A 40,808-nucleotide genomic window follows, 5' to 3' on the forward strand; every position below is an offset into this window, starting at 1 on the left:
TCCCGTTCCTAAAATCGACCGCGTCGCAGTGCAGGTAGACCCGCAGTTCAGCGTCCAGCCGGAACATGGTAGCGCCCCAGCGTTTCGATCATCGCCGACACCAACGTCGTGTCCTGCCCGCTACACTCGAGCTTGAGCGTAATGCCATTGGGCATTTCCACCGTCAGCCGTGACGGTGCCGGTGGGCGCAGCGAGCTGCGCACGGATTCGCCGTGCGCCGGCAGGAGTTCCGATTGCGGTCCGGATCGCCTCGGCTGCGCGTCGGTGCGGCCGATCTCGACGACCGGCACGAACGCCGACGGCGTACCTTCGATTACGTCCATCGCAGGGGTGCCGTTGCGTTTCTCCTGGTGCTTGCTGACCCACCGGCGCAGCAGGTTCGCGTTCACACCAGCCTTGAGCGCCATGCCAGCCAAAGACACGCCCGGCTGCAGGCAGGCCTCGACCAGCTTCTGTTTGGCCTCTTCGTCATAGTAGCGTCGTCGGCCATCACTGCTCACCCCGACGGGCTCAAGCTTCAAGGGATCTGAGGGATTCTGCGTCATATGTCCACCTGTCAATGAGGTGGACATATGCTGCGCGATCAAGCCTCAGGAAACCATGTGCGCTTATTTCACCGCTTACTCTCTAAGGGAAAGTTTGGCTAACCGGTGTCGGAAGCGGGGGATGAACCCAATACCGCTGCCACACGGCTCACTGCCTCAACGCCGCTAACCGACGTTAAGGCAAGCTGCCTGCGACCATTGCGCCTTGCTCATGCGCGAGGCTGAAGGCGTCTGCCACTGCCGATCACGATTGCGGAGAGAATCAGAAGCGCGGCGCCGCCAATAAATGTCGCTCCGATGGAATAGTGGTCGAGAAGCGTGCCGCCCAGCTCTGCACCCACCATGATGGATAGCTGTATCGATGCAACCATCAAGCCGCCCCCGCTCTCCGGCTTGTCCTTTACTCCTTTCGAAGGCCAGGTTGACCATGCGACAGGGATCGCAGCATTCACCGCTCCCCATGCAATCACCAGGGTCGCTACAGCCCAGAAATTGTGGCCGGCTGGAAGTAAGGCGATCGTCACTGCAGCCAGTGCAACAGGCAGACCCATCAGAAGATGGTACAGACGTTTGCTCATGATTGCGCTCGCGCCATATGTACCCGCGAAACCGGCTAGACCCATGCCAAGCAAAAGCATCGACAGTTCGGCGACATCGACGTGCGTGTACGACTCGAAGAACGGCCGGAAATAGGTGAATACGGCGAAGGCACCGCCGAACGTAAGCATCACGCCAAGCATGGCAAACGCCACGTGGGGGCGCCAGAGTAGAGAGAGCACGTTGCCGTTTTGGTGCGACCGTTCGCTCTTCATGGATGGGATCGTGACCAGCAGGAGAACGAGGTTGATAGCAACGATTGGGACCAACGCCCAGAAAACGCCTCGCCATCCGATGACGCTGCCCAGATAGCTGCCAACCGGGGCAGCAAAGGACGTAGCGACGGCGTTACCTGTGTACAAAACTCCCAACGCCTTGGGCAACGATTCCTCGGGCACCAGCCGCATGATAGTCGCTGTGGCGAGCGACCAGAATCCGCCGACCGTAATTCCCAACAGTGCGCGGGCAGCCATCAAGGTCGCGAAGCTGCCGGCTTCAGCGATCAGGATAAGCGACACCAACATTAGTCCCGCCAGGCCGGCCAATACATTGCGTCGGTCGAGACGACTCGTGAGCGACGGAATAGCGAGGCTTGTCACGACGGCGAACAGCCCCGAAATGGAGATTGCCTGGCCCGCCATGCCGACTGAAGCGCGTAGGTCCGATGCGATGGGCGTCAGAAGACTGACCGGCATGAACTCGGACGCAATCAACATTGCGGCGCACATCGCCATGGAACCGACTGCGGCCCATATTTGCCGATTTGGGATGGATGGGCGGTTAATCAGCGTCGACATTCAACTCCCTCATTTTCAATCGCCCTACGCGTTCTCGCGAACCAATGGTCATCGTCCAGCCGATAAACAGTCAGTTGACGACGCTGTGGCACTGATCGGTTAACGCGTAGCCAGACGTTGCATACACGCGGACGTGATTTCAATCGGCGAGAATCGCCTGTCGATTGTTCTCTTTGAGCAGCGACAGGGAGGAGGGCATTTATATATTCATTCAGCGATCTGACGCTGAACAGTTAAAACGTAGTTTAGCCCCGCAGCCACGCTGGATAAACCCGTTCGGGGTGATTGGACTCATGAGCGCTCGTTATCAATAGGTATAAGTCCCGATCACTGCGCCTTGCGTCGTGCAAATGCGGCTCCGATGCGCGGTGTCGGCCAGCCTGGATTGGAGGCCCTCTCGCGGCGATCCCATTGCTATAACGGATAAGGTGTGGCGGGGACAGTGGACAGCCCCGGATTGTTCTTTCTTGATTGATGAATGACGGTAATAGGCCCAATGAGTTTTTGGTGTCTAGTTGCCGCTTAATGTCGTGGTTAGATTACCGTATGAGCGCGTGTCGGCTTGACACATCATCGGTGCCGCCAATGACTGTGGCCCACGAACGAGCCGCTTCTACGAGTTTTCTGCAGCAAGAGGGCTCCGGTGCGTCTCACGCGGTCAGCCCCGTCATCGCTCTCTGTTCGCCGGCAGCCGGCCGGTTGCACCGGGCATGCATAGCGCGTGTCAAGCACTAACGTGCGAATCGGCAGAAGAACACTTGTTGCCGAAAGTCGCTCGAAGGTCCGCTTCAACAAACTTGTGGAGGTCTCTGCATGGCAGAAAAGAAGAACTGGATGTCGCAAGACGGCGAGGTTCAGGGTCAAGACTTTTCGGACGCGCGCAAGCCCGTTACTCGCAGACGGTTTCTGCAATCAATGGGTGCGTCAGGCGTCGCTGCTACGAACGCAGGGCTATTTTCTGCGGCGAAGGCTGACGAAGCTAACAAAGAGCCGCCAGTCGGCCAACAAGATTCGGCGCAATCCGTCGGTCACACCGTCCGCCTGAAGGTAAACGGCGAGATGCGACAGATAAACGTCGCGTCAAACGCCGTTCTTCTCGACGTCTTGAGAGACCAACTGCAACTCACAGGCACAAAAAAAGGCTGTGACCACGGTCAATGTGGTGCCTGCACGGTCCACGTCAACAAAACAGCGGTGAACTCCTGCCTGTCACTGGCGGTGATGCATGACGGGGACGAGATCACGACGGTCGAAGGACTGCAACAGAATGGGCGGCTTCACCCTGTACAGCAGGCATTCTGGGAGCACGATGCGTATCAGTGCGGCTATTGCACGTCAGGTCAGATGATGAGCGCGGTCGCAATCCTGAAAGATAAGCGCATTGCAGCGGATGACCAATCGCTGCGTGAGGCGATGAGTGGGAATATCTGCCGCTGCGGTGCCTACAAGAACATCGTCGCCGCCATTCAGGACGCGCGTGCGAAAGCGGGGAGGTCAGTCTGATGAAGAATTTCGACTACATTCGCGCCGTTTCGTTAGATAGCGCCGTGCAGAGCGTTGCACAGCCAGGCGCGGTGCTGCTGGCTGGCGGCACCACGCTACTGGACTTGATGAAATTGAATGTGATGCAGCCGGCGGCCGTTGTCGATATTCACAAGTTGGCGCTTGACCAGATCGAGCAGTTGCCCGACGGCAAGGTAAAGATCGGCGCCATGGTCTCCAATACTGAACTGGCCTTCAACGAACACATTCGCGTTCAATACCCGGTGCTTTCCCAGGCTCTGCGTTCAGGCGCCAGCACGCAACTGCGCAACAAGGCGACTACTGCGGGCAATATCATGCAGCGTGTTCGCTGTGGGTACTTCCGGGATGGTGTCTCAGCTTGCAACAAGCGCAATTCCGGATCGGGCTGTGCCGCCATCGGGGGGCAGAACCGTAACGTGCACGCTGTGCTCGGCGGTAGTGAGCACTGCATTGCCGCGCACCCGTCGGATATGTGTGTTGCGATGGCGGTCATTGGTGCGACCATTCACGTGCGAGGACAAGCTGGATCCCGTGAAATCGACTTCGGCGATTTTCATCTCTTGCCTGGAGACACGCCATGGAATGAGCACGCTCTCCAGGCAGGTGAAATCATCACGCACGTGACTCTCGATGCGCCGATGCAAGGCAGTCGTTCCGCGTATCTGAAACTCCGGGACCGCGCTTCCTATCAATTCGCCCTGGCCTCGTGCGCGGCAATCATTGCGCTTGACGGGGAGAGGATCCGGGAGGCCCGCGTTGCTCTCGGAGGCGTCGCGACCAAGCCGTGGCGGGCACGCGAAGCGGAGAATGCACTGATAGGCCAATCCGCGAGCGTGAGTTCATTCGAGAAAGCAGCGGAACTTGCGCTCAGGGGCGCGCGCTCCTATGGACAGAATGGCTTCAAGATTGGCCTCGGTCAGCAAGCGGTCTTGAGAAACCTGACTGCGTTGGTCGCTTGACCTGTGTCATGGAGAGAAATTAATGAGCGATCAAGTGATAGGACAGGCGGTAAAACGGGTCGACGGCCGTCTTAAGGTGACGGGCGCAGCGAAATACACCGCTGACCAGAACCCGCCCGGCCTTGTGCACGCATATGGCGTTTTCAGCACAGTTGCGAGTGGGCGCGTGCTGCGAATCGATACTACGGCGGCGAAACGCGTGCCTGGTGTCATCACGATACTCGATCACGAGAACTTTCCTCGGCTTTACCGTACGCCTATAAACCTCACTCTGCCCACTATCCTGACGGCGTCACGGACTGACGAGAACCGTCTACCGTTCGAGGATGCGACCGTCAATTACGCGGGCCAATTCGTCGCGCTCGTCGTGGCAGACACATTTGAGCATGCGCGAGAAGCCGCCAGTCTGGTGAAGGTGACATACGGCAAGAGCCAGCCTATCACGAGTCTGGATGAAGGCGTCAAGATTTCCGGATTGAAAGACGGCACTAACGGTCACACCCGCGGCGACGCGGCAAGCGCATTCAATAGTGCACTTCATAAGATTGATTTCGCGTATCGCACGCCGGTGGAAACGCACAATCCCATGGAAATGCATGCGACGGTCGCGAGCTGGCAGGCCGGCCGCCTCCACGTCTACGAAGCAACGCAAGGCGTGGTGGTACACAGGAACTCGCTTGCGCGCATTTTCGGGCTCACACCCGATCAGGTTACGGTCGAGGCACCATTCATCGGTTCGGGATTCGGCAGCAAGTTGTTTATCTGGCCGCATTCCGTCGCTGCAAGCGCTGCGGCACGTGTAGTCGGACGACCCGTCAAGCTCGTCGTTCCGCGCGCGCAGATGTTTACGACAACGGGTCATCGGCCCGAAACGCTTCAACACATGCGGCTGTCGTGTGATGAACAAGGCAAGCTGACGTCGCTTCGTCACGAGGCGATCAACACAACCTCGTTCACGGACGACTACACGGAAACGTGCGCCGTGGTGTCACAGAGCCTATATTCGTGCGCAAATGTGCATGTCAGCCACAAGACGACCAAGGTCAATCGCGGCTCGCCCACTTCCATGCGCGCACCGGGTGCGGCACCGGGGCTGTTTGCGCTAGAGTCGGCGATGGACGAACTTGCGCTAGACGTTGGTATGGACCCGGTGGCTTTCCGTTTGAAGAACATTTCGACGATCGATGAAAGCAAGAACCTTCCCTGGTCGAGCAATCATCTTCGGGAAGCCATTCTGCAAGGTGCGGAGAAGTTCGAATGGAAGAACCGTTCGCCGCATCCCGGTTCGATGCGCGAGGGCAACGAGATTGTCGGCTATGGCGTGGCAGCCTGTAACTGGGATGCATTTCGAACACCGGCCGAGGCTCGGGTACAGTTGCGCAGCGACGGGATGGCGGCTGTAACGTGTGCGGTCCAGGACATTGGAACCGGAACGTACACTATTGCTGCCCAGGTAGTGGCCAGCGTGACGGGGCTTCCGCTGGAAAAGATTCAGGTCACGCTCGGCGACACAGCATATCCCTCGGCTCCGCTGTCCGGCGGTTCGTGGGTCACCGCGAGCCTGTTACCTGCGATCGCCGAGGCAACGCGCCAGGCAGTCAATCAGTTAAAGGATTATGCAACTTCGCCCTCGGGGCCTTTCGTCGGTGTGAAGAAAGAGACTCTCACCTTCCAGGAAGGGAGTCTCACCGACGGGAGTCGCAAGGTGGACTTTACGTCGGTGTTGAAAGGTCAGCGTCTTGCAGACGCCGAGGGTTATGCGCACACCGGTGGCACGCCGACCGACAAGTTCTCCTTCCGTTCATTTGGAGCACATTTCGTCGAAGTTCGTTGGGATCCCGGCATTTCGCATTTACGAGTCGCCCGTGTAGTGAGTGCAATTGACGTGGGTCGCGTGATCAACCCGCTGACGGCGCGCAATCAGGTCGAGGGTGCCGTTGTGATGGGTATCGGCATGGCCCTGTTCGAGGCAACCGAATACGACGCACGCTCCGGCCTGCCTGCGAACAATAACTACGCGGAGTATGTCGTTCCGGTGCATGCTGATCAGCCCGAGATCGATGTTCTGCTGCTCGACTATCCGGATCTGCATCTGAATGAATTCGGCGCCAGAGGCATTGGCGAGATCGGCACGACCGGGTTGGCAGCAGCCGTGGCCAATGCCGTTCATCACGCAACTGGTGTCAGGGTGCGAGACCTTCCAATAACGCTTGAGAAAGTCTCGAGTCAATTACGGGGCGTTGCGTGAACGCAGGTCGCGCAGTGTTTTGAATGGTGCTCTGTCGTGGGCTCACCGGGTGTCAACAATGAGTGCGACTTCGTTCACTATGTGGTCAGGAGCCAGAATGTCCGATCGGAAAATGTCTAGAGGCGTTCTTGTTCTAATCATGCTATCCCTCTTTCTCGCAGGACCGAGCGCAACGGCAGGGGAGCTGAATGGTGCTTCCAACACCGCAGCTGCGACGAACCAAAGCGCTATCACTCCCGCCCACAACGTTCCCTCAATTAAGATCACAATCAAAGTGGCAGGAAAAGAGCTTCAGGCGACACTGGGCGACAATCCAACCGCGCGTGAGTTCGCCGCTCTTCTCCCAATTCGCGTCGCGACGCGTGACTTGTTCGGACGGGAGAAAGCAGGGCCGCTGCCTAAGGGCATTTCAACAGGTGGGCCGAGCAGTGAAGTCTATAAGGTAGGCGACATCGGTTACTGGTCACCGGGCCACGATATTGCGATCTATTACCACCAGGACGGCGAAAGGATACCGTCTCCAGGCATCATCAACATAGGTCACATCGATTCAGGAATCGAGGCTTTCAATGTGCCCGGCGCAGTCGAGATCTCCATCGAGCGCTCGCCCTGAACAGACGCGCGACCCGCTAGGCTATTAAGAGTTTAGCTGAAGTATCCCCGGCAGGGACTGGCGAAGCGGCCTAGGTTCGGTGCTTCAATGCGTCGATCACCAGGGAAAACGCACGTGAAGTCTGGCGCCGGCTCGGATAATAAACGTGGTAGCCCGGCCATGTCGGACACCAGTCCTTGAGTACGCTGACTAATTCACCCTTGCGAAGATGGTCGCGCACAGCGTCCTCCGGGACAAAAGCCAGGCCGAAGCCTTCGAGGGCCCCTCTGATCATTTGCGGCTGCGTGTTGACGGTGAGTTGTCCGCTGACGCGCGCCTGTGTTTCGCGTTTTCCTTTCTTCAATTCCCAGGCGTATAGTGCCTTCGTCGTCGTCATACGCAAGCTTATGCATTGGTGATCAAGAAGGTCCTCGGGAGTGTCTGGAACCGTCCTGTTCGCGAGATACGATGGTGCTCCTACAATTGTCATCGGAATGTCGGGACTGATGCGGACTGCGATCATGTCTTTCGCGACCTGGTCCCCGAAACGCACGCCGACATCATAACGATCTTCGACAATGTTCGAGAGGCCATAGTCGACCGTGACCTCCACTTTAATGTCAGGATACGCGTGCAGAAGCTTGCGCAGCTTCGGCCAGATGACGGTGTCGATGGGGTGGTCAGTGGCAGTGATGCGAATCACGCCCGCGGGCTTGTCCCTGAAGTCGGACAAGGCCGCAAGGCTGGCATCAATCTCTTCAATCTTAGGCGCTACCGCCTGGAATAGTTCCTCGCCCGCTTCTGTTGTCGAAACGCTGCGGGTTGTCCTTGTGAGAAGGCGCAAACCGAGCCTGGCTTCGAGGTCGCGGATGATATGACTCAACGCTGATTGCGAGACACCGAGTTTCGCGGCAGCGCGGGTAAAGCTCTTCTCGCGCGCGACGGCGAGAAACACAAGGATATCGTTCAGGTTTTCTCTAGGCATCTCACCTTACCCTTCGTAGAAAGCGGTTCACAGGCCCGCGGCACCGATAGCGTTTATCGAGGGTACAAGCTCCGCTGGTACGGTAATTGATGAATGATACTAATAAGTCCAAGTGGGCGCAGCTACTTAATTCAATAGGCGTAAACCTTTAGCATATGCATTGAGAAGGTTGCTCACAAACCGTGCGCGGCGGCCTTCGACACAAATGCACGGTGTAGAGGCAGTATCTGGTGCGAGACATCGATCCGGGTGCCATTTTTCCCTTTCAACGAAGCGGGCGGGCATGCCATTACCAATCTTTCTGGAGTAGCGATCATGAATCGACGCCTCAATCTTCTCGTTATAGCATTCGGCCTTTCCGCTCCTCTGTTTGCATCGGCGCAGACCTCTTCGACGCAAGGGTTGACGCGAGAGCAGGTCCGTCAAGACATGGCTGAGTACGAAGCAGCTGGGTACAACCCCGCACGTCAAAATCCGCGTACCTGGGTTGACGACGCCCGTGCAGCTTCAGCCAGGGTGATGACGGCTAGAGCGGGAGGAACTCTGCCTCAACTCGCAGTCAACAAGGCCAATGGCGCCAGTCACTGCGATTGATTGTCCAGTTCACAACTGCACAGACGCAAACCTCTCAGCACATGAGCACGTCCTTGTGGCATTTGCAGCAAGCGGAGCTATGGGACGGGCGTTCCATAGCTCCATTGCCTTAGCTGCCGATCCGCTTGGCGAGATCGCGCGTCGACCTACGTAAATCCCACCCACTCATTTCATTCGCGGAGCGGTCGATTGCCCTGGCAGGCGCAACAGAGCTTTTCTACGATTCTTCGTGAATGTGACGATCTAGACCTATCGCACTTTCTCCCCCCATTGGGCGCCGCATTGGTGCTGAACACGGGATCAATGAGAATTCGCTTGCCAGCCAGTTGCACGAAATATGAGTTGTGCCCGAGCCATACGGCGAGCTTCTCTGCCGGACAAGTGCCGTGAGGTCCGTCTTCTCGGACGGAATAACGCCTTGCGGCCGCGGCGCTCCCTTTTTTCCGAAGATCAGCTCCATCCACATGGAGAGCTCCGAGCTGCCGGCTGTATGTAGTGGCGTATCGATCTGGTTGTGGAACCTTCCGTTTGCGTAGTTAGGGGATTGTTCGATGCGCGACAGGCGGCCATTATCCAGCAGGTTTCCAAACAACGGCTGCTGAAGATACGCATAGGCGGCGAATCCCAAAGTTGCGGAAATGGCTGCAAGAAAAATCAATAGTCCCGAGGCGAAGCGTTTCATCAAAGAGCCTCCATCGACCTTGAGCCGATAGTTGCGCAGATTTCGACGAGGCTTTTTGGCAGCAAGCCAGCAACCTACCAGGCGCCTCCGGGAACGATTGGGATAAAGCCCTGGCCCTGTATGGCTTACACAACTATGGCGTACGGAAGAACGCCCTGCTAGAAGGGCTTTAGCCGGACCTGCTGCTTACGCCGGCAATGAGAGGGAAGCCATGTCAATCACGAAGCGGTAGCGCACGTCGGCCCGCTCCATCCGTTCCCACGCTTCGTTGATCTGATCCATACGAATCATTTCGCAGTCCGGCAGGATGTTCTTGCGCCCGCAGAAGTCGAGCATTTCCTGAGTTTCCAGGATGCCGCCAATCGGCGAACCAGCGATGCGTCGACGACCGACAATGAGCGGAACCGTGCTTGGTTCAGCAAGCGGGCCTACCTGACCGACGAGAACGATAGTGCCGTCGACGTCGAGCAGCGGCAGGTAAGGATTCAGGTCATGACGGACCGGAATGGTGTCTATGATGAGGTCGAAACTGGATGCGGCCTTCTCCATCGCTGCGTTGTCGGTGGAGAGCAGAAGTGCGTCGGCACCGAGTTCTCTCGCATCAGCCGCCTTGTCAGGCGTGCGGCTCACCACGGTCACGGTCGCACCTAGAGCCGACGCGAGCTTCACTGCCATATGCCCAAGGCCGCCCAGACCGATGACGCCGACCCGGCTGCCGGGACCGACCGCCCATGTGCGCAAGGGAGAGTAGGTCGTGATGCCCGCGCAGAGCAGCGGGGCCACACGGGAGAGGACAAGACTGTCGGGCACGCGAAGCACGAAGTCCTCGCGGACCACGATATGTTTCGAATAGCCTCCCTTCGTCGGCTCATTCGTGACCCGATCGAACCCACAGTAAGTTTGCGTGTTTCCTTCGCGGCACAGCTGCTCCAGGCCCTTGCGGCATTGGTCACATGTCATGCAGCTGTCCACCATACAGCCGACGGCGACGTGGTCACCGACCTTATAGCGCTTCGCGTGTGGTGCCACATCAATGACGCGGCCCACAATCTCATGACCCGGCACCAGCGGATAGTTGGACCAACCCCAGTCGTTACGAGCCTGATGCAGGTCGGAGTGACAGACTCCACAGTACAGGATCTCAATTGCAACATCGTTGAGTCGCAACTCGCGCCGCTCGAAGTCATACGGTTGGAGGGGTGAGGTCGGGGTTTGAACGGCAAAGCCTCGGGTCTTCATCGCGGAACTCCTTGGGATAAATGAGAGAAGTAGAATCCGGCAGCAGTTGGCATGCTTGCGGATATGAGTGTCTAGCGCTTTGAGAACCTGACACCGATCGTGGACGCCTGCTGGACTGTTCGGACGTCGGAATAGTCGATTGTATGAAAAGATCGACGAGGAATTAAGCAGCACAGACGCATGGTGCTATGAGCTGTGCTCATGAGTCGCGGCGGCGGACTCAGCCCGCCTGGTTGCCTGGTCACGTCGGTGGCCGCGCATGCCGAGCGAGGCATGGTGCACGCCTAGACGGCCGTCCATGTATCGTTGTGCGGGCGGGTGCGCGGCCGTGTGATATTTACAGGCCTGCTGTCTGTCCACCGTCAATGACTAAAGCGTGGCCAATTGCAAATCCGGCTACGTCGGAGCACAGCCAGAGAACCGTGTTGGCAATCTCCTCGGGCCGACCGAGGCGACCAATCGGCTCTTGCGCAATCATCCGCTGCCGATTCTCTTCGGTACCCTGAGTGAAGCGACCAATCATCGGTGTGTCGATAATGCCCGGACACACAGCGTTGATCCGGACACCGTCCTTCCCGTACTCCAGAGCGGCGGACTTTGTCAGGCCGATGACCCCGTGCTTGGTGGCACAGTAGGCGCCCTGACCACGGATTCCAACAACGCCTGCGCCCGAAGACGTGTTCACGATCGAACCACCACCGTTCTTGAGCATGATTGGAATCTGATACTTCATGCAATAGAAGACGCCGCCGAGATTGACGCGCACAATGCGCTCGAAACCCTCGTCGCTTATATCTGCGGTGTAGGCGAGCGGTTGCTCGATGCCTGCGTTGTTGAAAGCGAAGTCGAGTCGACCGAATTTATCGATGGTCGCGGCAAGAGCTGCCTGAACGTCTGCCGGTTTCGAAACGTCGCATTTCACAGCAAGCGCGCGCACGCCTTCCTGTTCGATCATCTGTGCAGTCGCCTTGGCACCTTCTTCCGAGAGGTCCACAACGACGACGTCAGCGCCCTCCTGCGCGAAAGCTAGCGCTGTTGCCTGCCCGATTCCGTTTGCCGCGCCGGTAACGAATGCCACCTTGCCTTCATAGTTCCACTTGCGATGAGTCGTCATTGCTTCCTATCTCCGTTAAGTTACTCGCTCCGAAGGCGAGCGATATTTCGCCAGACATATGGGCGGAACCGACTGTAGTTATTCCGACGGTTCGAAAAAGGTGAGACCGGTGCTCAACGCGGGTCCGAAGTTTTGCATCAGTCCAGACATTGAACGAACAGCTCTGCGCACTATGCTTGCGCCTTGTACGCCGTACTTCAGGCGGCTAGTTCGGCCTTGTAAATAGCACTGTGTGGCTGCCGCGCTTGCAGTTGTTCATCTGTTCCCAGATAAACACAGCAATACAGCGTGGTTCCGTTTCGTCCACCCATCGCGCATGAGACGGCGTTGCCTTCGAATTTGACGCAGTCTGTAATTTCGCCGCCCTCGATTACACGGATGAATTCACCCGTGTTATAGCAACCGGCCCAGATGGCTCCGTGCTTATCGACGCAGATCCCATCAGGCTGCCTGCCGCCCAGATCTGCGAAAAGGCGGCGATGAGATAAATCCCCATTTACGGCCCGGTCATAGGCGGTGAGCTTCCCGCTCCATGTTTCGGCCACGACCAGCGTACGTCCGTCATCCTTGATGACCGCTCCGTTGGGGAATTCAAGTCCGCTGGCGGCCACCCGAATAGAGCCGTCGGGCTCAACGACGTGCATCTCAGTCGCTTCTACCGGCGCTCCGCCGAAGAGGTCATACCCGAAGTTGCCTACGTAAGCTCGACCCATGTCGTCTACAACCAGATCGTTGAGGTCGCCAGCCGCGACATCCGTCAGGTCCGCGTACACAGACAAAACGCCCTCCAACACCTTCATGAGTTTTTTATCGGCGCAGGACACCACGATGGGAGTTTTATCCGGCAAAAACCCGATTCCGGCTGGCCGGCCCGGTACGTTGCACACCACGCTGCGAGTGCCGTCTTCAGATACGGTATAAAGCTTGAAATCGAAGACATCCGAGACCCAAAGGCGGTTGTCGTACCATCTGGGCGCCTCCAAGAAGACGAAGCCGTCAGCGACGAGCGTCGCCTGATGCTCTTTCATGAATATTCTCTTGTAGTGGGAGTGACGCTGTGATGTGTCTCCGTCCCAACTAGCTTATTGCTCGCGCCGTCGTTAGGTCTAGTTCGTTTTTATTGCTTCGACGGTAAGTTGGGCTGACAGCGGTTTGCGCGGAGGGATGCCCCGACAATCTAACGACACGGTTTGGGCACACTGGACTGCAATCAGGAAACCGGAACGGGGAAGCCCGCAGCCGCGTTCATAGGCACCGCACTACCGGCGCGACTGCGCAGGTGTCTTCCCGGTTCCGCTAGCCTGCGCGATGCTCCTTTCCTTTTCTTAAGACATGAATCTTGTTGCTCTCGACCCAACCGTCTGTTGTTTCAAGGTAAGCGCTGACATGAGGGGCGTTGCAGTGCGCGTTAAAAGCCTCTTCGTTTTCCCACCGCTCGATGAAGACGAAGCAGCGGGGCTCCCGCATATCGCGATACATCTCGTATTCAAGCATTCCCTTCTCCCTGTGAGTGGGTGCAAGCAACGCGTCGAGTGCATCGGCCAGTTTCTCCTCAAACCCGGGTTTTGCGACGGAGATAGCAATTGCGGATACCTCGGACATGTTGTACTCCTATGAAATTGGAAATGAGAGGCGAGGATATACGCAAGCATTTCATAAAGAAAGCGCTGTTCAGGCGACCTATCCCGGAAGGCGCCGACTGCCGGGCAAAGAGCCGCCTGCAAGAGTCGGGTTTAACCCTTAAGTAGGTCTATCGGCGATCGCCCGCGCAGCCTCTGTCGGCGGGCAGAGGATGCTCAACGGGGCCTCTACAGGCGGTCAACGGGAAATCCGATCTTAGGTTTAGCGATGCTTACCCTCACGGCCAGAAAAAGCGACTAGCCTAACCGACACCTCCGAAATAACCTTCAACAAACGGAGACACCGACTTCCTCGATCAGCAGCCAATCAGCATGGACATATACGATTACATCATCATCGGCGCCGGATCGGCCGGCTGCGCGCTCGCCCGGGGGCTCAGTGACAACCCTGGTAACAAGGTGTTGCTGCTGGAAGCAGGGCCGCCTGCTGACAGGTTCTGGGTGACTACGCCTGCCGGTATGGCGAAGCTGTATTTTCACAAAGAACTGAACTGGAATTACTTTACCGACCCGATGCCAGCACTCCGCAATCGGAAGATGTACTGGCCTCGGGGTAAGACGCTGGGCGGCTCCAGTTCCATCAACGGGATGATTTTCATCCGTGGCCACCGCAATGATTTCGATAGCTGGAGAGACGGGGGAAACCCTGGCTGGGGCTACGACGATGTGCTGCCGTACTTCAAGAAGATGGAGCATAACGAGCGCGGGGCGGATGACTATCGTGGCGCCGGTGGTCCGTTGTGGATCAGCGATCCCGTCGTGAAAGTACCAAGCTCGCATGATTTCATCGCAGCTACGGAGCGTCTGGGCATTCCTCGGACGGAAGATATCAACGGCGCGGTACATGACGGTGTCGGCTTCATGCAGCACACCACTCGTGGTGGCCGCCGTTACTCCGCCTACACCGCGTTCGTCAAGCCCGTTCGCAATCGGCCGAACCTGACTGTGCTGACTGGCGCCGCAGTGCAGAGCATTGTGCTGAAGGGTAACGTAGCAACGGGAGTACAAGTTCTCCTGAACGGAGAACGTCAGACTTTTAATGCGGCGCGAGAAGTTATTTTGTCGGCCGGATCGCTCAATTCTCCGCAAGTGCTCATGCTGTCAGGCATTGGACCTCGCGAAGAATTGCAACGGCATGGCATCGAAACTCTTGTTGAGAGCCCGGGGGTCGGACTCAATCTGCAAGATCATTTCTACGTGCATGGAAGCTATCGCTCGACCCCAGATAGTTCCTACAACCTGGAGTTGAGCGGCATCAGGAAGTACCTGGAAGGGGTGCGTTACCTGTTGACCCGCAAGGGTTACCTGGCGCTCGGCTCGTCGCAAGTGGGGGCCTTTGTGAAAAGCCGTCCGGAAGAACCCTACGCAGACCTGCAGATCAGCTTCAGGCCGATGACCTTCACGTACTTCCCGGGCGGAGAGTGTGAAGTTGAACGCGAGCCTGGCATGGGCGTCTCCGTTTACCTCTTGCGGCCGCGTGCTACCGGCACCGTGACGTTACGCTCGGCAAATCCGGCCGACCCGGCCGTATTCAAGCCGAACTTCCTGAGTAACGGCGATGACAATCGGGCCATGCTCGCGGGCGTAAAGCTGATCCGGCAAATCATGTCCACCGAGCCCATTGCATCGCGCGTTATCGAAGAACAGATTCCTGGCCCTGTGGTGAAGACGGACCAGCAGATTCTCGACTGGATGGAGATGACTGGAAATTCAGCGCACCACCAGGCTGGCACCTGCAAGATGGGACGCGACAGGCTCGCGGTAGTGGATGAGCGTTTGCGCGTGCGAGGTGTCGAACGGTTGCGGGTGGCTGACGCGTCCATCATGCCGCATCTCACATCCGGCAACACGAATGCGCCGACGATCATGATCGGCGTGAAGGCGGCAGACATGATTCTGAAGGACGCGGTCCCTCGCCGCATCACCGGTGAGGCGGCAGCGCCCGCCGCAAGTGCGGCGAAAGAGGGCGCTGCCGTGGCGGTTAAATGAGTGCGTCGGCTGACGATAGATAGTCAACACAGCGACCGCGAGCATGCTCGGGGTGCGCTTGGTCAACGTAAGCGAACAGGGATGTCATCGATGTTAACTGCAAGTCATCAGAGTGCTGAAAACAAGGTGCAAGCGGAATACCCTCGCGTCGGCCTTTACATCGACGGCGAGTGGATCTATGACCGGGAAACGGCCGTCGAAGTAAGAAACCCGGCCACCGAAGAAGTATTGGGTAAAGTGCCGAAGGCGACCGGCGAGGACCTCGCGCGTGCTTTGGATGCAGCGGCGCGGGGTTTCCTGGCGTGGCGTGACACGCCGCCTCAGCAACGCGTCAAGGTCATTCAGAAAGCCACGGCGCTGATGCGCGAGCGACTGGAACTCATCGCTACGACGATCACATTGGAAAACGGGAAGCTGTATTCCGACGCCTATGCGGAGGCCGACCGCTCGATGAACTTTTTCGAGTGGAACGCGGCCCAGTCACTGCGTGATTACGGGTTGATCGTTCCCGGCGAATCGCAAATGCAGAAGTTCATTCTGCGACAGCCGATTGGTCCGGTGGCAGCGTTCACGCCCTGGAACGTGCCTATCAGTTCTGCAGCGCGCAAGGTAAGTGCGGCCTTGTCGGCGGGGTGCTCCGTCATCCTGAAAGCAGCGGAGGAAACGCCTGCCACCGCGTGCCTCCTCGTAAAAGCCTTTGAGGATGCAGGTCTTCCTACCGGCGTGTTGAATCTCGTGTTCGGCAACCCCGCGGAAATTTCGTCGACCCTCATTGCGTCTCCGGTAATTCGATTGGTGACGTTTACCGGCTCGGTTGCAGTTGGAAAGCATCTGACGCAGTTGGCGGCTGCGGCGATGAAGCCCGTGCTCATGGAGTTGGGCGGGCATGCTCCAGTACTCGTATGCGAAGGTATAGATGGTGCTGCCGTCGGACGACTGGCGGCACGGGGCAAGACGAACGCCAGCGGCCAGATCTGCGCATCTCCTTCCCGATTTATCGTTCATAGCAGTGTGTACGACGATTTCGTGGCCGCTTTCGCGGATGCGGTGCGAGAGGTGCGAGTCGGCGACGGGTTCAGCAAGAACGCGCAAATGGGTCCAGTCGCAAGTGCGCGCCGACTTTCCGCGATGCAGGGGCTGGTAGCAGACGCTAAACAGCGCGGCGCCCGAGTTGCCGCGGGGGGCGCCCGTATCGGAGATCGAGGCTATTTCTTCGAACCGACGGTACTGGCTGATGTACCCATCGACGCAGATGCGATGACGATCGAGCCTTTCGGTCCTCTCGCAGCGTGCGTGCGTGTAGACGATCTGGGGGAGGCTATTGCGCTTGCAAACAGCCTATCGGTCGGCCTGGCAGCCTACGCATTCACTAACTCCATTCAGGATGCCGAGCAGATCAGTCGTGAGCTCGAATGTGGCGTGTTGTCCATCAACCACTTCGGTACGCCAGACGCAGACACGCCTTTTGGCGGAGTCAAGGACAGCGGAATCGGACGGGAAGGAGGCCCGTCGACGCTGGATGCATACATGGTCACGAAGACAGTGTTGCAAAAGACAGTACGCATCTGACGAAGCACGCAGGTATTGCGGCGTGGAATCAATGCGATCAAAACGGGGGGACATGGACGGCACGGTCTGTGTCGAGCCCGAAAGGATGGGCCAGCATGCGGCCAAGGCACTCTACGCTGCTGTAACGAACCCCCTGACGCCAAAGGGCAAGTTCATCGAAATAGACACACCAGGCGTAACAAAAGAAAACGTATCAAGTTGCATCCCCCAGTGGTGATAGCGGCGCAGGCATCTTGACCATCGCTTTCGAGCGGTCGGTTCGAGAAAACAGCGGGGCACACAGAGAGACGACCGCATGACTTGTACAGGCATGCCTGGACAGATCTGCGGCCAGCAAACAAACTAAATGTGGAGACAGTAATGAAAAAGTACGTCAGGAAAGTGGCACTGATCGGCGTGGCCGGCGTTTTGGCGCTTGTGACAGATGCCGCCATCGCCAAGGACATCACGCTGGGCTACGTGGCCGCAGGCATGCAGTATCCCTTCAATGTCGCAGCAGCGAAAGGATTTGAGGCGGCAGCGAAGGCGGCGGGCGTCAAAACGATTGTCCTTGACGCGAAGACAAGCGTCGAAAGGCAGGGAAATGCGGTTGACGACCTCATCGCTCAAAAGGTCGACGGGATCGCGGTTCTTCCAATCGACGCGGTGGTTGCTCAATCCTGGGTTGACCGCGCCGCATCCCACAACATCCCGTTCGTAGCGGTCGCGACGCAAGTCGGTGATCCGCAAAAGCATCCAATCAAAGACGTCTATCCGAAGTTAAGTGCACTGGTCGCAAGCGATGAGGTGCACGCCGGATACGATGCGGCACAGATTGCCGCAACCTTACTGCCGAAGGGGCGGACAGCGAATATCGCGATCGTCGAGGGAGCGCCTGGCTACCCGACGGTATGGCAGGTGACAAAAGGCTTCAAGGAAGGACTCGACAAGGCCGGCATCAAGTATCAGATCGTCGCCTCGCAGCCCACCGACTGGACTCCTGAGAAAGGGGAGTCTGTCTGCCAGAACATGCTGTCTGCACACCCGGACGTTGACCTTTTCTTCAACCAGGCCGACGACATGGTCATTGGCTGCGCTCGAGCTGTACATGCGGCGGGTTCCCACGCCAAGCTCGTCAGTCGAGGCGGATCGCGGCTTGGTATCAACGCCATCAAGGCTGGCGATGTGGACGGCACGGTTTGCATCCAGCCTGGAAAAATGGGCGCACTCGCGTTCAAGGCCTTGTATGCGGCGGTGACTAACCCGGGCGCGCCGAAAGCACAGTTTGTCGATGTTGACACCCCTCAAGTCACGAAGGCCACCCTGTCCCAATGCGTGCCCGAGTGGTAAGCAAGGTTGATGTCAACTGAAGTAGGAGGAGGCAGCCAAATGGAAAATGAAATCCCGCTTTTGCAATTGCAGGGCGTGACGAAGACATTCCCGAATGGTCTGACCGCGCTGCGCGGAGTCAACCTCAACGTCTCGCGCGGAACGGTTCACGGGTTGCTCGGCGCGAACGGCGCGGGCAAATCAACGCTGATCAAGATCCTGTCGGGCTCGTTTCCCGCTACGGGCGGACGAATCGTCTGGAAGGGGACGCCAGTTGAGTACTCGAGTCCGAAAGCCGCGAACGACATGGGGATTGCTACGATTCATCAGCACATTCCCCTCGTGCCAACGCTTTCGGTGCTTGAGAATGTATTCATGGGAGAGGAAAGCCGGTGGCGCCGTAGCACGGTCATTCGCACGCGTTTTTCTGATCTCTGTCGGCGAGTCGGGTATTGGCTTCATCCTGACGGGCTCGTGAGCGACCTGTCCATCGGCCAACGCCAGATGGTCGCGATTCTGCAGGCGCTTGGAACGGGCGCCGACCTGATCGTGATGGACGAGCCGACGGCGTCCCTCGCAGCAAGTGAGCGTGAGGTCGTCTACCAGATCGTGCGGCACCTATCCCGCGTCGAAGATAAAGCGATTCTATTCGTGTCGCATTTTCTGGACGAGGTCATGGCGCTCACAGACAGGGTCACCATACTTCGTGATGGGCAAGCAGTCGTCGATGCGGAAACGTCTGAGCTTGACGAATCGCGTCTTGCAGAAGCTATCGTTGGACGGCAAATCGTTGCACTGGAGCGGGCGGCAACGCAGCCAGTTGATTTGAGCGCGCCTGTGGTGCTTGAGCTCAAAGACGTCGCGTCTCCCGACAATCTCGAAACCATCTCGTTGAAAGTACGTGCGGGCGAGGTCGTGGGAATCGCGGGGCTGCTTGGATCAGGTCGTAGTGAGCTTCTACATGCGATTTTTGGTGCGGACCCCGATGCCACCGGTAACGTGCTGGTCGAGGGTCGATCAATTGGGAAATCGACGGCTGCAGCAGTGAAAGCCGGGCTCGGGTTAGTTCCAGAAGACCGTATGGAACAAGGTCTCGTCCCCGGGTTCGAGATCTGGCGCAACACAACGCTCCCCGCACTCAGCGGCGTTTCACGAGGACGCTGGTTGCCGGATCCGGCGCGAGAGCGCAAGCGCGGCGCGGAGGCGATCCGGCGCCTGTCGATCAAGGCGAATTCGCCGGACATCCTTGTGACGGAGCTCAGCGGGGGCAATGCGCAGAAAGTAACGATTGCCAAGTGGCTATTCAGCGATGTGAAGGTGTTCTTACTGGACGAGCCGACCGCAGGCATCGACATTGGAGCCAAGACAGACGTTCTGCTGCTCGTGCGCGAGCTTGCTGCAGCGGGCAAAGCGGTAATCATGGTTTCGTCCGAATTCGAGGAGCTCCTGGCAGTGAGCAGCCGGATCCTCGTTATGCGCGACGGGCGTTGTATTGCTGAGCGCGCTGGCCACGAGACGTCCGAGCATGAACTGATGTTGTTGGCGGGCGGCAAGAGTGCGAACCCGGCTAGCGAGCAACGCGCAGGCGCGCAATCTTGAAAGAGAGAGTAATGATAAACCTGACGACTTCAACCCATTCCGGACCGTCTGGTGACGGCAATGAATCCCCAGGCGGGCCGACGAACGGCGTTTCTCAAATGGCGCAAGCACAAATGACCGATTGGCGACGATTGCTCAGTCTTCGCGAGATGGGCGTTTACTATGCGCTAATCCTGCTGGTACTGACTATCTCTGGCGTCACCGCCTATACCGGCAGGCCCAGTTACCTGAGCGTGGCGAACATCTCCAACGTCCTGTATCAGTCGTCACTGGTGGCCATCATCGCTGTCGCCATGACGGTGATTCTGATTACTGGTAATTTCGACCTTTCGGTTGCGTCGGTGGCGGCGCTTTCGGCAGCGGTGCTCGTGGGTCTGTCCGACACGCTCGGGTTCTGGCCGGCGGCGCTCGTTGCGATGCTCGTCTCGATCCTGGCGGGCCTGTTGAACGGTGCGATCGTCCAATACCTGGGAATCAATGCGTTTATTGTTACGTTGGGGACGTTGACCGCCATCCGCGGTGTGGTTCAAATCTACACCGATGGCCGGTCTTTGTCGGTTGATACGCCCGAGGCGTTGCAGGCTATGCGGACGTTCGAATCAGGCCGCCTGCCCGTCGCCATTCCCCTCATCCTCATTGGTGCTGCGCTGTTGTTGGCGGGTTGTTGGTTCCTGCTGCGAGCACGTCGCGAAGCACGCAATATCCCTGCGACATCCTTTGGCATGATCGCTGGCGGAATATGCTGCCTTGCTCTCGTCTGGGCCGGTGGACTGTCACTTGCGTTGCCAAAACCCGTCGTATATATGGCGATTTTCACGGCGATTGTCTGGTTTGTCCTGAGCATGACGAGCATCGGTCGGCGAGTCTATGCGGTAGGCGGCAATCCCGAGGCGGCGCGCTTGTCTGGGATCAATGTCAAGCGCTACAAGATGGCTGGCTTCATCCTTTGCAGTGCGGCGGCGGGTTTCGGCGGCGTGTTGTTCGGCAGTCGCCTGGGAGCGGTCAACCCAACTGCGATGCAAGGCGCAGAGTTGACTGTTATCGCCTCGGCGATCCTCGGCGGGACTTCTCTGTTTGGCGGCGCGGGTTCCGTTATCAAGACCCTTGCAGGCGCGCTGCTCCTGTTCACCCTGACGAACGGGTTCAACATCCTCAACCTGGGTGCGAACTATCAGGGCGTCATCGAAGGAACGGTTGTTGTGACGGCGGCCGCTATTTATACGGTCGGCGGATCACGCCGCCGTAAGCGCTAGTATCTATCCGATGAGACGATGCGCTTGTGTTTGGCCGTAAAGGTCGACAAATGGCCGCCGAGTCCTCCGCCGGTATGCCCGGGACTATGCAGAGCCAACCCGCATCGATGCGTATCAACGCGATCGGATCCATCCTGGATCGAGCCCAGTTCAGGAGACGTTCATGGCATGTCTTGATTTCAGCGCGCCCGGTGTTCTAACGCCAGCTGAGAGGGAGATCATTTCGCAGGGACTCAGCGCGTTGTTACGCGAGCGATACCTGGCTTACGAAATCGCAGTGAAGGTAGCGCTTTCTCGTGGTCACAGTCAACCCAGCGTGAGTGATTTCGGGCTGCCTGACATCCTTCGTCTCAGCCGACTGATCTAGCGGAGCGCCCGGGCCTAGCGCGCGTTCGTGACAGTTCGAGTGGATTGCTCGACCGTAGCACGCGGCGGCGGGTTCTCGCTCTGCGCGCCAACGCTCGTTGCCTGTTGCATCAAATATGAAGCTAGTGGGGAGGATTGACGTGGCCAGGCAAAGTACCATTCGAACGCTTTCGGCCGGTTCTATCGGCAATTTTGGAGAAATCTACGACTTCGCAGTTTTCGGATTCTCCGTTCCGATCTTGGCGGCCCATTTCTTCCCCGGCAGCGACCGTACCGCAGCGCTTCTGAGTACTTTCGCCGTCTACGCCGTAGCGTTCTTCGCCAGGCCGCTGGGGGGATTGATGTTCGGCGTGATCGCGGACAAGGTCGGGCGTGTACAGGTCATGGCGACCACCGTCTGGCTGATGGCGCTTGGCACCGCCGTAATTGGCCTCCTGCCCACTTATGCCAGTATTGGAATTGCAGCCCCTATTCTTCTTGTCGTATGCCGGATTGCGCAAGGTCTTGCGCTCGGCGGCGAGACGACGGGCACCACCAGCTTCATCCTCGAATCCGCGCCGGAGGACCGTAGAGGCGGTTGGATCGGTTTGACTCTGATCTTTTCGCATCTGCCCAATGCTTTGGTGGCAATTCTCCTGATCGGCCTCCAATTTGCGGCAGGCGCGACTTCATATGCCGACTGGGTTTGGCGCGTCCCCTTTCTTGCCGGTGGACTTATCGGCATCGTGGGCTTCTGGCTGCGGCGCAATCTCGACGAGCCCGATGAATTCAAGCAAGCGACACGCAAGACACATCCGAAGAATCCTCTTCTTACCGCGATCCGGGAAGGAGGTCTGAAGGGCATGCTCAACGTAGCGATGATTCAGCCTGTTCAGACCGTGGGCTCGTATCTGGTACTGGGGTTTATGTACACGTTTCTCGTGCGTGTTGCGAAGCTCGATCCGACATCGGCGCTTTTCACGAACGCCGCCGCCGTCGTTGTGCTGTCGTTCATGATTCCGCTCGGAGGAATGTTGAGCGACCGCTTCGGTCGTAAGCCCATACTCACTTTCGGGGCTGCATGGTTGGCTTTCGCTGCCTATCCCGGTATTTATCTGGCGGCAACGGGCACAATTACGGGCGCGTTGGTCGGTCAGCTCCTGCTGGTTGTGGGAGTCGGACTGTATGGTGGTGCATGCTTCGTCGCCGCGCCCGAGTTCTTCCCGACGTCATTCCGTGCGACGGGACACGCGATTTCGTATCAAGTCACCGTGGCCGTGTTCGGAGGGACGACACCTTTGATCGGCACACTTCTGGTCCGCGCGTTTGGATCGCCGCTTGCGCCTGCTTACTACGTTGCAGTAGTCGCGGTTGCCTGTCTCATCATGACTCAGTTCGTGCCCGAGACGAAAGGCGTGAGTCTGCGTACCGCCACCTGTCCGGCGTCCGATGAGCGCGCTACTGGCGCCGTACATGAAGCGAGATAATTTCGCCCGTGCCCGCTTCGACCGGACTGAAACGGGCATCGGCCTGTTAGGATTCCTGAGTGACCACGTCTATCGGCGGCTGAGCTGAACGGGGCCGGCGGAGCACTAACGGCCGTGTTCTGCAATTACGCGGCTACGCGATCCTTGCGCTTATGTAGCAGTTGAATGGCCACGCCGGCGGTGCAGGCAACGGTCACCGCGCTGACCATGAAGACTGCACGCAGTCCTGCGTGGCCGCCGACCCACCCAAGGGTCGGGCTTCCTATCGCCATCGCCACATCCAGAAAGGCGGTGTAAAGGCCCATCGCCATTCCGCGATTCCTGGGCGTTATGCCGCTGACTGCCTCGACGCCGAGCCCCGGATAAACGAGTGAATAACCGAAACCGGCAACGGCCGCCCCTACTGACGCGACCAGGCTCGTCCCGGCCAGCCACATGAGCAGCAGGCCTATGGCTTCGACGATGACGAAGACGGAAGCGACTCTTGCTCCTCCGAAACGGTCGGGAAGATGGCCTCCAATCGCGCGCGCCGCGATCAGTGCGACGCCAAAGGCGGTGAAGGGCATCCACACAGGCTGCCAGTGCATAACGGTAAAGAACAGCGAACTGAACGCCAGGATTGCGCAGTAACCGATACTGGCGAGCGCCGCGCCGAGTCCGGGCAGCCAGACGGCGCTAATGATCGTATTGAAGGAGGCATGTTCCCCGTGGGCGTGCGGCGCGACTGCGGGTGTCCGGACCAGATAAGCTAGCACCATCAACGGCAGTAGCGCGGTCACAAGCGCGATCGCTAAAAAACCGAACGACGTGTAGAGAGTGGTCCCAATGGGACCGCCCAGCGCCATTGCTGCGAACATGGCTGTTCCCACCCAGGCGATAACTTTCCCGGCATGTCGGCTGTGGACGAGACCAAGCCCCCAAGCGACGCCCCCTGTAATGATGAAGCTTTCCGCCCCGCCGAGAACCGCTCGGCCGAAAAGCAGGATCGAAACGGAGAGCGTCGGCACCTTCACGAAGGCGAGCGACAGCGAGTACAGCAGCCCTGCCGCGGCTGCGGCAATGAGGCCGATGAGCACGCCGCGCTTTGCGCCGCGTCTGTCGGAATACGATCCCGCCCAGACACGCGAGAACAGCGACGCGGCGAACTGCGCACCGGCCACGAGGCCAACAACGAATGGACCGAACCCCAGATTGTTGTTCACGTGTAAGGGCAGTACCGGAAGCGCTACACCGATGATGAGGAAGCCGGCGAGCACTGCGGCCATCACCGGCACCAGCGTTGCAACAACGGACTGTCCGGCAGCTTCCGCTGAAGGTGACTCAGCCATACGATGCGCCTCTACATTATGTATCCAGGGATTTCTTGTAAAGCGTTTGAGAGCGTGCCTCGCTATTCCGACGATAGCCGCTTCGACTGCGATCTGCGCGCGGTGTCAATGGGCGGTGAAGCCCCCATCGACGGGCAGACCAACGCCGATCACAAAGCTCGCCCCCGGACTGCACAGCCACAGTACTGCGGCAGCAACTTCCTCAGGCCGACCGAGTCGCCCGATAGACTGCTCTTTCATGATGACGGCCATGACTTCCGACTGCCCCTTTAGCATGTCCTGCACCATTGGGGTATCGATCGTGCCAGGGCACACCGCGTTAATCCGGATGCCACGGGGCGCGTACTCCACGCCGGCGCTTTTGGTCATGCCTAGAACTGCGTGCTTGGTACCGTGATAAGACGCACGCCCAGGCAAGCCGACCAATCCACCGAGGGATGAGCAGTTCACGATTGCGCCCGAGCCTTGCGCGCGCATGATTTGCAACTCGTGCTTCATGCAAACCCATACACCGAACTGATTGACCGCCGTGACACGATGGAAGCTGTCCGCCGGCTCGTCGGCTGCATCGCTTGGCGGCACCTGGATGCCTGCGTTATTGAACGCCATATCCAGAGAGCCGTATTCGGCAACTGTTCGGTCAACCGCGGCGGCGACCTGGTCCTCGTCCGTCACGTCGCAGGCGACGCCGATGGCAATGCCGCCTTCCTTAACGATCTGTGCCGCCTGCTGTCTCGCGAGATCGCCGTCGCGGTCTGCCAGCACGACTGACGCGCCGCTTTGCGCGAACGCGCGGGCTGTGGCCAGGCCCATGCCCATTGCCGCTCCAGTCACGAACCCAACTTTTCCCTTGAAGTCGTAGATGACATTCATGGCTTGCTCCTTTTCATGTGATGTTCAGGACGTCCTGACCCATCCGTCAGTGATCCTTCCGAATCGTCACCTTCAGCGGGCCCGACGTTTTCAGTGCATCGACGCTTTCCGGCGCTATCCGGCCGAGCTTCACAAGGCCGTCGGCATATTCGAATTGCTTATGAAAGATCGCCAGATTGCCCCAAGGCGCATAGTAGGTCAGGTCGCCGGCGTCGGCATTGCATCCCGCCGGTGCGTCATCAGTCGAAAGGCGTCTCGGCAGATCGCTGACCTTTTCCGTCCCGGCGTAGTCCTGCAACGTGAGGGAAAGCGGAAGCAAGGACGCGAAATCGCGGGCCGCTGAACTGTCGTCCAGTTCAGCGCTAACCGCCCCGACGCCTTCGATGTCGATCACAAGCTGCATCGCTGCCTCACGCCGGGCGCTTTGAAAACACGTCCTTGAACACCGGCATCGCCGAAAAGACGTTAGGCCATCCGGCGTAGAACGCCAATTGCGTCAGCACTTCGGACGCTTCGTTTTGGCTCAACCCATTGTCCATCGCGCGGTTCAGGTGATAGGGAATCTGTGCGACCTGACCGTTTGCGACGAGCGCGCTGACCGTCACCAGGCTGCGATCTCGCGGCGCGAGCCCCGGACGAAGCCAGAGGTCGCGGAACAGCGCATCGGTTGTGTACTCGACCACGCCAGGCGCGACCGCCCCGAAAGTTTCCCCGACCACCTGCGCGCGTTGGTTTTCGGCTGCCTGGTTCAAAGGCAGCAGCGTCACATCGGCAGGAGGGATCTGATCGAGGCCAATGCCGCGCTCATCGAAGATGTGCTTGGCGACGCCCGACGCGGCAGTAGCATTGGCCCACCCCGAGTAGAAGGCCAGGTGAGCGATCATCTCCGAAATTTCAGCAGGCTTCACGCCGTTGTCGAGCGCAAGCCTGAAATGAAACGGCATCTCGACGGTCTGGCCGCGAGCGACCAGCACCGAAAGCGTCACGACGCTTCGGTCACGCGGCGAGAGTTGCGGCCGCTTCCACAGACCGTCGAGCACAGTCTGCCTCGTGTAGCGCTCGAAGGCAGGCGAAACCGACTTCAGGTCGGCGAGGGATGGCGGTTGCATGGTTTCAGTCCTTTGCGTATGTGCGCAGCCGGACGCGAGGATCGCGAGACCTGCCGCTGCAATGTGCTGCGACAGGTGGAGGACTCTGTTGTTACGGCTTGCTGTATTGCTCATCGGTGACCTGTTCGAGCCAGTTGACGTTTTTGCCATCAAGCGCCTCCTGAAGCGCGATATGAGTCATACCGGTCGTGGACGTCGCGCCGTGCCAGTGTTTGACGCCAGCGGGGACCGACACGACGTCGCCGGCGACGATCTGCTGCCGCTCGTGGCCCGATTGTTGAACCCAGCCGCGTCCGGACGTGATGATCAGCGTCTGACCGAGAGGGTGCGTGTGCCACGCAGTACGGGCGCCCGGCTCGAAGGTGACCATGCCGCCGGACAGGCGTGAAGGCGGCTCCGGGTGAAAGAGCGGATCGATCCGAATCTGGCCGGTAAAGCGCTGCGTTCCGCCCTGCACGGAAGACTGCGACCCGCTGTGCGCGACCGTTATACCTTGGAGCTCGGCAGCGGCGACGGGTGCCGCCAGCGGAGCGCAGCTCAGCGCACAGACGCCGATGATTGCCGCCAGCTTCTTCATTTCTGCTCGCCGCTGCCGAGGTACTGCTCGTCTGTCACTTTCTCCAGCCAGTTGACGTTCTTGCCGTCAAGCGCTTCCTGAATGGCGATGTGCGTCATCGAAGTCGTCGGTGTGGCGCCGTGCCAGTGCTTATGGCCGGGCGGGCACCAGATGACGTCGCCCGCGCGGATCTCGACGCGCGTCTCGCCTTCGCATTGCGTCCAGCCGCAGCCAGCCGTCACAAGTAGCGTCTGACCGAGTGGGTGCGTATGCCATGCGCTACGCGCGCCGGGCTCAAACGTGACGCTTGCGCAGGAGACTCGCGCCGGAGGAGGTGGAGCGTTCAGCGGGTCGATCCACACTGTGCCCGTGAACCATTCGTCAGGGCCTTTCATAGAGGGCTGGGAGCCCGCGCGCTTGAGTTCCATAATCGTACCTTTTCAACGTTTCAAATGGTTTATGTGCGGGAAGATTGCGCTTTCTGGCGATGCCTACTGCCAAGGCGAGACGCCAATACATAGCGGAAAGCGTCGTTCGCAGCGGCGTCGTCCGCGTCGTTCGCGTTACGACGTCCAGTGTAGACTCCGATCCTGTAGCTGATAAGTTGGCAAAATCGGCATGCACTTATGCAGGAGGGGCATAAATGATTTGGGAAAGTCTGAACGACCTGTTTGCCTCCGCAACGGCGCACGAGAGCGGAATTCCACTCGGGCCGCGGCTCACTTAGGCGTGTCTAAGCCCGCGCATCTTCGCCTTCCCGCTCGAGAATCCTTGATGTCCTGGTCTCTGTGCAAAGGGAATCAGCGGGGCAAGTTCGCGTCGACGGGCAACCCGTATTTAACTTGAGGTATCAAATGCTCGATGCCGCTGTGGAAGATTCAGGCTGCCTATTTGCCGAAGGATCTCACGGAGGAGCACGTACGTACCGGACGGCTGGTCGGGATGCTTGAGAGCTGGTATCCAACCTATGTTGGATATCACTTTTACTACGCGAGCCGCCGTCGGACGTCAACGGCCGTTTCGGTAGTCATCGACGCGCTGAAACAGTCATACTGATAAGTCGTCGCGTCGCTTTCACACACAAGACGCTCGACCGTACCTGTATTTGCCGAAGACAGACCGGTGTCCGCTCGAATGACACGGAGTCGGGTCCGCGACGTAGATTTTTGATGCACAGATTGACGGGGCACGGAGAACGCAAACTGTCCAAACCTTTTGCACAAGGTTGGGCCGGATGAGGGGGGTGCGAGCGCGCACTACCGATCCTGAGTTCGATCACACCGAATGTCGTCGCTGAGGCGTTCGCGTCAGCAACGCCCAAGCTGCCAGCGATTGGCGTTACGTGGGCCATACGCTGACCGCCAACCACCATGGGCTGGTGGTCAATGCCCGGCTGAGCTGTGCTCACGGACATGCCGACCGGGAAGCGGCCAAGGTCATGATCAACGATGCCGCCGCGACGACGCGTTACTGACGGTTCGGGCGAGACTTTACCAGTTGATGCGGTGCTTTTCCTCGGTTTCGCGGTGGCGCTCGTCGTCAGACGTGTGCAGGTAGGGGTTGGTACTCGTCAGTGATGCATGACGCAGGTTGTCCCGCACGGTCCGCAGATCCGCGCCGCCGTCGGCCATATGCGATCCGGCGGTGTGGCGCAGCCAGTGCGCGGAGGCCTGTTCGAGCTGCTCCGCCTGTCCCGCGAATTCGTCGCCGCGCAGCCGGAGCCGCCCGGCCGCGCCGGCAAAAATATCCTTGACGATGGTGTGCAGCGCCGCGCGCGTCAGCGGCTTCATGGATTTGCCCAGCGGCAGCACGAGTGGGGTGTCCTCGTGCCTGGCGGGCAGGGCGGACAGGCCGCGCTCGCGCCGGTAACGGCCAAGCTCAACCATCATTTCCGCCGAGGCGGGCACCAGTCCTTCCTTGTCGCCCTTGCCCAGCACTTCGAGCCACCAGCGCTCATGACCGTCGGCGTCGCGCCGGCAGAAGAAGCCGCCCATCGTGTTGCCGCCCACCTCCGAAATCCGCAGGCCGCCGAGATAGAACAGCGTGAACAGCCACCGCGCGCGCAGGTAGCGCTCCCGCTCGCGCGGCGTGTCCTTCGGCAGGCTGTCAATATACAGCTTCACGTCCTGCCACAACTCGCGGTCGAGATAGCGTGTGATGCGTGGCTTTGAACGGCGCGCGCGCTGGCGCGACAGTGACAGGGGGTTGCCGGCCAGATAGCCGGCTTCGACGAGCCACGCGAACAGCGCGTTGATGATCACCATCGCCTGGTACTGGCTGCTCGGCCGCAGCGTTTTGTAGAACGGTCGCCAGCGCGCGTCATGGCGCGGGTACTTGCGCCCGCCGTCGGCGACCCAGCGTGCGTGCGGCTGCGGATCCTGCAGGAACTGGCGAAACGGCACTGTCACGTTAAATTGTTCGCGACGCAATAACGGAGCGGACACGCGCTTGCTCACAAAACGGGCGGATTTTGGGTAGCCTCAGTCAAACAATGCCAGGCGGCGAAGCGTGCGGCAAGCTGTTTGCGATAGAGTGAGGCGCGTAGCAGGTGTCGCTTGAGTGCGAAGTGCTGCCGGATCGGACCGAAGCTCGATAAGAATGCCTGCGTGCGTTCAGGATCGCGGAAGCCACGCATGCGTCGCTCACGCTCGCGCGTCGGTTGATGGCTGTTTTCAGCCCGGTTATTGATCCGCGCGCTGGCTTTGACGAAGACGTGCCTGACGTGAGCCAGCACGGGAATCTCGGCTTTCGCCGCCGGATAGCTTCTCAACTGGTCGGTCACAATCTTGCGTGGTGTCTCATGGCACGAGGCAAGCACGCGCTTGAAAAACCGCTTCGCTGCCGCCTTGTCACGGCGCTTCTGTAGCAGGATATCGAGTTCAGCACCGTGCTGGTCGACGGCGCGCCACAACAGGTAAGGCTCGCCGCGCAACGTCACGAATACTTCGTCAAGATGCCATGTGGTGCCGGGCTTGCGACGTGCAGCCTTGACGCGATGCGCGAACCTCGCGCCGAACTTGTCGGCCCAGCGTCGGACCGTTTCGTAACTGACGACAACCCCGCGCTCGAACAGCAGTTCTTCGATGTCACGCAGACTGAGCTGAAACCTGAAATACCAGCGCACCGCGCAACTGATGACCGCCGCAGGAAAGCGGTGACCGTGGTAAAGCGATTTTGCATTATTCATCACGCGATCTTACTCGACCGACCCAGCAACGTGACAGTGCCCTTCCGACTCCGCGTCGGAGTAGTAGGTGCCATCGATGTGATATGCCTTTGATATGGTGCCGCTGACGGGCGCATGCCAGCGATGATAGTTGTAGGCACTGAGAAACGCCTGATAGACCGAGCCCCCCACGAACCGTTGCGCGAGATCGCGTTGACACGCCGTGAACATGTCCTGCAATGAGTACGGTTGCGATTTGATCCAGAAGCGATCGTGAAGTCTGACGTCCTGCTGGACGTTATAGGGCGACGCTTCGCAGGCGCTGATGATAATCTTGTCGTCAGCCGGAGAAGCGACCGGTCGTGCGTCGGGCAGAAACCGGCGCGTAAAAAAGTCATTCCACGACGCGAAGCCCCAAAATGGCTGTTGCGGATCACACTCGAAATCCGGCATGCCAATTTTCTTGACTGCTTCGGGGCAGAACCATCCGTTGGGCGATGCAGTATTCAGGTGACTACGCGAATAAGGGCCGCTCAGGAATCCACACCAGACGCCCAGCACGCGCTTCAGTTGGGCGTTGAACGCGGGGTCCCGGAAGAGCGAATATCCGGAGGGCATACACATCGGCCAGTCGAGCAACGCGTTCAATGGACAGATGATGAGGCTGGACTCGCTGAACGGCGGCGCATACGTCATCACATAGTCGATTAATAGCATCAACTCGTCGATCGTTGAATAGCCGAGCTCATAGCCGGCGGACGACGCGTCATCAATGGCCCGCGCGAGATCCATGCGAAGCACAGGATCGTCATTGACAAGCGCCGCGAGTTCCTGGACAACGCTCGCCCGCGGCGCCCCGCCGGCGCGCTCGCGGGCACGCGCGGCGAGATTCTTTCTGAATTTGGCGAGCGCCGCCTCTCTGGAGGGTAGCCAGCCCCCCAGCCGCCGTCGTTCGTCGATCATCGTGTCTGATCCGGTTGCCATCACCTGTTCTCCCGTGTGTTGCGCAACGCAAAGAATTGACGAGGGGCGTCCAAGGCCGTCTCGTGTTCGCTATCGGAAGCAGCTCAAGGCAGATGGTTCCCGCCCGTGACACCATAAATTTCGCCGGTCACAAAGCTGGATTCCTGCGATGCGAGCAGCACATAGATCGGCGCGAGTTCCGCGGGCTGACCGGGACGCTTCATTGGAACCTCGGCTCCGAAGCGCATGACTTTCTCCTGCGGCTGCCCCCCGCTGGGCTGCAACGGCGTCCATACGGGTCCGGGCGCGACAGCGTTGACGCGGATGCCTTTTCCGGCAACCTGTTTGGCGAGCCCGTGCGTAAACGCGGTGATTGCGGCCTTCGTCGAGGCGTAGTCGAGCAGAAGCGGACTTGGCTGGTAACTCTGGATCGAACTCGTATTGATAATCGTCGCGCCGGGTGGCATATGCGGTAGCGCCGCCTTACACAGCCAGAACATCGCGAAGACATTCGTACGGAAGGTCGCCTCGAACTGCTCGGTAGTGAGGTCTGCGATGTTCTCAACCGCGTGCTGTTTGCCAGCCACGTTGACCAGAATATCTATCCCGCCAAGCCCCTCGACAGTTTGATCAACGAGACTTTTGCAAAATTTTTCATGTCCGACATCACCCGGAATGGCAAGGACCTTACGGCCCTCCTTCGTCGCCAGTTGCAAAACTTCCTGCGCGTCCGCTTCTTCACTGGGTAGGTAATTGAGGACGAGATCCGCGCCTTCCCTTGCAAAAGCGATCGCCACGGCCCTGCCGATGCCGCTGTCAGCGCCGGTGATGAGCGCCCGACGCCCGGCCAACCGGCCAAAACCCTTGTAGCTTGTTTCTCCATGGTCCGGCTTCGGCTTCATGTCTCTGGCGAGGCCGGGCGCCGGCTGCGGCTGCTTTTCGAATTCCGGCCCCGGATATTGTGTCGTCGGATCCTGCATCGTGAACTGATCGAAGGTTTTGCCCATTTTCACTCTCCGGTTAAGGACTCATCGCCGCCGCTGGACTACAGCGGGCAGGCGGAAAATAGGAGCGTCCGCAATTCGCATTCCTCGCCGATGTTGGCATTACACACACACGTTGCGACGGGGCACCCGGGCCGCAATTGACAGGCCAGCCTGGCTGGACCATACCCGTCCATTACGATGGGCAAAGTAGCCATGCGGAATCCGAACCGCAGTTCATGAATCGCCATGAATGCCCAGGTGGCAACGATGAACAACGGACGTTCCACATGCCAGCCTTCCTCGTCCGGCGGGCCCGTGGGCGCGTCCGGTCGTCATCTGTCTTTTGCGCCTGCGTATTCCACGCCAAACCGAACGCTGATTCCACGGCAAATCGAGCACGGATTCCACAGCAAGCCGAGCGTCGATTCCCCGGCAAATCGAGCAGGGATTCCACGGCTGCCCGAGCGCGTTTTCCACGCGTAACCGAGCAGTAAGCCGGAGGGACGGCGACGCGGGATAACCATGGCACGCTTGACGATTTTGTCGAGCGAGCGAATGTCGAATAAAAGGTTAACTGTCGTTCGCCTATCAGCGATGTCGCGGGCGCCCAGCATAATGGGCCGGATGTTTGATGGGCGGCTCATTACGCTGATGAGTACAGGAGTCTGGATTAATTCGAACCCGACAGGTCATAGGCTACACGAGTAACATTCTGCGACATGACTTACCCTGCGCTTCATCAGGCTGGCGTTTGGGCCGAAATGCCCGTTAGGTTCGTCGGCGGTTGGAACTGACTGCCAGCGAAGCTACCGTTGTGATCGCATATCCACATAAACGCCCATTGTTGCGCTACCTCGATCGCCTCTTCCTCAGTGTCGAACCACGAAAGATTGCGCTCGATGTGCATTTCGCCGTCTACATCCTCGTCCGCGGAAACGCGGACCAGTCGCGAGCGTGCGAAGAATTTCCCACAGGAGAATTCCGGGGTTGCATCAATGATCCACCCAAGGTACCCGCATTTCATGATCACCTCCATACCAGGCTATTGAGATTTGAAAACCAACCATGGAATCATCCGATCGTGTTCGCTAGTGCTCCTCCCTGGGTCAAGTTTGCAGGGCTTTGTTTCTGCAGTTGGGCAGACGCCATCACGGACCAGCGCCAAGGCGATTAACCCTTCGGCGTTCAAATAACGATCGTCACCAGAGCAAATGACGGGCCATTTCTACATATACACCGCGGCTAACGAAGCCACTTGCGTTCCCGCGCCCGCCGGCGCGGCTTCTGCCAGGCAGGACGGCCCCATAGGTGAAACTACTGCGCCAGCATCGGACTGCAGGCGCCGCGTTCTGAAAAATTTTTTGCTATTTTTGAAAAAAATATCGACGCCCGAAACGGGTCGTTCCGCCGGTCGCCGTCAGGCAGAGACGGCCAAAAGCGGCAATCCCGAAACCGCCGACGAAGGACCGTATGACGTTGCAGGTGGCGCGAACGACTCTAGGTGTCGCCGCGAACCGAACGCGATTGCCCGATCGCCGCAAGCAAGGCGGCCAGCGATACCGGTTTGCCAACGTGTGCGTCGAAGCCGGCGTGCAGTGCTTCCGTCACATCTTTTTCGCGTCCAAATCCGGTTAAAGCGATTGCTGGTGTGGTCGCCGTCTGGGATAGCTTCCGGAGTTCCGCAATGAGTTCATAGCCGCTCATTCCCGGCATGCCGATATCCGACAGGATCAGATCAAATGGGGCTTCGGCTGCTGCGGCGAGCGCCGCCTTCCCGCTGAGTTCGGCACGCACTTTCGCGCCTTCCATTTCCAGCAGCGTCCGGAAGGCGTCCAGTGCGTCGGCAGAATCGTCCACAAGCAGCACTCGCAAATCCTTCAGGACGCTCCCATCAACCTCAATGTGGGCATGTTCCGCAGGCAACGAGGTGGCGATTTCGGGCAGTCTCACGGAGAACGTCGCGCCCCGCCCGACGCCATCGGAATGCGCGTGGATCTGCCCGCCGTGCATTTCCACCAGTTGCTTCACCAGCGAAAGCCCGATGCCCAGGCCGCTGTGTTCCCGGGCGGGACCGGTACGGCCCTGGCTGAACATATCAAAGACGCGGGGAAGAAAATCAGGTGCGATTCCCTGTCCTGTATCTTCAACCTGCACACACACGAATCCGTCTTCAGGCAAAAGAGTCACGTCTACCCGGCCGCCCGCCGGAGTGAACTTCAGCGCATTGCGGATGATGTTCCAGAAGATCTGTTCCAGACGGACCGGGTCAGCCTGTATCTGAACAGGGCTGTCCATGCCTGAAACGGATACGGTAACGCCGCTGGCAGCCGCGTCAGACGCGCTAGCGTCGACCACCGTGCGCACGATTGCCGAAACGTCGACGGATACCAGATGCAGCGCGAGTTTGCCGGTTCGCGCCCGGGACAGGTCAAGCAGATCGTCAATGATTTTTGCCTGGCCGACCACCGCCCGGAGAATCACATCGGTTGCGTCCCGAACCAGCGGGATGTCCCGAAGTTCCGGTGCGCGTGTCAGCATCTCCGCCTTCACGTGTATGAGGTTCAGGGGGTTCTTGAGTTCATGCGACAGCACCGCAAAGAATTCGTCCTTTTGCCGGTTCGCCGACACGGCACGTGCCCGAACCCGCCGTTCCAGTTCGAGCTGATTGGCCTGGCGACTTTCGGCACTCTTCCGGTCGGTGAGATCGCGCGCGATTTTTGAGTAGCCTCTGAAGCCTTCCGTGTCGATCGCGGTCACCACGCCACTGCAGTAGATCCGCCTGCCATCCTTGCGCACATGCCACCGTTCATCGTCCGCGCGACCCGCACTTATGGCCTTTTTTCTTTCGGCCAGCGGGACACCCTGTTCCCGATCCTCCGCCGAAAAGATAAGATCGATTGGCTTTCCGATAGCTTCCCCTTCTTCATAGCCGAACACGCTCTGCGCGCCTCTGTTCCAGCTCACTATCACCCCGTCCAGGTCCTGTACGATGATCGCGTAGTCGTTTGTGGTGAGAGCGGCAAACTTCAATCGCTCTTCGCTGGCTCGCGCCGCGTCTTCAGCGTGGCGCCGCGCACTAATATCAATCAGGGTCAGCACCGCGCCCTCGATGCGGTCATCGAGTGTCCGGTACGGCAGCAGTCGCGCAATGAACCACTCTCCATCGTTCGTGCTGACTTCCCGTTCCGTCAGCTTGAGCGTCTCGAATGCAGCGGCCGCGTCCTGTGCCAGTTCCGGATAGTTCAGGCGATGCCGGAGATCCAGCAATGGCCGGCCAATATCAGTCTCGATCAGGTTGAAGATATTCACTGCAGGCGCGGTAAAGCGCTTGATCCGCATGGCCCGATCCACGAAGATCGTCGCGATGCCGCTGGAAAAAATGAGATTCTGAAGGTCGTCGTTTGCCCTCGCTTCGTCTTCGACCTTTGTCTGTAGCTCGGCATTCACCGTAACCAGTTCTTCATTGACCGACTGAAGCTCTTCCTTGCTGGTTTCGAGCTCTTCAGTTGCCGAGCGCATTTCCTCGTTGATTGCCTGCAATTCCTCATTCGATGCTTTCAGTTCCTGGGTCGACAGGTTCGATTGTTCGACGTTGGACTGCAGAAGTTCTTTCGTCCGGATCAGTTCAGTTTCGAGGTGGGATACGACGCGGTCCTGACCAGAGTCGCGAGCCGGATCGGGTGAGCCCACCATTTCTGGTTCGTCAAATTCGTCGAAGAAGATGGCGACCACATCGCCGCCGGCTGCCTCGTCGTGGAATGGATGGACAGAGAGACTGACATAGGACACGGTGTCGCCCCGTGAGCACCGGACCCGTTTGACCTCGACACTATTGCCATGCTGCAGCGCCTGATGGAGCGCGGTTCTCAGTTCGAGGCGCAGATCAGGATTCACGACGGTGAGCAGATTGTGCGATGGCTCGCCGCCGACGTAACGCAGAAAGCGTCCGACGTGTTCGGACATGTGCAGGATTTCAGCGTCCCGGTCGACGAGAATGCTCGGCGGCGAGAAATGTTCGATCACCCGCTGATGCAACGGCGCAAACGAAAAGCTTGCCGGCCTGGGTAACGGCCGCGCGACGTCGACCTGGGATGTGTGCGGCATTTTCCCTGCTGACGTTAGTTGGGGCGTCACGCGCGTTCGGTGCGTGGCAGGTTTCGCGCGGTAAATGCGGTTCTTCTTGTCGACGGGCGCAAACAGGTCCTGCGCTATCTCCGCTGACTCGGAGCTCCCTAGGAAAAGGTATCCGCCAGGGCGCAAGGCGAAATGGAAAGTCTGCAGGACCTGCCGCTGAACATCGCGGTCAAGATAGATAAGCAGGTTGCGGCATGTCACGAGGTCAAGCTGCGAAAATGGCGGATCACGCAGGATGTTGTGCGCGGCAAAGAGAACCTTTTCCCTGAGCGCCTTGCTAACAACGTAAAACGCTCGCGTGTGAGTGAAAAACTGCCGCAGCCGGGAGGGCGGCACATCGGTCAGGATGGACTCGAGATAGCGGCCGGATCGCGCTGACTCGATGGCGCGTTCGTCAATGTCGGTGGCGAATACCTGAATGCCGGACTGATGGTTCTCTTCGGCCAGCCGTTCGCACAACAGCATGGCGAGCGAATAGGCCTCTTCGCCCGTCGAGCACCCGGCAACCCAGGCGCGAACCTGTTCTTCTTCGTTTCTGGCTTCAAAGATCCTGGGCACGACCTCCCGTTCCAGTGCTTCGAACGCTTCGCGATCCCGGAAAAAATTCGTGACGCCAATCAGCATGTCCCGCAGCAACGCCCCGTTTTCGTCGTGATGTCGTTCCAGAAACAGCAGGTACGAAGGCAGATCAGGAAGCGCATTGACCTGCAGGCGTCGTTCGATGCGCCGCAACACCGTTGCGCGCTTGTAGTGACGGAAGTCATGCCCGGTGTGAATCCGCAGTGCCTTGAGGATCTCCTGTAACGCATTTTCGGCTGTCGCTACAGCGTTTTCACTCGGCGGGGCCGCGGCGATCGGCGGCGCCCCTTCAACCGCCGGTAGCTGGATCACCTGTGCATTGCTCCACAGTTCGATCAGTTTTTGCGGAAGATCGACGACCGGCAGCGACATGTCTATCAGCCCGGTGGCAATGGCGTTTTGTGGCATCTCGCCGTACTCGGCGTCGTCCGGACTCTGAGCCAGCGTGACGCCGCCACACTCCTTGATCCGTCCGATCCCGGCGGTCCCATCACTGCCCGTGCCGGAGAGGATTACGCTTATGGCGCGAGCGCCGTGTGCGTTCGCAAGGCTTCGAAAGAACCGGTCGATGGCCACCGGCCTGCCCGACGGGCGCTCCGCGGGCGTCACCCGGAGATAGCCATCAAACATGGATAGGTCATTCGATGGGGAGATCAGATAGACGCTGTTTTTTTCGATGTGCGTCGGCTCGCGAACCTGCATGACGGGCATTGAAGTTACCCGCTGCAGCACCTGATCAGCACGACTTTCGTACTTCGGGGAAAGATGCAACACAATGACGAATGCCATGCCACTGTCTGCGGGCATCTGCTCGAAGAGACGAAGAAGCGCCTGGATGCCGCCCGCGGAAGCGCCGATGCCTACCACCGGAAACGCCGGTGAAGCGGCGGGCGTAGCCGTAGCGCCGGATTGTCCGGAGCCAGGGTCTGAGGATGTTGTAGTGGTCATGGGCAGCGATGAAGGGTCCGGGGATAACGGGCCCGGTTTGCCGTGAGACGACGGCATGGATCGTCCAGCGTACACCGGCCTGCATGGACAGGAAAGCAGAAGCCGCGCCTGGACACAGTGATCAGGTGCAAGTACGCAAGTGTTGCCGGAATTTTTGCCGCGCCAGACGCAATCGGTAATAAGTGGGATTGTATGCGGATGCAGAAATGCGTGAGCCGTCGCGCCCATTTTCTTGATGAGCCGACAAACGGTCCGCCCTTAAACGACCAGGATAGAACACCGCTTCAGACGGAACACGTCAAGTATGTGTCAGCAGGCAGACGCGATATGCTGGGAATGAATCAGTCGAGGGTCGAACTGGGACATCGAGTCGGTAGCAGTCGCTCGAGCATTGGTACTTCCTTCCTTGATGGTAAGCCTATTTTGCACTGCAGGGCTTCGTGAGCATCGGTCGAAGCGAGGTGCCGTTTCCGCTCCTGGCGTCCAGCCAGCTCTTTGGCGTCTGCCCGAGCTCGGTGACAGCCGTGCTGAAAAGCGTTTAACCATCCCAGAACGCCGCCGGACATGTTTCCGATAGCGACCTTCAACGTGGTGACTTAATGCGTGCGTAAGATGTTTGCTTTTTTTCCGTCGAGCCATGTTCGTCAGCGTCAAAGCACGGGTCCTTACGGACGAAACCAACGTCTACACCGAGATTCCCGCGCTTCTTACCGCGTCAGGGATTCTTGAACCGCTGATCGACTACTTCCTGCACCGGAGCCACGATCGGAGTCTGGAATGGATGCGGAAGGTAACGCGGTCAATTCGACTCTTCCTCGAATACCTCCAGGTGGCTTTGTCAAGTTGACGGTTGTAAACTACCTTTTTGACTAAAGCGTAGTTATCCTGATTAGATAGCTTTCTGAGATACGGTAGTGACAGTCCAACTATGCCATGTGACGAAGCGTTCCTGGAGTACGGCACGATGACATGCCGCGCTCATCCGATGTCTGGGCAGCGCGAAGTGCTGCCGGATCGGGCCAAAGCATGAAAGAAACGCTTGCGTGCGACGCGCATCGCGGAAGCCGCACATCTGGCGTTCGCGCCTGCGGGTCGGTTGGTGGCTGTTTTCGGCACGGTTGTTCACACGTGCAGCCGCCTTGACGAAAACGTGCTTTACATGAGCGAGCTCAGGAATCTCAGCCTTCGCCGCCGGATAGCTGCGCAACTGGTCGGTCACGATCTTGCGCGGCACCGGGTTTGAACGCAGCACCCGCCGGAAGAAGCGCTTTGCCGCGGACTTATCGCGCCGCTTTTGCACCAGCACATCGAGCTCAGCACCGTGCTCGTCGACCGCTCGCCACAACAGATACGGCTCGCCGCGCAGCGTCACGAACATCTCGTCCAGATGCCATATGCTGCCCGGCCTGGGCCGCGCCGCTTTGGCGCACCGGGCGAATTCAGCGCCGAATTTGTCGCACCAGCAACGGATCGTTTCGTACGTGACCACGACACCACGCTCGGGCAACAACTCCTCGACGTCGCGCAGGCTCAGGCTAAACCGGAAATACCACCGAACCGCGCAGCTGATGACGACGGCAGGGAAACGGTGACCGTGATAAAGCGATTTCGTTTTCTTCATCACTTCATTCTACCGCCGCCTCCACATCAACCTGACAGTGCCCGGAAAGGTTGCGCCGTCCATGCCGACCTGGCTGATCGACGGCAAGCGCCCGTCGCGACTCGCGTGGTTGCTGAAGGAGCGCATCCTGCCGCCCGTTTACTGGCACGTGATGCTCAAGGGGCGCGAGTGGCTGGTGCAGCCTGAATTCGTGGGCTAACGCAGCGGCTATTGGCAACCTCTAACTTCACTTGTTCTCGGCGCCATCGTGTGACGAAGCGCGACGTGCTTCATTTGCAAGACGTAATGCGACTCCATCGCGCCCCCGTCTTCCGCGTAGACGCGCGTGCAAATCGCATGAACGCAACTGTTGGTATTTCGGCTAGTCGTCCCCGACTTCCTTGCCGGGGAGTCGATGCCCTGCGGGATACGTGCGGCGGCTTTTGTATGAAGACGTTTCACGCCCGTTAAGGCGTTAGCTGTTCATCTTTTTACCCCGCGGGTAAGCGATCCCGCCGGGGTCGCTCCGCATTCACTTGTGGAGTTTCTATGTTCGAAGCAGCAATTCTTGGCGCATATCCCGCACAGTTCGAGACGGAAGCTGAAGCGATGAAGTACATCGAGGGTCAGCCGACGTGTCCGAATGAAGTTCGTCCGTGGGTGCGCAACATGAAGCGGGCGGCGGGAGAGAAGGAATTTCTCGTCATCGGTGGCAGACCGACGCCCGACCGGGGGGCAGCGTGATGAGTGCGGCGCTTACCGAGCCGAGCTGGCTTTCGGCGTATGCGGTCGGTCAAAAGCAGGGATGGGCACAGGCTGTCATGGCCTACGCCGATTACTACTGCGTTGACGGCAGTGCCGATGACGATCCCGATATCGAGGAACGTCTGACCATGCATAGCCCGCCGATGGTGGGCTATGCAAGCCGTACGGGGACGCGTCGCAATCTCGAGGCCCTCTCCGATGCGGACTGGCGTCTTCTGGTCTCGGCCAAAGGCGAACATCGCACAGAGGGTATGCGCTATGCGATTGATAACGGCGCGTGGACTGCGTATCAGCGTGGCGAGCCGTTCGATGAATCCGCGTTTCTGGCGGTCGTCGAAAAGCTCGGCGAGCGCGCGGACTGGATCGTCCTCCCGGACATCGTGCAGGGAGGTCTCGCGTCGCTCGACTTCTCGTTGCGCTGGAAGGAACGTCTTCGGGGAATTCCGTCACAGCTGCTCATCGCGGTGCAGAACGGGATGCAACTGGAGGACGTCGCGCCGCTCCTGTCGCCCGTCGTTGGGATTTTCATCGGCGGATCGACTGAGTGGAAAGAAGCAACGGCAGAAGCGTGGGGATTGCTCGCACGCCGGCGCAACTGTCACCTTCATGTCGGTCGCGTCAATTCGGCTCGTCGCATCCGCATCTGTGCCGCTGACCGTTTAGATCTGGAAGACTGTCGCAAGCTGAGGTCCCTCAACCGCTACCTGACGCGGAGATACGGCATGTCTCCCAAGC

Annotated in this window: 35 protein-coding genes and 2 pseudogenes (1 of these 37 only partly in view); 15 read left to right on the forward strand and 22 right to left on the reverse strand. The window is 59.0% G+C overall.

Going from position 1 to position 40,808, the window contains the following annotated elements:
* The 3 genes from tnpB to P0D96_RS32435 all read right to left on the reverse strand — a co-directional run.
* Positions 1-67, reverse strand: partial view of an IS66 family insertion sequence element accessory protein TnpB gene (gene tnpB / locus P0D96_RS32425; RefSeq protein WP_408317583.1) — the 5' end (the start) only. It extends 287 nt beyond the left edge of the window; only the first 67 of its 354 coding nucleotides appear in the window; its start codon is at positions 65-67; the stop codon falls past the left edge of the window.
* Positions 48-545 (reverse strand): IS66-like element accessory protein TnpA, encoded by a 498-nt coding sequence (gene tnpA, locus P0D96_RS32430; protein WP_408317585.1) that lies wholly within the window; start codon positions 543-545, stop codon positions 48-50. The genes tnpB and tnpA overlap by 20 nt, the downstream gene beginning before the upstream one ends.
* A gap of 209 nt (positions 546-754) precedes the next feature.
* Positions 755-1,939 carry an MFS transporter gene (locus P0D96_RS32435; protein ID WP_408317587.1) on the reverse strand — a complete coding sequence of 395 codons (1,185 nt, stop codon included), beginning with the start codon at positions 1,937-1,939 and terminating at the stop codon, positions 755-757.
* 813 nt (positions 1,940-2,752) lie between these two features.
* On the opposite strand from P0D96_RS32435, the gene P0D96_RS32440 reads away from it, so the two are divergent.
* The 4 genes from P0D96_RS32440 (at position 2,753) to P0D96_RS32455 (ending at position 7,283) form a co-directional block, all read left to right on the forward strand.
* Positions 2,753-3,442: a (2Fe-2S)-binding protein gene (locus P0D96_RS32440; protein ID WP_408317589.1), complete on the forward strand. Its 690-nt coding sequence runs from the start codon at positions 2,753-2,755 to the stop codon at positions 3,440-3,442.
* Entirely contained in the window at positions 3,442-4,422 is a 981-nt protein-coding gene (locus P0D96_RS32445; protein ID WP_408317591.1) for an FAD binding domain-containing protein, read from the forward strand. The genes P0D96_RS32440 and P0D96_RS32445 overlap by 1 nt, the downstream gene beginning before the upstream one ends.
* A 22-nt stretch (positions 4,423-4,444) precedes the next feature.
* Positions 4,445-6,670, forward strand: coding sequence for a xanthine dehydrogenase family protein molybdopterin-binding subunit (locus P0D96_RS32450; RefSeq protein WP_408317593.1), 2,226 nt, complete (start codon positions 4,445-4,447; stop codon positions 6,668-6,670).
* Between the two features lie 97 nt (positions 6,671-6,767).
* On the forward strand, positions 6,768-7,283 hold the full coding sequence (locus P0D96_RS32455; protein ID WP_408317595.1) for a cyclophilin-like fold protein: 516 nt from the start codon (positions 6,768-6,770) through the stop codon (positions 7,281-7,283).
* Positions 7,284-7,353: 70 nt separating this feature from the next.
* Here P0D96_RS32455 and P0D96_RS32460 read toward each other — a convergent pair whose 3' ends face one another.
* A complete protein-coding gene (locus P0D96_RS32460; protein ID WP_317015851.1) occupies positions 7,354-8,247 on the reverse strand; it encodes a LysR family transcriptional regulator in 894 nt (297 codons plus the stop codon).
* Positions 8,248-8,562: 315 nt separating this feature from the next.
* Here P0D96_RS32460 and P0D96_RS32465 point away from each other — a divergent pair, with 315 nt between their 5' ends.
* A complete protein-coding gene (locus P0D96_RS32465; protein ID WP_408317597.1) occupies positions 8,563-8,841 on the forward strand; it encodes a DUF4148 domain-containing protein in 279 nt (92 codons plus the stop codon).
* A gap of 217 nt (positions 8,842-9,058) precedes the next feature.
* Here the strand turns inward: P0D96_RS32465 and P0D96_RS32470 are convergent, their stop codons facing one another.
* From P0D96_RS32470 to P0D96_RS32490, 5 genes are all read right to left on the reverse strand, one after another.
* Positions 9,059-9,523 (reverse strand): hypothetical protein, encoded by a 465-nt coding sequence (locus P0D96_RS32470; RefSeq protein WP_408317599.1) that lies wholly within the window; start codon positions 9,521-9,523, stop codon positions 9,059-9,061.
* A 186-nt stretch (positions 9,524-9,709) separates the two neighbouring features.
* Positions 9,710-10,762, reverse strand: a complete 1,053-nt coding sequence (locus tag P0D96_RS32475; RefSeq protein ID WP_408317601.1) for an NAD(P)-dependent alcohol dehydrogenase — start codon at positions 10,760-10,762, stop codon at positions 9,710-9,712.
* 337 nt (positions 10,763-11,099) lie between these two features.
* On the reverse strand, positions 11,100-11,876 hold the full coding sequence (locus P0D96_RS32480) for an SDR family oxidoreductase (protein WP_408317603.1): 777 nt from the start codon (positions 11,874-11,876) through the stop codon (positions 11,100-11,102).
* Positions 11,877-12,073: 197 nt separating this feature from the next.
* A complete protein-coding gene (locus tag P0D96_RS32485) occupies positions 12,074-12,904 on the reverse strand; it encodes an SMP-30/gluconolactonase/LRE family protein (protein WP_408317605.1) in 831 nt (276 codons plus the stop codon).
* A gap of 268 nt (positions 12,905-13,172) precedes the next feature.
* Entirely contained in the window at positions 13,173-13,478 is a 306-nt protein-coding gene (locus P0D96_RS32490) for a putative quinol monooxygenase (RefSeq protein ID WP_408317607.1), read from the reverse strand.
* A gap of 350 nt (positions 13,479-13,828) precedes the next feature.
* Here P0D96_RS32490 and P0D96_RS32495 point away from each other — a divergent pair, with 350 nt between their 5' ends.
* The 6 genes from P0D96_RS32495 (at position 13,829) to P0D96_RS32520 (ending at position 23,066) form a co-directional block, all read left to right on the forward strand.
* Positions 13,829-15,505 carry a GMC family oxidoreductase gene (locus P0D96_RS32495; RefSeq protein ID WP_408317609.1) on the forward strand — a complete coding sequence of 559 codons (1,677 nt, stop codon included), beginning with the start codon at positions 13,829-13,831 and terminating at the stop codon, positions 15,503-15,505.
* Between the two features lie 90 nt (positions 15,506-15,595).
* On the forward strand, positions 15,596-17,074 hold the full coding sequence (locus P0D96_RS32500; RefSeq protein WP_408317611.1) for an NAD-dependent succinate-semialdehyde dehydrogenase: 1,479 nt from the start codon (positions 15,596-15,598) through the stop codon (positions 17,072-17,074).
* A 360-nt stretch (positions 17,075-17,434) separates the two neighbouring features.
* Positions 17,435-18,403, forward strand: coding sequence for a sugar ABC transporter substrate-binding protein (locus P0D96_RS32505; protein WP_408317613.1), 969 nt, complete (start codon positions 17,435-17,437; stop codon positions 18,401-18,403).
* A 39-nt stretch (positions 18,404-18,442) separates the two neighbouring features.
* On the forward strand, positions 18,443-19,981 hold the full coding sequence (locus P0D96_RS32510; protein ID WP_408317615.1) for a sugar ABC transporter ATP-binding protein: 1,539 nt from the start codon (positions 18,443-18,445) through the stop codon (positions 19,979-19,981).
* Positions 19,982-19,992: 11 nt separating this feature from the next.
* Complete coding sequence (locus tag P0D96_RS32515; RefSeq protein WP_408317617.1) at positions 19,993-21,234, forward strand: ABC transporter permease; 1,242 nt, start codon at positions 19,993-19,995, stop codon at positions 21,232-21,234.
* A gap of 506 nt (positions 21,235-21,740) precedes the next feature.
* A complete protein-coding gene (locus P0D96_RS32520; protein ID WP_408317619.1) occupies positions 21,741-23,066 on the forward strand; it encodes an MFS transporter in 1,326 nt (441 codons plus the stop codon).
* 125 nt (positions 23,067-23,191) lie between these two features.
* Here the strand turns inward: P0D96_RS32520 and P0D96_RS32525 are convergent, their stop codons facing one another.
* From P0D96_RS32525 to P0D96_RS32550, 6 genes are all read right to left on the reverse strand, one after another.
* Positions 23,192-24,394, reverse strand: a complete 1,203-nt coding sequence (locus P0D96_RS32525) for an MFS transporter (protein WP_408317621.1) — start codon at positions 24,392-24,394, stop codon at positions 23,192-23,194.
* Positions 24,395-24,499: 105 nt separating this feature from the next.
* Positions 24,500-25,267, reverse strand: a complete 768-nt coding sequence (locus tag P0D96_RS32530) for an SDR family oxidoreductase (protein WP_408317623.1) — start codon at positions 25,265-25,267, stop codon at positions 24,500-24,502.
* Between the two features lie 46 nt (positions 25,268-25,313).
* Entirely contained in the window at positions 25,314-25,670 is a 357-nt protein-coding gene (locus P0D96_RS32535; RefSeq protein WP_408183628.1) for a cyclophilin-like fold protein, read from the reverse strand.
* A 7-nt stretch (positions 25,671-25,677) separates the two neighbouring features.
* Entirely contained in the window at positions 25,678-26,376 is a 699-nt protein-coding gene (locus tag P0D96_RS32540; RefSeq protein ID WP_408183627.1) for a carboxymuconolactone decarboxylase family protein, read from the reverse strand.
* A gap of 91 nt (positions 26,377-26,467) precedes the next feature.
* Entirely contained in the window at positions 26,468-26,866 is a 399-nt protein-coding gene (locus P0D96_RS32545) for a (R)-mandelonitrile lyase (RefSeq protein ID WP_408317639.1), read from the reverse strand.
* A gap of 83 nt (positions 26,867-26,949) precedes the next feature.
* Positions 26,950-27,360: a (R)-mandelonitrile lyase gene (locus P0D96_RS32550; protein ID WP_408183625.1), complete on the reverse strand. Its 411-nt coding sequence runs from the start codon at positions 27,358-27,360 to the stop codon at positions 26,950-26,952.
* 890 nt (positions 27,361-28,250) lie between these two features.
* Between P0D96_RS32550 and P0D96_RS32555 the strand changes: the two are divergent.
* A pseudogene (locus P0D96_RS32555) lies at positions 28,251-28,385 on the forward strand (IS5/IS1182 family transposase); the annotation flags it as partial.
* 37 nt (positions 28,386-28,422) lie between these two features.
* Here P0D96_RS32555 and P0D96_RS32560 read toward each other — a convergent pair.
* The 7 genes and pseudogenes from P0D96_RS32560 to P0D96_RS32590 form a co-directional block, all read right to left on the reverse strand.
* Complete coding sequence (locus tag P0D96_RS32560) at positions 28,423-29,376, reverse strand: tyrosine-type recombinase/integrase (protein WP_408317625.1); 954 nt, start codon at positions 29,374-29,376, stop codon at positions 28,423-28,425.
* Positions 29,377-29,384: 8 nt separating this feature from the next.
* The gene (locus tag P0D96_RS32565) at positions 29,385-30,119 is read right to left on the reverse strand and encodes an IS6 family transposase (protein ID WP_408182913.1); all 735 of its coding nucleotides are present in this window, start codon (positions 30,117-30,119) and stop codon (positions 29,385-29,387) included.
* Between the two features lie 39 nt (positions 30,120-30,158).
* A pseudogene (locus tag P0D96_RS32570) lies at positions 30,159-31,082 on the reverse strand (phosphatidylserine decarboxylase family protein); the annotation flags it as partial.
* Positions 31,083-31,165: 83 nt separating this feature from the next.
* On the reverse strand, positions 31,166-32,068 hold the full coding sequence (locus P0D96_RS32575) for an SDR family oxidoreductase (RefSeq protein WP_408317627.1): 903 nt from the start codon (positions 32,066-32,068) through the stop codon (positions 31,166-31,168).
* Positions 32,069-32,786: 718 nt separating this feature from the next.
* Complete coding sequence (locus tag P0D96_RS32580; protein WP_408317629.1) at positions 32,787-33,071, reverse strand: hypothetical protein; 285 nt, start codon at positions 33,069-33,071, stop codon at positions 32,787-32,789.
* Positions 33,072-33,544: 473 nt separating this feature from the next.
* Positions 33,545-37,708 carry a CheR family methyltransferase gene (locus P0D96_RS32585; RefSeq protein ID WP_408317631.1) on the reverse strand — a complete coding sequence of 1,388 codons (4,164 nt, stop codon included), beginning with the start codon at positions 37,706-37,708 and terminating at the stop codon, positions 33,545-33,547.
* Positions 37,709-38,597: 889 nt separating this feature from the next.
* Entirely contained in the window at positions 38,598-39,329 is a 732-nt protein-coding gene (locus P0D96_RS32590; protein WP_408317633.1) for an IS6 family transposase, read from the reverse strand.
* 61 nt (positions 39,330-39,390) lie between these two features.
* Here P0D96_RS32590 and P0D96_RS32595 point away from each other — a divergent pair, with 61 nt between their 5' ends.
* The 3 genes from P0D96_RS32595 to P0D96_RS32605 form a co-directional block, all read left to right on the forward strand.
* Positions 39,391-39,528 carry a hypothetical protein gene (locus P0D96_RS32595; RefSeq protein WP_408182917.1) on the forward strand — a complete coding sequence of 46 codons (138 nt, stop codon included), beginning with the start codon at positions 39,391-39,393 and terminating at the stop codon, positions 39,526-39,528.
* 329 nt (positions 39,529-39,857) lie between these two features.
* Entirely contained in the window at positions 39,858-40,052 is a 195-nt protein-coding gene (locus tag P0D96_RS32600) for a hypothetical protein (RefSeq protein ID WP_408182910.1), read from the forward strand.
* Positions 40,052-40,808, forward strand: a 757-nt coding sequence (locus P0D96_RS32605; RefSeq protein ID WP_408317635.1) for a hypothetical protein, incomplete at its 3' end; no start/stop codon positions are given. The genes P0D96_RS32600 and P0D96_RS32605, both read left to right, overlap by 1 nt.

Origin of the sequence: Paraburkholderia sp. RL17-347-BIC-D, from assembly GCF_046027915.1 — a bacterium.
Lineage (GTDB): Bacteria > Pseudomonadota > Gammaproteobacteria > Burkholderiales > Burkholderiaceae > Paraburkholderia.

Bases quoted from the DNA above. Each gene is read 5' to 3' on its own strand.
- P0D96_RS32440 (WP_408317589.1), top strand. From the start codon at position 2,753: ATGGCAGAAAAGAAGAACTGGATGTCGCAAGACGGCGAGGTTCAGGGT.
- P0D96_RS32450 (WP_408317593.1), top strand. From the start codon at position 4,445: ATGAGCGATCAAGTGATAGGACAGGCGGTAAAACGGGTCGACGGCCGT.
- P0D96_RS32480 (WP_408317603.1), bottom strand. From the start codon at position 11,876: ATGACGACTCATCGCAAGTGGAACTATGAAGGCAAGGTGGCATTCGTT.
- P0D96_RS32510 (WP_408317615.1), top strand. From the start codon at position 18,443: ATGGAAAATGAAATCCCGCTTTTGCAATTGCAGGGCGTGACGAAGACA.
- P0D96_RS32580 (WP_408317629.1), bottom strand. From the start codon at position 33,071: ATGAAATGCGGGTACCTTGGGTGGATCATTGATGCAACCCCGGAATTC.
- P0D96_RS32455 (WP_408317595.1), top strand. From the start codon at position 6,768: ATGTCCGATCGGAAAATGTCTAGAGGCGTTCTTGTTCTAATCATGCTA.
- P0D96_RS32435 (WP_408317587.1), bottom strand. From the start codon at position 1,939: ATGTCGACGCTGATTAACCGCCCATCCATCCCAAATCGGCAAATATGG.
- P0D96_RS32490 (WP_408317607.1), bottom strand. From the start codon at position 13,478: ATGTCCGAGGTATCCGCAATTGCTATCTCCGTCGCAAAACCCGGGTTT.
- P0D96_RS32595 (WP_408182917.1), top strand. From the start codon at position 39,391: ATGCCGACCTGGCTGATCGACGGCAAGCGCCCGTCGCGACTCGCGTGG.
- P0D96_RS32475 (WP_408317601.1), bottom strand. From the start codon at position 10,762: ATGAAGACCCGAGGCTTTGCCGTTCAAACCCCGACCTCACCCCTCCAA.
- P0D96_RS32535 (WP_408183628.1), bottom strand. From the start codon at position 25,670: ATGCAGCTTGTGATCGACATCGAAGGCGTCGGGGCGGTTAGCGCTGAA.
- P0D96_RS32465 (WP_408317597.1), top strand. From the start codon at position 8,563: ATGAATCGACGCCTCAATCTTCTCGTTATAGCATTCGGCCTTTCCGCT.
- P0D96_RS32505 (WP_408317613.1), top strand. From the start codon at position 17,435: ATGAAAAAGTACGTCAGGAAAGTGGCACTGATCGGCGTGGCCGGCGTT.
- P0D96_RS32590 (WP_408317633.1), bottom strand. From the start codon at position 39,329: ATGAAGAAAACGAAATCGCTTTATCACGGTCACCGTTTCCCTGCCGTC.
- P0D96_RS32565 (WP_408182913.1), bottom strand. From the start codon at position 30,119: ATGAATAATGCAAAATCGCTTTACCACGGTCACCGCTTTCCTGCGGCG.
- P0D96_RS32460 (WP_317015851.1), bottom strand. From the start codon at position 8,247: ATGCCTAGAGAAAACCTGAACGATATCCTTGTGTTTCTCGCCGTCGCG.
- P0D96_RS32550 (WP_408183625.1), bottom strand. From the start codon at position 27,360: ATGGAACTCAAGCGCGCGGGCTCCCAGCCCTCTATGAAAGGCCCTGAC.
- P0D96_RS32495 (WP_408317609.1), top strand. From the start codon at position 13,829: ATGGACATATACGATTACATCATCATCGGCGCCGGATCGGCCGGCTGC.
- P0D96_RS32445 (WP_408317591.1), top strand. From the start codon at position 3,442: ATGAAGAATTTCGACTACATTCGCGCCGTTTCGTTAGATAGCGCCGTG.
- P0D96_RS32485 (WP_408317605.1), bottom strand. From the start codon at position 12,904: ATGAAAGAGCATCAGGCGACGCTCGTCGCTGACGGCTTCGTCTTCTTG.
- P0D96_RS32515 (WP_408317617.1), top strand. From the start codon at position 19,993: ATGATAAACCTGACGACTTCAACCCATTCCGGACCGTCTGGTGACGGC.
- tnpA (WP_408317585.1), bottom strand. From the start codon at position 545: ATGACGCAGAATCCCTCAGATCCCTTGAAGCTTGAGCCCGTCGGGGTG.
- P0D96_RS32585 (WP_408317631.1), bottom strand. From the start codon at position 37,708: ATGACCACTACAACATCCTCAGACCCTGGCTCCGGACAATCCGGCGCT.
- P0D96_RS32530 (WP_408317623.1), bottom strand. From the start codon at position 25,267: ATGAATGTCATCTACGACTTCAAGGGAAAAGTTGGGTTCGTGACTGGA.
- P0D96_RS32540 (WP_408183627.1), bottom strand. From the start codon at position 26,376: ATGCAACCGCCATCCCTCGCCGACCTGAAGTCGGTTTCGCCTGCCTTC.
- P0D96_RS32525 (WP_408317621.1), bottom strand. From the start codon at position 24,394: ATGGCTGAGTCACCTTCAGCGGAAGCTGCCGGACAGTCCGTTGTTGCA.
- P0D96_RS32600 (WP_408182910.1), top strand. From the start codon at position 39,858: ATGTTCGAAGCAGCAATTCTTGGCGCATATCCCGCACAGTTCGAGACG.
- P0D96_RS32470 (WP_408317599.1), bottom strand. From the start codon at position 9,523: ATGAAACGCTTCGCCTCGGGACTATTGATTTTTCTTGCAGCCATTTCC.
- P0D96_RS32500 (WP_408317611.1), top strand. From the start codon at position 15,596: ATGTTAACTGCAAGTCATCAGAGTGCTGAAAACAAGGTGCAAGCGGAA.
- P0D96_RS32575 (WP_408317627.1), bottom strand. From the start codon at position 32,068: ATGGGCAAAACCTTCGATCAGTTCACGATGCAGGATCCGACGACACAA.